We start from the raw sequence: 57671 nt of genomic DNA, 5'->3' as shown, positions 1-57671 counted from the left end.
TGGTTTCTGCCATGCTGAGTACAATTAAGGCCAATAAACTTAAATGAAACGGGATCAAGTTATAGTCTTGTAGAAACTCAAGCATGGCAAATTCCATTGGGTTTATTCTTCTTTCAGGTAAATTCCACCATCAGAATGCACGGTAATTTCAACTTTTTCAAGTGATTGACCCTGGCAGGGACCAGAAACACATTCACCGGTTTCAACCAGAAACAGGGCTCCATGCGTGGAGCATTCAATATATTCCTGATCACGGTCTAGAAACTGGTTTTCCAGAAATTCCAGCTCGACCTGCAAGTGAGGACAGAGATTCTGATAGGCATAGAATGAGCCGTCACGCTGGGTAATGAAAATCGTATCACCATTTGGCGTTTCGTATGAACGTGCTTCACGTTCAGGAATCTCTTCCATCATGGCAATTTTAATCATTATGCACATTCCTTCTGAAAGTTATTTAATAATTCTGCGTAACTTTCTACACTCAGGCGCGGGCCAAACTGTGAAACCACTTCACTTGAAATCAGGATTGACAGTTCAGCAGCCAGTTTAAGGCTTAAGCCTGCATTCAATGCATACAGGAATGCACCTGCAAAGGCATCGCCGGCACCATTGGCATCTACCGCAGTCACTTTACGGCCTGGAACTTTCAAGGTTTGTTCAGAGTCGGAAATTAAGGCACCTTCAGCTGATAATGTAATGACAGTGTATTTGCTTTTTAGTTGCAATTTAGCCAGTGCTGCTTCAATTGAATCGGTTTCTGTGTACATTAAAGCTTCATGATAATTGCACAGCAATAAATCCACACCATCATCCAAAAGCTCATCCAGGCCTTGACGTGCATACTGCACCATTGCAGGATCAGAAAGGGTTAAGGCAATTTTTACCCCATGTGCTTTTGCAATTGCACGGGCCTGTTTAACCGCTTGTCTTGCAGTATCGCTGGTGGACAAATAGCCTTCAATATACAGCCATTTTGCGGTTTTTAAGGGTTCAAAATTAATTTGAGCTTCACTCAGCTCAGCGGTAATGCCGAGGTAAGTGTGCATGGTGCGTTCAGAATCCGGACTCACCAGAACCATACAGGTACCAGTCACACCTTCACTGACGGATTGCTCGGCGGTTTGAATACCTGCTTCGTTTAAACCTTTCAGATAAATCTGACCAAGTTCGTCGTTGCCTACGCGGCAAGCATAAAATGCGGTGCTGCCCAAGGCACTAAACGCAACGGTGGTATTTGCGGCAGACCCACCCGAGGCTTGACCTTTGTATAGTTGTGTTTCTTTTAAATTATTATATAAATTTGCTTGCGTTTCACCATCAGTCAACTGCATAGTGCCTTTTTGCAAATTTTGTTGAATCAGGAAATCGTCAGAGACTTTAAATTCTTGGTCGATTAATGCATTACCAATTGCAAAAAGATCAACAGTTGTCATGTCTTTCATTCACATTTAAATTAAAACGCTAAGTTTACACCAATGCTCATGATTGCTGTAGATTGATGAATAAAATTCAATATATAGTCAATTTATTCGTTCAAAATACCCTATAGGACAGAATAAGGAAGGTTAGATGAATATCACGATTGATAAAGCTGAACAATTACCTGAACAAATCAAGGAATTAGCCAAGCAGGCACAGCAAGAAGGATTTCAGTTTGTTGATCGATTGATTGAAGAGTTTGAAAGTGGCAAGAACAGGTTTGATCAACCGGGCGAATTCCTGCTGTTGGGCTATCATGATGACAAGCTTGTGGCTTGTGGCGGTTTAAACCAGCAATGGAATGAAAATGAAATTGATAGCCGGATTGGCCGGGTACGTCGTTTTTATGTCTTGCCTGAATATCGCAAGCATGGTGTAGGCAAACAACTGTTACAACAGCTGGAAAAAGAGGCACGTGCCAACTTTTCAGCCCTGTGCCTGAATACCGACACCAAAAATGCAGCACATTTCTATCAAAAACAAAACTATGTGTTTGTAGAGAATCATCCTAACTATAGTTATTTCAAATATCTGATCTAGTTTTGATCTTTGACTATGACACTGTTCAGTCCAGGTGGGCTTGATGGTGTCATGCTAAAGCAATTGATTAATTTAAATGCTTTTTATTCTGCTGATACCAGTCTAAAAAAATAATTAAAAATTATTTTAATTCAATCTCTTGTTTATTGTGTGGATAGCTTTATTTTGCACTGATTTTAAATACGGAATGATTCCCGGCTAAAATTCATTTTTAATAAAGTTACATTAAAAATTGCGCCTCTTTACTTAACCTATGACGCTCTTAAAACTGGACTAAAATGCTTGGAATTTCGTAACAGTACAAATTCAAATAGTGCAATATTCAGGTATAATCAAAACCATCTTATAAATATGTAAATGTTGGAGATCACATGACTGTAGATGTCACTGAAACCATTTCTCAAACTGTTCATCCTGCGTTTCAGTTGATACGTCAACACCATGTTGAAGCCCTAGATATTCGGGTGTCAGAATATCAGCATAAAGTCACGGGGGCCATACATTATCATCTGGCCAGCGATCTGGATGAAAATGTCTTTCTAGTGGCCTTTCGTACCCAGCCGATGGATTCAAAAGGTGAGGCGCATATTTTAGAACATACCGCACTCTGCGGTTCGGAAAAATTTCCGGTTCGTGACCCATTCTTCCTGATGATTCGCCGTTCACTCAATACCTTTATGAACGCGTTCACTTCAGCGGACTGGACCGCTTATCCTTTCGCGACGCAAAACAAAAAAGACTTTCAGAACCTGCTGGAAGTGTATCTGGATGCTGCTTTTGCTGCGAACTTGAATGAACTGGATTTTGCCCAGGAAGGGATTCGCATTGAGCTGGAAAATGGCGAACCGGTCTATAAAGGCGTGGTGTTTAATGAGATGAAAGGGGCCATGAGTTCTCCTTCAGATCAGCTCTATCATCAACTGGCGCATCATTTATTCCCGCATACCACCTATCATTACAATTCCGGTGGTGATCCCAAGGATATTCCGGACTTAACTTACCCAGAGTTAGTTAATTTCTATAAGTCACATTACCATCCAAGTAATGCGGTATTTATGACTTTTGGCAATGAGTCGGCTTATTACTTGCAGGAACAATTTGAAACTTTAGCCTTGTCTAAATTTGAAAAAGGTCAAACCCTGCATTCAACGCCCGAAACCCGTTTAACTGCACCGCTTGAAGTCACAGAAACTTATGCGGTAGATGCGGAAGACCTAAAAGATAAAACCTATCACGTGATTGCATGGCTGTTGCCGCAAGCCAGCGATATTAAATTGCGCTTGGGGATGCGCCTGGTTGAAGGAATTTTGCTGGAAGATTCAGCTTCGCCTTTGCGTCATTATCTGGAAACCTGTGGTTATGCCCAGTCGACTGGTCCAATTATGGGCGTGGATGATTCCAACTTTGAAATGACTTTCTTCTGTGGTGTACAAGGTTCAAATCCTGAACATGCCCAGGAATTTAAAGACGGTGTGTTTAAGGTGCTTCAAGAAGTTGCTTCCAAACCGGTCGATACTGAAATGGTCGATGCCATTTTGCATCAGATTGAATTGCATCAGCGTGAAATCAATGGCGATGGCATGCCGTACGGTTTAAGCCTGATTTTAAATGGATTAAGCAGCGTGATTCATCACAGCGATCCGATTCAGGTCTGGGATGTCGATACAGCCATTGAACAGGTGAAAGAAGAACTCAAAGACCCAATGTGGTTGTCGAACCTGATTCAAGAATATCTGCTGGATAATCCGCATCGTGTACAGATGACTTTGGTGCCTGATGCAACCAAGTCGGCAAGAGAAGCTGAAGCAGAAAAAGCGCGTCTGGCTGCCATTGGTGCCAAACTGACGGATGAGCAAAAAGCAGAAATCATCAAGCAAACCGAAGCCTTAAAAGAACGTCAAGATTCGCCGGATGATTTGAACCTGTTGCCGAAAGTCGGTCTGGAAGATGTTCCTGCAGATTTGCACATCGTACAAGGTCAATTGCGTGAAATTATCAGCAATAACCTGGATACACCTTTGAATTTGTATCATGCCGGGACCAATGGCATTTACTATCAGCAGGTGCTGGTCAAAATTCCGGATCAGGTGGTTCAGTCGCCATATTTCAATTTACTGTCAATTTTGCTGGGTGAGGTCGGTGCGGGCGAGTACGACTATCTGGAACTGCAACAACTGCAAACTGCAGTGAGTGGTGGCGTGGGGATGGGTGCATCTTTACGTTCAAAAATTGATGACAAAAACAAGATTAGCGCTTGGCTCACCTTGACCACCAAATCGCTGGTGAATAATTTTGAAGCCATCCGCCTGTTGAAACTGGCATTTGAACAGCTACGTTTTGATGAGAAAGATCGCATTATTGAATTATTGCAGCAACGTAAAACACGCTGGACTTCACGTATTTCTGGTTCGGGGCATAGTTATGCCATGCAAATTGCAGGACGTAACCACAGTGCCTTGGCACAACGTGACTATCAGAATACCGGTTTGGGAGCGCTGAACTGGTTAGGTAATCTGGTGAATAAAATTGAAACTGATGAAGCTGCTTATGAGGCGTTAATCGCGGAATTAAAAGCCATTCATCGTCTGCTGTTACAGGCACCCAAACAATTCCTGCTGGTGTGTGAAGAACAGCAGTCCGATCGTCTGATTGAAGAAGTCCAGGCGGTTTGGGATAAATTGAGTGTAGATCAAACTCCAGTAGAATTAACGCAAATCATCACAGAAAATAGCAATCTTGACGAAGCATGGCTGATTCAGGCCAATGTCCAATTCTGTGCGGCGGCTTATCCTGCGGTAGAAATGTCTCATCCCGATGCTGCACCTCTTATGGTGTTGGCAGCTTATTTACGCAATGGCTTTTTGCACAGTGCAATTCGTGAAAAAGGTGGGGCTTACGGCGGTGGTGCAAGCTACGATGGCAATGCTTGTTCGTTCCGTTTCTATAGCTATCGTGATCCGCGCCTGGCAGAGACTTTTAAGGACTTTGATGCCAGTATCCAGTGGTTGTTGAATAGCGAACACAAACCGCATCAACTTGAAGAAGCAATTTTGGGTTTAATTGCGAGCATGGATAAACCGGGTTCTCCTGCCGGTGAGGCGATTACTGCCTGCTATGCATTATTGCATGCACGTACACCTGCGGTGCGCAAGCAATTACGTGCACGTTTACTTGCTGTAACTCTGGATGATCTGAAACGGGTTGCAGAACAATATCTGGTTCAGCAAAAACCGGTGAAAGCGGTGGTTGCACCTGTGGCTAAACGTGAAGCGCTGCTTGAACTTGGTTTTGATATTAAACAAGTGAACTAATAAAAAAACATCATTTGAGGTAAGACCCTATGGCGTTCAAAATGTTTGAACGCACTACGCTGCAACTGAGCATGATCATGCTCAGTTCTTTGTATGTGACGAATATTCATGCACAAACCCCACAATCATTGATTACTCCCGCAAGTCCGGAAGCATGTGTCGCCTTAGAATCCAATGCGGATCGTCTGGCCTGTTATGACACCTTGTTCAAAGTGCCGGAGACAGAAAAAATGGCACTGGTGTCTGAACGTCAGGCAGCCAATCAAATTGCACCTGCACCGACTGAACCGGAAACGATAAAAGATAAAATCAGTCATGGTGTAAGTAACATATTTGCGGTCGAGGGGGCAAAAATTGATCCCAATACGTCCTTGCTGGACAAGCGCTGGGAGCTGTCACCTGAAAGCAAGCTTGGAACCTGGAATATTCGTGCGCACCAGCCGGTTTATTTGCTGCCGGGATTCTGGACTTCGGACAAAAATAAACGTCCTTCCAGCCCGAATGAAAACAACACGGTTCAGCTAGGTGATGAGCAAAACCTGAAATCAATGGAAGCCAAGTTCCAGCTGTCTTTAAAAACCAAAGCAGTGGAAAACCTGTTTGGGGATAATGGTGATGTCTGGCTAGGTTATACCCAGTCATCACGCTGGCAGGTCTATAATGCAGATGCTTCGCGTCCTTTCCGTGAAACCAACTATGAACCTGAAGCCAGTCTGGTTTTTCGTACCAATTATGAAATTTTGGGCTTAAATGCACGTTTGTTGGGTGTGACCTTTAACCATCAGTCCAATGGTCGTGCCGATCCTTTATCGCGTAGCTGGAACCGCATGATCTTTAATATCGGTTTAGAACGGGACAACTTTGCATTGATGTTACGTCCCTGGTATCGCATTGAAGAAAATGCAAAAGATGATAACAACCCGGATATTAAAAACTATATGGGTCGTGGTGATTTAACTGCATTCTACCGCAAGAATGATCATGAGTTTTCGCTGATGCTGCGTCACTCGCTGAAAGGCGGTAATGATGCACATGGGGCAGCGCAGTTTGATTGGGCATTCCCGATTAGCGGTAAATTGCGTGGTCATTTCCAGTTGTTTGATGGCTACGGTGAAAGCTTGATTGATTATAACCATCGTGCGACGTATGTCGGTTTAGGTGTGTCCTTGATGAATTGGTACTAAATCACTGATGCTTAAAAAACCACTCTTTAGGAGTGGTTTTTTATTGAATCGGGTTTAACCGATTTGAATATCTGCTGGTGGATGTTTTAAACGGCTCTTTTTCGGGGTGGCAATCAGGTAGGCCAGCGTCAGAGGTCCCAAACGACCCGCGAACATCAGCAAAATTAAAGCAAACAGACTGGCAGGCTGTAATTCACTGGTGATGCCCCGTGATAGTCCGACTGTACAGGCGGCTGAAACCGCTTCAAAGAGTAAATCCAGAAAGTCCTTGTTCGGCTCTAGAATAAGAAGCGTAAACGATCCTAAAAATATCAAGATCGCCGTAATGGACAGGACGGCAAACGCCTTAAATGAAGTCGCTTTTGAAACAGAATGATTAAATACCCGTAATTCTTCAGAACGGCGTAAGAAGGTAATCACGCTTAAAATCACAATAATGAAAGTCCCGACTTTAATACCCCCTGCGGTACTTAAAGAACCACCGCCGATAAACATCAAAATCATGGTCACCAGTGTAGAGGCATCTGTCATGCTGGCGACATCTAAACTGTTAAACCCGGATGAGCGTGGTACGGTGGCATGGAACCATGCATTCAAGGCTTGATCCCCCAGGCTCATGCTGGATAGGGTTAGCGGATTACTGGCTTCCAAAGCCCAAATCACAATAAAGGCAAACAGGTTCAAGCCTGCAATGGTGGAGAGCATCAGTTTGCTATTGGGGCTTAATGTTTTCCAGCGTCGGGCACGCTTGATATCCATCAGCACCACAAAGCCAATACCGCCAATAATGTAAAGCATACTGATGGTAAAGGTAATCAGGTAATGATCCGCAAAACTCATCAAACTGTTGGGAAACAGGGAAAACCCGCCGTTATTAAACGCGGAAACACTATAAAAAGCCGCATAAAAAAAGGCACGGGAAAAATCGTATTCCTGCATCCAGGCAATGGTTAAAATAAATGTGCCAATCGCCTCAAAAAACAGGGAATATAACAGCACGCCTTTAATGGTAAATGACACTTTGGCCAGGCTGGTCTGGCCGATGGTTTCCTGTGCCATCATTTGCTGTTTGAGCCTGATATTAGAGGAAAGACTCAGCGCAGCCAGTATGGCAAAGGTCATAAAACCCAAGCCGCCACTTTGCAGTAACAGCATAATGACGATCTTGCCAAAGGTAGTATAGGCTTCTCCAACATTGACCACAGACAGCCCGGTAATGGTCACGGCAGAGGTTGAAGTGAACAGGGCATTGAGCCAGCTTAATTCACCATGATGCGAAATGGGAAGTTTGAGCAATAAGGTTCCGACTATAATAAAGCTCAAGAAACCCAGCGCCAGTAAGCTTGGAGGACTCAGGTTAATCGTATTATGCTTGTTGTTTTGTGCTTGATTCATATTCTATTTAAACCGGGCAGACAGTTTTCTTAAGGGTTCAAGTTCACCCTCCACGACTAAAATATCACCTTCTTGCAGGATTAAATTAGGATCAATGTTATATAAAATTTCCTTGCCGCGTTTGTGCAGAATGGTTTTAATTGCCGGAATATTGCCCATCAGGTGATTGAAGCGCTCACCCTTCAAACTGGCTTTAATCTCGATTTTGACAATGAAGTGATTGTCTTCCAGTCCCATATAACGGCTGACCATCGGGTAGCTTAAAGACTGGGCTACGCGGGTACCCATATCTTCTTCCGGGTGAATAATTTTACTGACGCCCAGATGGGTCAAAATCATGTGATGCGCCTTGGATTTCGCCTTGGCCCAAATCTTGTTCATGCCCAGATTTTTCAGATGCAGCACACAAAGAATACTGGCTTCAATGTCTTCGCCAATCGCCACCACCACGGCTTCGCAGTTTTGAATATTCAGTTCTCTGAGTACATGTTCATCAGTGGCATCTGCAATGACAGCATGGGTGATTTGATCTGAAATGCTCTCAACATTTCTTTTGTTGTTATCGATACCAATCACATCGTGATTTAAGCTGACCAGCTGGGTTGCAATGGTGGAACCAAAGCTACCTAAACCAATGACTGCAAATAATGCCATGCAACGTATTCCTTATCCATTTTTATATGGTTTTGATTCATGAGGTGTTATGGATCTATACACTAATTTTATAATTTTATGGTTCGTTCAGCTATCCAGCTTACAAAATTATTAATAACAAAGGCTTATTTTGAAAAGCATTGACCTGTATTACCCGAATGTTTTTAGGCAGGAATCTATAAATTGGTGAATTGAGGTTAATTGTGAAGAGTGTGAATTGCAGCATGTCATGAGATGGTCAAAAACCTGCTATATCTTTGTAGGCATAATTCTATTTTTATAGGGAATGAAAATGGATGATAAAAAGATTTTTAAGATATTACAGGGATGGTTTCCGCTGCTGAAACATCAGGAAATTCCAAAGAAAAAATATAGAGGTGATTTTCAGCAATTTCGGGCATGGCTTGCCGCTGAACAGGCAGGCCAGCATGAACATGCCTATTTAATGTCCATAGACGTTGAAAATCCTTATGAAAATGGATTGGAACGATGCGCAATGTTGCAGCATAAAAATATTGATATGGGGTTAATCCAGCAAAGCATTCGTAACAGGGCCACGCCTTTATATCAACATTATCAGAAGCATAAAGAGGTCATTGGAAAATACTACAATGTAAATGCCCATGTTTTTGATATTGTTTTTGAGGAAATTTATACTTTTTTAAAGTTGCAAAATTTTGAATTGCTGATTATTTATGCCGAAACGGCCTATTGGATGGCCGTGCCCGATGAAGATGTCAGAATCCATAAATTCTGTAAGTTCTTTTCAAAACAATTTAAGCAAGAAGGGATTTGTATAGAACACTATATAAAACTGGACTGCTTAAGATCGACTTGAAAACCCATTTGAATTCTAAAAAAAGAGCCAATGAATGGCTCTTTTTTAATGAGTGGGCTTATTTCAAGAAACGCTGATAACCCAGGTTGTTGGTAATTTCTGCATATGGATAGGTGATACTTTCCAAGGTTTCGATTAAACCATCTGGATTTTGTTGAGCATCTTCTGCTTCAAGTCCTACAAGTACACGACCTTCGGCTGCACCGTGGTTACGGTAGTGGAACAGGGTAATGTTGTGGGTAGGTCCTAAACGTTCCAGGAAGGTGAGTAAGGCACCTGGGCGTTCTGGAAATTCCACACGGAACAGACGTTCATTTTCAATGTCTGCATGACCACCGACCAGATAGCGGATATGCAGTTTTGCCACTTCATCATCAGACAAATCATCAACATCGTATTGAACTTTCAAGGTTTCATAAATGTCGTGACGTTCTTTTTCGCCACCTTTCAGGCTGATGCCGACAAAAACTTGTGCAGCACTGGCATCACTGGCGCGATAGTTGAATTCCGTGATATTACGGCCTTGCAGGGCACGGCAGAAATTCAGGAATGAACCTTTTTCTTCTGGAATGGTCACGGCAAAAATGGCTTCTTTGCGTTCACCGAGCTCTGTACGTTCGGCAATATAACGCAAGCGGTCAAAGTTCATGTTGGCACCGCAAACGATCGACACCATGTTTTTACCTTCCAAGCCATGTTCAGCTACATATTTCTTGATTCCCGCCAGTGCCATGGCACCTGAAGGTTCTACAATGCTGCGGCATTCGTCATAGGTATCTTTAATTGCAGCACAGATCTCGTCTGTGTTCACCAGTACCACATCCGGCTCAACAATTGGACCAGAATTGTCTGATTTTTGCATGCGAATCACATCAAACGGTTTTTCACCAATTTGAGCGACCGCAGTACCATCAGCAAATAAACCTACCGAAGGTAAAATCACACGTTCATTGGCTTCAAAAGCGGCTTTTAAACATGCCGATTCATCATATTCCACCGGAATGACTTTCACGTGTGGAGCAACATCGCCCAGGTAAGCTGCAACACCGGCAATCAAACCGCCACCGCCAACGGCAACAAATACATATTCCACATCACGCCATTGACGCAAAATTTCATTGGCAATGGTGCCTTGACCGGCCATCACCAGTTCATCGTCATAAGGGGGAATAAAGGTCATGCCATCTTCGGTAGCGCGTTGAATCGCATATCTGTTGGCAACATCGAAAGAATCGCCGTGCAAGACCACTTCACCACCCAAACGTTTTACTGCCTGAACTTTAATGTCAGGCGTGGTTTTTGGCATGACAATAATGGCGCGAATTCCCAGTTTTTTACCAGATAGGGCCACACCTTGTGCATGGTTACCTGCTGAAGCCGTAATAACGCCACGTTCCAACTGAGATTTCGGTAATTGACTAATACGGTTGTAGGCACCGCGTAGTTTAAAGGAAAAGACAGGTTGCAAATCTTCGCGTTTAAAGCGAATGTTGTTGTTTAGCTTTTCACTAATTCGTGGCGCTGCTTCGAGTGGAGTTTCGATTGCAACGTCATACACCGTTGCTTGTAATATTTGTCGAACCAAACGAGACAGCATGTTAATTTTCCATCTAACAGTTTAAAATAGGCCTTTATTGTAACAAACCCCTGTACATTTGGGCTGTTAAATCAGCAACAAATGTCAAAAAATAGTTGAGCCAAGTTATGAGTCTGTATGCTACCCAAGATGAAAAGAAACAAGCTGCTGCAAAAGCCGCTTTAAAACACTTGCCTAAAGGCGGGATTTTGGGGGTAGGTACAGGAAGTACAGTGAACTTCCTCATTGAATTATTGCCAGAATTGCAACTGGAAGCTGCGGTTGCAAGTTCTGAAGCGACTGCCGAGCGTCTGAAAAAATTGGGCATTGAAGTGGTCGACATGAACTCTGTAGGTGGTCTGGATGCCTATGTAGATGGCGCTGACGAAATTGACCGTCACATGCATATGATTAAAGGCGGCGGCGCTGCACTGACCCGTGAAAAAATCGTGGCATCGATTGCAAAGAAATTTGTCTGTATCGTGGATGATTCAAAATGGGTTGAGCAATTGGGCCGTGATTTCCCGCTTCCTGTAGAAGTCATTCCAATGGCGCGTTCTGCGGTAGCCCGTAAAATTGTTTCACTCGGTGGTGACCCGGTTTACCGTGAAGGTGTAGTGACAGATAACGGTAACGTGATTTTAGATGTACATAACCTGAATATCTTGAATGCACTTGAACTTGAAAAAACCATTAACAACATTCCAGGTGTGGTGTGTAACGGTATTTTTGCGTTGAATAAAGCCGATATTGCTGTAGTTGCCACAGACAACGGCATTGAAGAGCGTACTGCGGTTTAATCCATTAATTCAATAGATAGAATCCCCCTAAATCCCCCTTTGCTAAAGGGGGACTTTTAAAAGCCCCTCTTTGAAAAAGAGGGGTTGGGGGAGATTAAAAAAACAAATGACCCTAAGCGATCTACCTGAAATCCAGGTTGTCCGTCATGCGCGAGCGAAACGTTTGCGCTTGCGTGTCGACTCGGCCCAAATTCGTTTAACTGTACCGTTACTGTGCAGCCAGCGAAAAATTCAAAACTTTCTGGATCAGGCTGAAGAATGGTTGCTGAAAACCTGGCAACAGCAAGCACAGCATATACAGCAACAGATATTGCCGAATGAACTAAAGCTTTTTAATTTAGATCAGCCTTTACAGCTTGTTTATCAAGTTCAAAAACAGTCATTTATTTTCGATGCTCAGAATTTACAGCTATTCATTAGTGACCGTCAGCCTGAACAATATTTAAAAGCTTTCGTGATTGCTTATGCCAAGCAGCATTTACCCATTTACTTAGAGCAAACCAGCCAGGAATGTCAGCTGAATTTTGGAAAATGTTCGATCCTCCAACCAAAAACGCGCTGGGGGAGTTGCTCGGCCAAACATGACATTATGTTGAATAGTGGGTTGGTGTTGTTTCCTGAAAAGGTGATCCGTTATGTCTGTGTGCATGAGCTGGCGCATACCCGGTATTTTGACCATAGTCCAAGGTTTTGGGCAGAGGTGGGAAAACATGATGCCAATTATCAGCAACATCGCAAAATTTTAAAAACGACACCAATGCCGTATTGGTGGTGCACTTAAAAGAATTCGGCGGATATCCAGCATCACTTAAAAATTACTCGGGTCATATTTGTCAGACTGATATAAATAGATGATTTTGCATTCCTAAACTGTTCTGAATGGCGAATATAGAGTCTTTAAGAATTTATCAACGTTTGGATAAAAACTGCAGTTGAGTATTTTTTATTATTTTACGCAGTAAATAGCCTAAGTATATCAAATATTCCATAACTGTAGTTTCAGTTAAAATAAACCATAAAAATTAGAATTTTGCTTAAAATAAAGTGGAATAGAGTGGCGTTAAGTCAGCTGGTTTTTTGATGTGTATTCCAGCATTATTCTTCTAGTTGATTTTTTATACTGAGCATTCTCTATCCCACTTTATTGGAGCATTCTATTTGTTATTACACTGTTTTAGAGTATGGAAAAAAACCTGTTCCTAAATTCTAGCGCTCAAGGGAATAGTACTTGCTGTAATAGGGTTATCGACTAGTAGTGATGCGATTATATTCTTGGCTTTAGCGGGATTTTTTCTGCTGTCTATCTGGGTTGCCGAAGCTGGAAACAGCTAATTCATAAACTGAAAATAGGGCTGAGAAACAGGTTTAAAACTTATAAAAAAACATCAATCCTTTGAGAAATGGTTTAGAAAACGTGAACTTCCTGTCATACTACGCAGTTACGAAATGGAAACTTTTGATTTGAGGTAGTGATCGTGATTACTGTTGGTATTGTCGGTGGTACAGGTTATACAGGCGTTGAATTGTTGCGTCTTTTACTACGACACCCAAATGTACAGGTAAATGTACTGACATCACGTACCGAAAATGGTCGCCGTGTAGATGACATGTTCCCAAGTTTGCGTGGTCATACCGACCTTCAATATTCAGATTTGAACATTGATGAGCTAAAAAAATGCGATGTGGTTTTCTTTGCAACACCACATGGTGTAGCCATGAAACATGCGGCAGAATTGGTGGCAGCCAATACTAAAGTCATCGACTTGGCGGCAGATTTCCGCTTACAGGACTTGGCACAATTTGAAAAATGGTATGGTCTTGAGCATGCCTGCCCAGATATTTTAAAAGATTCCGTTTACGGTCTGTCAGAACTGAACCGTGACAAAATTAAAAATGCCAAGGTGATTGGTAATCCGGGTTGCTATCCAACCACTGTGCAACTGGGTCTTGCACCATTATTTAAACAAACTGAAGCATTGGTGAAACCGGAAAGCATTATTATTGATGCGAAATCCGGGGTGTCGGGTGCAGGTCGTAAAGCCAGCCTGGGCATGATTTATTCTGAAAATGCCGATAACTTTAAGGCCTATGGCGTTGCAGGTCACCGTCATCATCCTGAAATTGTAGAAGCACTGGAAAATATTTCCGGTCAAAAGGGCGTGTTCGATCACATCGTTTTTGTACCGCATTTGGTGCCGATGATCCGTGGCATGCTCAGCACGATCTATGTTGATTTGACAGATGCAGGGGATGCTGCGGACTTGCAAAGCCTGTATGAACAGTTTTATGCCAATGAACAGTTTGTAGATGTAATGCCTGCCAACAGCTCGCCAGAAACACGTTCGGTGCGTGGTGCGAACCAGCTCCGAATTGCCTTGTATAAACCGCAACCGAAAAAACTGATTGTGCTATCTGTACAGGACAATCTGGTGAAAGGTGCGGCAGGACAGGCGGTACAAAATATGAACCTGATGTTTGGCTTTGCGGAAAATGCAGGTCTTGCTGGAATTGGTTTATTACCATAAAAAACGTTTTTCGACTTCACACACATTTGGATTTGGATTTAAATGTGTGCTTTGAATGAATCAAAATTAGAGATGACGATGCCGAATACTGAATCAAATACTCCGTCACAGCTGTCTTTCCTGAGTAAAAAACCTTTTTTAAAAGGGAATTTGCCGTTGGCAATTGGTGCTGCCATTCTGGTGGCAGGCAGTGGTTTACTGGGTTATTCGGTTGGGCATCGGCAAGGTTTGACTGCAGTGGGCTATGAAGCAGATGCAGAACAGCTGGTCGAAGTGGTACAAAAGCAAAAGAGCAGTTTGCAAACACTGAACAAGAATTTGAATCTGGCTGTACAGGAACGTGATGTTGCAGTCAGCAATTCAAATGATTTGTTTGTTGCTTTGAATCAGGCTCGTGAAGACAAGGCCCAGTCTGAAGGTTTGGCTGCAATCTACCGGGAAGTGTTACGCCAGCGTGGCGGTTTAAGCCTGACCATACAAAATATCGGCATTAAGCCCTTACCGGAAAATGCTTATGAATACGAGCTGGATCTGGTTCAAGTCAGTCCGAATCGACGGGGGATTTCCGGAACTGTAGAGTTACGCTTGATTCAAGGCACTGAAGTTTTAGTGGTTCCTATGGAAGACAAAAACTTTAACTTTGAAGATTATGAACGCTTAACCGGACGCTGGACCATGCCTAAAGGCTTTGCGCCACAATTCATTGAAGTGCGTTTAAGCGGTGCAACAAGTACACCAGTGATTAAACGTTTTAGTTGGGGTCGTGGCAAACCGATAGAGAGTCAATCTGCATTTATTTCTGAAATTCCTCAAGCAGAAGCAAATGCACAATAAATGTGAATTAAAAATCCTATGCGAATGAATAAGCGTCATCATTGTTTAAACACCATCAAGAATTCTTTTCATCAATCAGGATATGTCGACTGGCATATTAGTCCACGCTTAAGTAATGACTCGCAGGATGATTCAGAAGGGACTGACGGGGATATTGCGGTACAAACCGCTCCCCCTGAATTAAAACTTCCACCCTTGTATGCTGTCGTCTTAATGAATGACGATTACACCCCTATGGACTTTGTAATTGAAATTTTACAACAATACTTTGCTTTGAATCTTGACCAAGCGACCCAAGTAATGCTAACTGTACATTATGAAGGGAAAGGTGTTGCAGGCGTTTATCCACGAGACATTGCGGAAACGAAAGCGAACCAAGTCAATAATTATGCTCGGTCTCAAGGTCATCCATTACTTTGCCAGATTGAGCCAAAAGATTAAGGGGATTACATGCTCAGTCGTCAATTAGAAGTATCCTTACGTTTGGCTGTCAGCATGGCTCGTCAAAAGAGACATGAGTTTCTCACGGTTGAACATTTATTGTTGGCTTTACTGGATAATGACTCTGCGGTAAATGCGCTGAAAGCATGTGGAGCGGACATTATCGTTCTTCGTAAAGAACTGGAAGAATATGTTGAGCAACACACCCCTAAATTAGGCGAACATAGCGATCAGGCGCCACATCCGACGGAAAGTTTTGACCGTATTCTGCAACGTGCAATTTTCCATGTGCAATCCAGTGGTGGTGATCGTACGGTTGAAGGTGCAGACATTCTTGTTGCGATGTATTCTGAACGTGATTCTTTTGCGGTTTACTTGCTTAAACGTCATCAAATTAACCGTTTAACATTAACTCAATATTTATCGCATGGTACACGTAAAGAAGACGTACAGGCTGAAGAGGAAGTGGAAGAGCTGGATGGGGAAACCTCAAACTCTTCCAATGCCGGTCCACTCGATTTGTATACCACCAATTTGAATGTGGAAGCGCAAAAAGGCAAAACCGATCCTTTGATCGGGCGCGAAAAAGAAATCGAACGTACGGCACAAATTTTATGCCGTCGCCGTAAAAATAATCCCTTGCTGGTCGGTGATCCGGGTGTAGGTAAAACTTCGATTGCAGAGGGCCTGGCTTGGCTGATCGTTAACGGTAAAGCACCTAAGCCACTGGCCAATGCAGAAGTATATAGTCTGGACATTGGTGCACTGGTTGCAGGAACCAAATATCGCGGTGACTTTGAGAAGCGCCTGAAACAACTGCTGAATGCGTTGAAAAAGAAACCGGAAGCCGTGCTCTTTATTGATGAAATTCACATGATTATTGGCGCTGGCTCAAGTATGGGCAGCACCATGGATGCATCAAATTTAATTAAACCGGCATTATCGAATGGAACTTTGCGTTGCATCGGTTCAACCACTTTTCAGGAATACCGTCAGGTGTTTGAAAAAGATCATGCACTGTCTCGCCGTTTCCAGAAAATTGATGTCAATGAACCTTCTATTCCAGAAACCATTGATATCTTGCGAGGCTTAAAATCCAAGTTTGAAGATTTTCATCACGTGCAGTATGAAGATAAAGCTTTGGTTTCTGCAGTGGAGTTATCAGCCAAGTTTATTAATGACCGTTTCTTGCCAGACAAAGCAATTGATGTGATTGACGAGGCAGGGGCTCAACGCCGTTTGAAAGCTGAGCAAGATGATACGTTGATTACGGTTGAAAACATTGAAGATATCATCTCCAAGATTGCGCGTATTCCACCGAAAACCGTATCCAAAGATGATAAAACGGTGCTTTCCAACCTTGAGCGTGATCTTAAACGTGTGGTGTTTGGTCAGGATGAAGCGATTGAGGCATTGTCCTCAGCGATTAAATTATCACGTGCCGGCCTGAAATCACCGGATAAACCTGTCGGTAGCTTTGTTTTTGCAGGTCCAACCGGGGTAGGTAAAACTGAAGTAACCAAGCAATTGGCAAAATTGTTGGGCGTAGAGCTGGTCCGTTTCGATATGTCGGAATATATGGAGCGTCATGCAGTTTCACGTTTAATTGGTGCGCCTCCGGGATATGTGGGTTTCGATCAGGGTGGTTTGCTGACCGATGCGATTCATAAGAGTCCACATTGTGTATTGCTGCTGGATGAAATTGAAAAAGCTCATCCGGATGTATTTAACTTATTGTTGCAAATTATGGATCATGGCTCGTTAACAGATAATAATGGTCGCAAGTCAGATTTCCGTAATGTGATTCTGGTACTCACCACTAATATCGGTGCGGAGAGCATTTCACGTGTCAGCATCGGTTTTAGAGAGCAAGACAACAGCAATGACAATCAGGAAGCGATGAAACGCGCATTCTCTCCAGAATTCCGTAACCGTCTGGATGGGGTGATCCAATTCAAGGCATTGCCAACCACAATTATTGAAAATGTCGTGGATAAATTCCTGACTGAACTTCAGGCACAGCTGGATGATAAAAAAGTCATTCTTGAAGTGGATAAGAGTGCACGTGAATGGATGGCTGAAAATGGCTATGATCGTTTGATGGGTGCTCGTCCAATGCAGCGCCTGATTCAGGAACATCTGAAAAAACCGCTTGCTGAAATGATTCTCTTTGGTGAATTAGCAGAACATGGCGGTAATGTTGCGGTTTCTGTGAAGAAAGAAAATGGTAAAGCGGTCGGTCTTAAACTGGAAGTGTTTGAAGATCAAACCGCGGAACCTGCTTAATCAAGCCAATGAATAAAATAACCCGTGTTCGCACGGGTTATTTTATTTTACTTGCTCGCATTCTGATCCTTTCCTGAAAATAGAAAAACTGAAAATTTAAAATTATGGATATTCAACTGAATAAGGTTATTACTACATGTCTATTATTTTTAGTCACTGCTGTGATGGAGATTTTAGGCTGTTACTTCCCTTATCTGATTCTGAATCAAGCAAAATCCCAGTGGTTATGGTTGCCTACCGCTTTGGCCTTGGCGGTATTCGTCTGGTTGCTGACCTTGCATCCTGCTGCCTCGGGGCGAATTTATGCAGCCTATGGCGGCATTTATATTTTTACCGCTTTAATGTGGCTACGTTTTGTTGATCATGTCACTCTGACACGTTGGGATATGCTAGGAGGATTGGTGGTCATACTGGGTGCAATGCTTATTATTTTACAGCCGCAAGGTTTGATACGTTAGTCAACTAACGTATCAAGATACTCTCTTAAAAAGAACATTCACTATTTTTAATTTTAAAGTCATAGTTCTTGCTTTCAGATGACAGCTTTAATTCAACATGATAGGGATTGACACGCTGAAATTCATTTTCAAACAACAGGCTGCAGTTTTGCAGGATATTTTTTCTCAGTAGTTTTTTGACTTCCTTATCGCCCACATCCTGAGCAAACTGGGCAAAATCAGGCGTGGTGATAATGCCTTCAATCTTTACTTCATTCGCGCTCATTTGGTACTTTTCCATCAGCATATTCTGATCGATCTGGAAAGGCAGGGTGCGCGAATCTTCATCGCTGATCACATCTAAAATTTCATTTAGGGCTTTGCGGTCTTTAATTTTATAAGATGAATCCAGAATCTGCTTTTTAACAAAATATTGATCAAGTTCGGTGGCTTGTGCATGTGCGGTATTGAATATGAGAAAAGTGCTGAAACAAAAAAATATTGTTTTAAATGGCATGATCATCATCACTTAAAATGTTTATGGTCTAAATTAAACAATTTATAGGCATAAAAAAAGCACCCGAAGGTACTTTTTTAGAAAACTTTAGGTCGAAAATTTAATCTTGTTTTAAATTCTCGTTTAACAAGAATTCAACCAGCGCTTTTTGTGCATGCAGGCGGTTTTCAGCTTCATCCCAAACCACGGCATTTTTGTGGTCGAGCATGTTTTCTGAAATTTCTTCGCCGCGGTGAGCGGGTAAGCAGTGCATGAACAGGCAATCCGGGTGTGCAAGATCCATTAAACGCTCATTGACCTGATAATCAGCAAAGGCTTTTTCACGGATTTTTTGCTCTTCTTCCTGGCCCATGCTCGCCCAGACATCGGTCACGATCAGGTCGGCATTTACCGCTGCATCTTCAGCCGAATCGACAAGTTCGACACAATGCGCAAATTCAGTCAGGAATTTTTCTTGCGGCTCATAGCCTTTAGGCGCTGCAATTTTGAGTTTAAAGCCCCACATGTGCGCTGCTTCAATATAAGAATTACACATGTTATTGCCATCACCAATCCAGGCAACGGTTTTACCTTCAATTGAACCACGGTGTTCGAGGTAAGTTTGCATGTCAGCCAGTAATTGGCAAGGATGGTGATCATCTGTTAATGCATTGATTACAGGTACTTTTGAATAAGAAGCAAAACGCTCAACGATGTCATGGCCAAAAGTACGGATCATCACGATATCCAGCATGCTCGATATCACGCGTGCCGAATCTTCAACTGGCTCACCGCGACCAAGTTGGGAGTCGCGTGAAGAAAGGAAAATTGCGCTACCACCGAATTGACTCATGCCAGCTTCAAACGAAACACGTGTACGAGTACTGGATTTTTCAAAAATCATACCCATGACTTTACCAACGAAAGGTTGGAAAACTTCATTGTTATGCTGCTTACGCTTGAGTTCAATCCCGCGTTGCAAAATCTGGTTAAGTTCTAAAGTCGATAAATCACGTAAAGTCAGAAAGTGACGGAGAGCCATCATTTACTCCACAATAACCGCTGAAAAAATCATCAGCAATTAGTTGCTGGTTGGTTAAGAAAAAATACGGAATCGGCTAATATACTATATGCGAGACAAATTGCAAAAAATCTAATGAGGTTGATGACCTTCCAGGAAGCGATCTACACAATAAGTGATGTAATTGATGGTTTCTTGATCATTTTCACCGATTGGAACACCCATGAGCACGCACCATTCAATATTACGGATAATGCCAAAATACAGTTGAGCAGAATAAATCGGTTGTTTACATTGAATCATCCCGATTTCATCCGCTTTGGATAGCGCATTGGCTATAGCAATTTGAATATGCTTTGGACCCTGTTCGTGAATGTAGAGGGCGAGTTGTGGGCTGCGCTGTGTCTGTTCAATGATTAAGCGAAGGAAGGCAGCATTCTCTGGAAGCATCAAGTGCTGTTTAACATTCATCAGGGTTTGAATTAAATAGGCACGAAGATCATCTTTGCCGTGTTCAAACGGGATGCAAATGTCTTTAAAAAACTGTTCCCGACGATAATCGCAAATCGCGGTGAATAGGCCTTCTTTATTGCCGAAAAATTTGTAGATTGACGCTTTGGAACCGCCTGCATGATTGACAATATCATCCAGAGACACAGCATCATAACCATGTTTCAAAAATAGCTCATTGGCACTGAGTAAAAGCGCCAGACATCGTTCATGACCACGTTTTGTTTGCGGTGTATCACGAGCGAGTGGTTCTAATTGAGCGAGTTCTTGCATAGGGCGTATTGGCTTCAATAATTAAAAAATGAAATCAATTGCAATCATAGCAAAAATATGCACACATTTCTTGAAATAAAGGCGTTGTCTTATTTTGAAACAATTATGAAGAAACGAAATATTACTATAGTTTTGCTGAATATTTGACTAAAGTTATAGAGTAAAAATTCTAAAGAGTCATGGCCAAACAGGGGTTTATGGATATACTCAAACTTCGATAAATAAAGTGAAACTGTGGAAAGGAAGATGACACAACAAATGTCTGCAGGCTTAAGATTTAGACAAGCACTGGAAGTTGAAAAGCCATTACAAATTATCGGCACAGTGAATGCCTATGCAGCCATGATGGCGAAAGAAGTAGGTTATAAAGCCATTTATGTATCGGGCGCAGGAGTTGCCAACTATTCTTATGGCCTGCCTGACCTGGGTATGACCAGTTTGGACAATGTTCTGGAAGATGTGCGTCGTATTACTGAACGTGTCGACACGCCTCTACTTGTAGATATTGATACAGGATGGGGTGGTGCATTTAACATTGCCCGTACCATTAAACAGATGATTGCGGCTGGTGCAGCAGCAGTTCACATTGAAGATCAGGTTGCACAAAAGCGTTGTGGTCACCGTCCAAACAAGGAAATCGTGTCACAGCAGGAAATGGTCGACCGTATTAAGGCGGCAGTTGATGCCAAAACCGATTCGAACTTTGTGGTGATGGCGCGTACCGATGCCTTGCAAAAAGAAGGTTTACAAGCGGTGATTGACCGTGCATGTGCATGTGTTGAAGCGGGTGCGGATGCAATCTTTGCTGAAGCGATGACTGACATTACCATGTATAAAACTGTCTGCGATGCAGTAGGCGTGCCGGTATTGGCAAATATTACCGAATTTGGTGATACGCCTTATTACACTGTAGACGAATTGGGTGAGCAAGGCATTCGTATGGTGCTGTATCCACTGTCTGCGACACGTGCAATGCAGAAAGCGGCACTGGAAGTGATGCGTTCTATCCGTGAAAACGGTACGCAAGTGAATGTACTGGACAAGATGCAACAGCGTAAAGAGCTTTACGAGTTTCTTGATTATCATACGTTTGAGAACACTTTAGATAAACTGTTTAAATAAGTTTTTTAAATAAATAATTCAAAATGGAGAATTAAAAATGGCTGAAGGAAAAGTACTGACAGGTGCAGGATTACGTGGACAGGTTGCAGGTAAAACCGCACTTTCTACTGTTGGTAAGAGTGGCGCAGGCTTAACCTATCGTGGTTATGATGTGCAGGATCTGGCGGAAAATTGCCAATTTGAAGAAGTGGCTTATCTTATCTTCTTTGGTGAATTGCCAACGACTGAACAACTTGCGGCTTATAAGGCCAAATTGAAATCTTTACGTCAGCTTCCACAAGCGTTGAAAGAAGTGTTGGAACGCATTCCGGCAGATTCGCATCCGATGGATGTGATGCGTACCGGTGTGTCCATGCTAGGCAACTTGGAAACTGAAAAATCTTTTGATGAGCAGCAAGATGTTGCCGACCGTATTTTGGCGACTTTACCTGCAATCATCTGCTATTGGTATCGTTATAGCCATGATGGCGTGCGCATTGAAGAAAATACTGATGATGATTCAATTGGTGCACAATTCCTGCATTTACTTCGTGGTGAAAAACCGAATGAGTTGCATGAACAGGTAATGAATGTGTCGCTTATTCTTTATGCAGAGCATGAATTCAACGCGTCTACATTTACTGCGCGCGTGTGTGCATCTACTTTATCTGATATGCACTCATGTATTACTGGTGCTATTGGTTCACTTCGTGGCCCATTACATGGCGGTGCCAATGAAGCAGCGATGGAAATGATTGAAAACTGGACCTCTCCAGAAGAAGCCGAACGCGAAATGCTGGGCAAGCTGGAGCGTAAAGAAAAGATCATGGGCTTTGGTCATGCAATCTATAAAGATAATGACCCGCGTAATGGCATCATCAAAATCTGGTCTGAGCGTCTGGCTAAAGATGTCGGTGATACCGTACTTTATCCAGTATCAGTACGCTGTGAAGAGGTGATGTGGCGCGAGAAGAAACTGTTCTGTAATGCAGACTTCTTCCATGCCTCTGCTTACCACTTCATGGGGATTGCAACCAAACTGTTCACGCCAATCTTTGTGATGAGCCGCGTAACAGGCTGGGCAGCACATGTGATGGAACAGCGTGCAGACAACCGTATTATCCGTCCAAGCGCGGATTACACTGGTCCTGAACTGCGTAAAGTGGTTCCAATTGCAGAGCGTACCGCAGCTTAAGATAAAAGCATGAATAAAGCCTCTTCGGAGGCTTTATTTTTTTGCAGTCAGTAAAACCGGATCTTCAATGGTGTAACCTGTTTCAAAAGGAATGCCCAGGTATTTAACCACCGCTAGAATCTTCTGTTGTTGGGGAATCTTGTAGGCTTGGGATATACTTAATCCGTAGCGATAAATGATTGCCTGATGGATCTGGCTTTTCAGGTTTTGACTGCTGAGTTGGTATGTATAAGTATATTTCGGAATATATTGTTTCGGGTCATACCAGGATTTCTCTTTAGAGGTGATTTTCTTTAACACCTGAATTTTGATGCCCGATTGAGGAAGTGGTGCAAGAGGGTTAAGCCGTTTTTTGATTTTTGCTATTTCCTTATCGAACTGCCGACTGTCTTGGTCATAATCAATTTTCCTGGTTTTAGGATTGATATACAGCGAATTTACCTGAATTAGCTTTTCCGGGTATTTGGTGTTTTTAAACTGATAATAATAAAGCTGCGGCAGGCGACCACGACCATCCAGATAATGTTTAAGTAGATAGACTTTTTGCTCTTTGCTTTCATAGCCCAACACTTGAATATTTTGAGGTCCGCCTACGGTTGCAAAACAGGTGCAGGGCAGCAGTATCAGACTCAATGCGAAAGTTTTATTGTTAAACATGCTTAAATTCCCTGAATGAGTTGGGTGACTTCATCTGCAATATATTGAGTTAAAACCTCAAGGCGTTTTAATGGTGTACCCTCAATAAAATATTGAAAATTGTGGATTTTATTTAAATATAAAATTGAGGTGAAAAATGTGCCTTCCGGTTTACTTTGTGTTGCGCTACCGCCAGGTTTGAGTAAACCCGTGCAAGCCACAATAATATCGGCTTGAGTAAACAGATTTTTTCCTTGCCTTGCCATTGCTTCTGTGACTTCAGCAGATTCCGCGGTATATTTTTCTATCAGTTCAGCATCAATATGCAGGATATCAATCTTGATTGAGGGGTCATAACTGACCAGTCCACCCAGTAAAATCTCGGCGCCACTGTTTTTGCAAATAGAAAACTGACTGGAAAGATAGCCCGAGCTGGCACTTTCGATAAAAGCAATTTTTAACTGATGTGTTTCGAGCAAATCACAACATTGTTTTAGCATGGGTTTATCTCTCAACATAAATGCTATTTGTTCTGCTTTTTTATCTTTGGGTTACTTCACTTACATAGGATTAAAGACAGAAACCAATTTTTCATTTTTGGGTTTGTTTTTAAATCAGTATTCTTTGTGCTTCACTAGATGTTTTTCATAAATCAAAAAATGTTCAATATAAGATATTTTAAATCAGCACGGCCTCATTTAACTGATTTAATTCTTTTACCTTCTCGTAGGCAATCTCTCTACTTTTGAAAGGTCAAAAGTAGACAAAAACCTTTTGTTTCCCATACACGACTTCCTTGTCGTGATGGGAAACGTGTGGCATCCATGCCACACTCATGAAGCTGATATCGACTAAAATCTAATTTAATTTCAGCTTTACCAACAATTTTTAGTTTCTAAAATGATTTATGAAAGAAGTTTACTTTATCTCGATTGTTTTTAAATAAAAAGTTTATTTAGAATCTATAAATTATTTTCGATCTCTGGTAAACAAACCACAATAAAAAACCCGTCATAAAGACGGGTCTTTGAAACTGACTGAATTTATTGATCCAACGCAGGTGTTGCAGCAGCAATTGCAGCAGCAACAGCATCATCCTCAGTCTGAGCTTCATTATTTGATTTGGCCGGGGCTTCTGAAGCAGGTTTTGGTTCAGCTTTTGGTGCTTCAGGTTTAGCCGTTTCAGCCGCAGTTGGTTGAGGGGCTTCACGCACTTCACGACGAATGGTTGTCGTCGTATTTGGCGTTTCTTCACGTTCAACTTCTACTTGTGCTGGAACCTGGGTTTCATTATCTTCAACAGCTTCCAAAGGTACAGCTTGTGCAGGCTGATTCACTTGCTCGGTTTGCTCGGTTGTTTCAACCTGCTCTTGCTCATCTTCAGGGCTTTCTTTTTTTACACAGGCTGTTAAAAGTAAACTTGCTGCAATAGCACCACAAAGTAAAAGTTTGTTATTCATAATCGCACAAAATAAAGCATTAATTGGATGTCGCCATTATAACAGCAAATACGAATTTAAAAATCCTATCAGCTTACCCTAATTTTTTATCGGAAATGCTGATAGAATAACCAATTGTTTATTGTTCTATGAATTGATGCGGAATGACTTTGCTTTATTGGTACAGAGTAAAGTAAAATCGCACAACATTGTAGGCCAATTTAGGCTCCATTGTACGAGAAACTTAATGACCCATTTTATTTTCGTTACTGGTGGTGTTGTATCATCACTAGGTAAAGGTATTTCAGCTGCATCTGTGGCTGCGCTTTTAGAAGCCCGTGGTTTAAAAGTGACCATGGTCAAAATGGATCCATACATTAATGTCGATCCAGGGACGATGAGTCCGTTCCAACATGGTGAAGTTTTTGTCACAGAGGATGGTGCTGAAACTGACTTAGACTTGGGTTATTACGAACGTTTCTTACGTCGTGCGAAAATGACCAAACTGAACAACTTCACATCAGGTCGTGTTTATCAGGACGTTTTAAATAAAGAACGTCGTGGTGACTATCTGGGTGGTACAGTTCAGGTTATTCCACATATTACCGATAATATTAAAGAACGTGTTCTTCGCGCTGGTGAAGGCTATGACGTTGCAATTGTGGAAATTGGCGGAACAGTAGGTGACATCGAATCTCTCCCATTCATGGAATCTGTACGTCAGTTAATGGTAGAACTTGGTCATAAACGCACCATGCTGATGCACTTGACTTTGCTTCCATACATCAAGTCAGCAGCAGAACTCAAAACCAAACCGACCCAGCACTCTGTGAAAGAGTTGTTGTCTATTGGTATTCAACCTGACATCTTGATTTGCCGTACCGAGCATGATGTAGATGCAGATACAACCCGTAAAATTGCCTTATTCACTAACGTGGAAGCACGTGCGGTTGTGGTCTGTAAAGATGCACGTACTATTTATCAAATTCCGCGCACTTTCTATGAACAGGATGTTGACGATTTAATTTGTGAACGTTTTGGTTATAACGACCTGCCTGAAGCGGATCTTTCTGACTGGGACAATGTCGTAGAAGCTTTATTAAACCCTGAATACACAGTACGTGTTGCAATGGTTGGTAAATATGTTGAGCTTCCAGATGCATATAAATCTGTGAACGAAGCGCTGCTTCATGCGGGCATTAAAAACCGTGTCAAAGTCCAAATTGACTATGTCAATGCTGAAGATCTTGAAAGCCAAGATGTAAATGAAGCGCTTAAAGAAGCAGATGCCATTCTGGTTCCAGGCGGTTTTGGTGAGCGTGGCACTGAAGGCAAAATGCGGGCAATCAAATATGCACGTGAAAACGGTGTACCATTCCTGGGTATCTGTTTAGGTATGCAGTTGGCAGTAATCGAATATGCGCGTAACGTAGCGGGTATCACTGATGCATCTTCAACAGAATTCAACCGTTCAACCAAATCACCGTTGATTGGTCTGATCACTGAATGGCTGGATGAGCGTGGTGAAGTTCAACAGCGTTCTGTCGATTCTGATCTTGGCGGAACCATGCGTCTAGGTGCACAAAAATCTGAACTGGTTGCAGGTACAAAAACTGCAGAAGTGTATGGTTCGAATGAAATTATCGAACGTCACCGTCACCGTTACGAAATGAACAACCGTTTCATTCCTGCTCTAGAAGAGAAAGGCATGAAGATTTCAGGTTATTCACCAGTACAACATTTGGTAGAAACAGTTGAAATTCCTCAACATCCTTGGTTTATTGCTGTACAATTCCACCCGGAATTTACAAGTTCACCACGTGATGGGCATCCGTTATTTGCCAGCTTTATTGATGCTGCGAAAAAACAGTACCAAAAAACCAAATAATGGCTGGGCAAGACTAAACTAGGAAAGTTTAAATGTCGCAATTAAAACCACAAGAAATTGTACGTTTAGGCGATATACAAATGGCAAATCACTTGCCATTTGTATTATTCGGCGGAATGAATGTACTTGAGTCAAAAGACCTTGCTTTTGAAATTGCAGAAACTTATGTGGATATCTGCAAGCGTCTGGAAATTCCTTACGTGTTTAAGGCAAGTTTTGATAAAGCCAACCGTTCAAGCTTGAACTCTTTCCGCGGCCCAGGCTTGGAAAAAGGGATCGAGTGGTTAGCGGACATTAAAAAACACTTCAATGTACCCATCATTACCGATGTACATGAACCTTACCAGGCTGCGCCTGTTGCTGAAGTGGCGGACATTATCCAGCTTCCGGCATTCTTGAGCCGTCAGACTGACCTGGTTGAAGCCATGGCAAAAACTCAAGCCATTATCAACATTAAAAAAGCCCAGTTCCTGGCGCCACACGAAATGCGTCATATTCTGCATAAGTGTCTGGAAGCCGGAAATGACAAGCTGATTCTTTGTGAACGCGGTTCGGCATTTGGCTATAACAACCTGGTTGTAGACATGCTGGGCTTCGACATCATGAAAGAAATGAATGTGCCGGTATTCTTCGATGTGACCCATGCGTTGCAAACGCCGGGCGGTCGTGCGGATTCTGCGGGCGGTCGCCGTGCGCAAATTACCACTCTGGCTCGTGCGGGTATGGCTACTGGTCTTGCCGGTTTATTCCTGGAAGCTCATCCAGATCCTGAACATGCCAAATGTGATGGCCCTTGCGCACTTCGTATGTCGCAACTTGAGCCATTCCTGGCGCAGCTGAAAGAATTGGATACCTTGGTCAAAGGTTTCAAAAAGCTGGATACACACTAAATTATATACACCTTGATGCCTTCTAAAGCATCGCGTTATTCATCAACTGAGGAATTGTTCATGAGTCAAATCGTTGACATTCGTGCACGTGAAATTTTGGACTCTCGTGGTAACCCAACCATCGAAGCAGACGTAATCTTGGCATCTGGCGTAGTTGGCCGTGCATGTGCACCATCGGGTGCTTCAACTGGTTCTCGTGAAGCTTTAGAACTTCGTGACGGTGATAAATCACGTTACTTAGGTAAAGGCGTTAAAACTGCTGTTAATAACGTTAACACAGTAATTCGTGATGCATTATTGGGTAAATCAGTCTTTGAACAAAAAGATATTGATAACACCATGATCGCGCTTGACGGTACGGAAAACAAAGAAAAGCTAGGTGCTAACGCAACTCTAGCTGTATCTTTGGCTGCTGCACGTGCTGCTGCTGACGAAAAGAAAATTCCTCTTTTCCAATATATCGCAGACCTTCGTAACAACAGCATTTTAACCATGCCTGTTCCAATGATGAACATCCTGAACGGTGGTTCACACGCGGATAACAACGTCGACATTCAAGAGTTTATGATTGAGCCAGTGGGCTTTACTTCATTCTCTGAAGCGTTACGTGCGGGTGCTGAAATCTTCCATTCTTTAAAATCAGTTTTAAAGAAACAAGGTTTAAATACAGCAGTGGGTGATGAAGGTGGTTTTGCACCAAACTTACGTTCAAATGAAGAAGCGATTACTGTAATCCTTTCTGCAATTGAGCAAACGGGTTATAAAGCGGGTTCTGACATCATGCTTGCACTTGACTGCGCATCTTCAGAATTTTACAAAAATGGCCAGTACATTCTTGCTGGCGAAGGTAACAAAGCATTCACAAGCAACCAGTTCTCTGACTACCTTGCGGGTCTTGTAAACCAATACCCAATCATCTCAATTGAAGATGGTCTGGACGAATCTGACTGGGAAGGCTGGTCTTACCTGACTTCTATCCTTGGCGACAAAATCCAGTTGGTGGGTGATGACCTGTTCGTAACCAATCCTAAGATTCTTCAACGTGGTATCAACGAAAAAGTTGCTAACTCGATTCTGATTAAATACAACCAGATCGGTACTTTGACTGAAACTTTAGACGCAATCTACCTTGCTAAGGCAAATGGTTACTCTACAGTAATTTCTCACCGTTCAGGCGAAACTGAAGATTCGACTATTGCGGATCTTGCAGTAGGTACAGCAGCGGGTCAAATCAAGACAGGTTCACTTTGCCGTTCTGACCGTGTAGCAAAATATAACCAATTACTTCGTATCGAAGAATTGACGAATGCTGCATATCGCGGTAAAGCTGAGTTCAAAGGTTTGAACTAAGCACATATCATGCTATCTCTATTCAATGTATTTGACTCCAAAGTGAGTAAAGCATTATTGGGCCTTGCGATCATTTTGATCGCAGGGTTTCAGTACTTATTCTGGTTTGGTGAAGGTGGTTACCATGACCATCAAAAACTGGCCCAAAAAATTCAACAACAAACAGAATTAAATACGGAACTCAAAGAACGTAACCGGGTTCTGGCTGCTGAAGTCTATGACTTGAAAAATGGTATTGAAGCCATTGAAGAGCATGCGCGTTTAGACTTGGGCTTAATCAAGCCACATGAAACTTTTGTGCAAATGAGCACCATTGGCACTCACTATAAACCGATTTATATTGACCCCAATGCCAAAGTTGATTTAAGAACCAATGAAAATGACACTGGAGCACCCGTAGAAAGTGCACCATAAAATTTGGGCAGTGATTCCTGCCGCTGGTTCCGGAAGCCGTTTTTCTAAAACAGAACTTAAACAATATCAGCAGATTCAAGGTCGAACCGTACTTGAACATACCGTTGCACGTCTGAACCAGTTGCCGCTGGCAGGTTATGTTCTTGCTATTGGGGCACAGGACGATGTGGCAAAAACCTTAACATTCTCCCATCCTGAAAAGGCCCATTTTTGTTTGGGCGGCGCAGAGCGGGTGAATTCGGTTCTCAATGCCCTAAGCTATCTTGAAGCATTTGCAGCTGAAGGGGATTGGGTGTTTGTCCATGATGCCGCACGTCCTTGTGTGACCCAAGACTGCTTGCAGCATTTGGTGAATACGGCCATTCAGGACAATTGCAGTGCGATTTTGGCAATTCCCGTGCGTGACACTTTAAAATATGTGGCACAGGACAATGCGATTGTGAAGACAGTCAGCCGCGACCATTTATGGCAAGCTCAGACCCCCCAAATTTCAAGATTAGGCATCTTAAAGCATGCGATTGAAAAAGCCTTGCAGGATGGTATGACCATTACTGATGAAGCCAGTGCTTTGGAATACGTGGGGGAACAGGTGAAAGTGGTACAGGGCCGATCAGATAATATTAAAATTACTTATGCCGATGATCTGGAACTGGCACGTTTAATCTTAATCTCCCAGCAAGCAATTTAAAGTCTACAAGATAAAAATGCAGAAATATGGGACTTAATGATGTTATTTAAACACTTTAAACTTATAATTTGCGCTGTCTCTAGCTTGTTCAAATATTTCAAATGATACCATCCCCCCAGTATCGTTTTTTACGTCACTCATTACGTGATGGTAGAAGCATTAAACATGACTCATCCAGATGGGCCAAACTGCACCTGGATCCGTGGCTGCTTGCATTTCTGTTATTGAATTCAATGCTGGGATTGATGGTGGTTTATAGTGCCACCATGCAGGATAGCAGTATGGTAATCCGCCAGGCGACCAGTTTTGGTGTAGGCTTTATCATCATGTTTCTTTGCGCCCAGGTTCCGCCAAAAGTTTACCAGGCGGTGAGTCCATATTTCTATGTGCTGGGCATGGTGCTCTTGGCATTGGTTCTGGTGATTGGCGATACGCGTTTAGGGGCAAAGCGCTGGCTGACCGTTCCGGGCATTGGCAGTATGCAGCCCAGTGAAATCATGAAGTTTGCCATGCCGCTGATGATGGCATGGTATTTCTCGCGTCGTGCATTTCCACCTACATTCCTGCAAATTGTGACTGGACTCATTTTGATGATGATTCCGTTTGTAATGGTGGCACTGCAACCCGACTTGAATATTGGTTTGATTATTCCCGGTGTTTTTGTCTTGTTCCTGTGTGGCATGTCCTGGCGTTTGATTTTGGGTGCACTCACGGCTTTGGCGGTTGCAGCACCGGTTTTGTGGATGTTTGTACTGCAAACCTATCAAAAGAAACGTATTTTGACCTTGTTTGATCCTGAGTCCGATGCCTTGGGCGCTGGCTGGAACATCATCCAGTCCAAAATTGCCATTGGTTCCGGCGGTTTAACCGGGAAAGGATATTTGACCGGCACTCAGTCGCATTTAGGCTACTTACCCGAACACCATACCGACTTCATTATGTCGGCCTATGCTGAAGAATATGGCTTTATCGGGGTGTTTTTATTATTTAGCCTGTTTGCTGCCATTATTATTCGTTGCCTGATGATTGGCTTGAACAGCTTTCATAATTTTGGACGATTGTATGCGGGTGCGATAGGACTGACATTCTTCTTCTTTGTATTTTTAAACTCAGGGATGGCCAGCGGAATTTTACCTGTGACTGGAGACCCATTGCCACTGATGAGTTATGGGGGGTCGGCCGTCATTTCCTTACTGGCGAGTATGGGGATTGTGATGTCGATCCATACCCATCGTTGATGAAGATATTGAAAAGCTAGATGTGATCTGGCTTTTTTATTTTTGGGGAAAATAAATGGATTTATTTGAACAATCAATGAAGATGGTTAATGAATTAAATCAAGAACTATTACAGTCTGAATTTGTAGATGGTGGGCTACGTTTAGATTTAGTCTATCAATGTTGTGATATATCGATTGAACATGGATTGGCGGTTAAAACGTTGTTGGAGGCTGAACTGTTTATATCGGCTCTTGCACTGTTTCGTACGCAATTTGAATCTGTGGTACGTGCTTATTGGATATTATTTGCAGCAACGGATGAGCAAGTGAGTGAGTTGGGGGTGTTGGATTCAATAGAGCAGCTTACTTTAAAGGAACATAAAAGTATTAGCCGTTTTACTGCAACGTCAATGATAGAGGCTTTGAGGGAAATTCAGGAAATAAATCATATTGTTGTACAACTCGAAGACTTCAAACTATTTTCTTTAGATTATCTTAATTCAATTGTACATAGTGGGAAGCAAACATTTTTGCGTCACACATTTGGATTGGGTGATGAACACGAAAAATTGATTATTAAGCAATCTAATAATTTAACAATGATGATTGCACAGATTTATTTAAAGCATACTTTGCCTGATCGTCAAAAGCTTATTCAGATTTTTATTCAAAAGTATCGTGAATGTTTTATGTTACCTGAAGACATATCGAAAGAAGAGCAGGAAAAGATTTTAGCGCGTTATAAAAAGACGTAAAAAAACCCGCAATTGCGGGTTTTTTATCACTTCTCGGTCATTAGGTGAGGAGCCAGGTGTAATAACCCCAGATCATCAATGGCCATGCGATATATGGACTAAATAGCCATTTCCACAGCCAGAACTTTGGCAGAAATCCTACGCCGTAAATAAATCCACCTGAAATGCCAATCATGATCATCATTAATGCACTGTGGTTATAGTGACCATTGGCATCCAGCATGAGGGCAGGGTGAATTAATAGCACGGTAGCGAGTGGCAATGCCATCAAAAATGAAATGGCCATTACAAATTTATTTGGCTTGCTTTCTTCTGCTGTCATTGCGATTTCCGTCATTGTTTATTCCTCATCCAAATCTTGATGATGTTCGATATAGAGGGCACTTAATACGCCTGCAAAGCACGCCATTAAAATCCCGAGAATCCATGCGAAATACCACATAATTTTATCTCCTAAAACACAGCCTTAGTACAGGCTGTGTGAATTCTCTTGAATATGTTTCTTGGTAATCACGCCCCACATTTTATAGTAACACCAAGTGGTGTAGCTCAAAATGATTGGAACAAAAATACAGGCCGCAACAGTCATTACAGTCAGTGTATTTTTACTTGATACCGCATCCCACATGGTCAAGCTGGCAACAGGATTGATGCTTGAAGGCATAAGGAATGGGAACAACGCAAAACCTGCAGTTAAAATTGCCCCAATGACCATGAGCGATGTGCCCAGGAAGCTTAAACCGGCTTTGGCTTTCGCAGCAGCTGCAATCACAATCAGGCTACCCAGGATTGCCATGATCGGTGCAATCATGGTGATTGGATAAGCCGAGTAGTTATTCATCCAGCCATGGTTACCATTGGTAATGACTTCTTTGGCAAGAGGGTTGGCTACAGCGTTAGTGTCAAATGGTTGGGCTAAAGTATAGCCTTCAATATTACCGAAGTATAACCATGCACCAGCGCCCAGGAAGCAGACCAGGAACACCACACCCATCAATTGAGTTGCTTTGGCAGAACGTGCATGCAAGTCGCCATCGGTACGAAGCATCAACCAGGCACCACCATGCGCACTCAGCATGGATAAGCTGACGATACCGCAAACCAGGGCAAATGGGTTAAGTAAGGCAAAGAAGCTACCCGTATAAGTTGAACGTACGGTTTCATCTAAAGTAAACGGTACACCCAGGAACATATTACCGAAGGCAACACCGAAGACTAAAGCAGGAACTGCACCACCAACAGCCAAACCCCAGTCCCAAGAGTTACGCCATTTTTTGTTCTCAAGTTTAGAGCGATAGTCAAAACCTACCGGTCTTAAGAACAGGGCGAACAGTACGAGTAAGAGTGCCCAGTACATGCCGGAGAATGCGGTTGCATATACCATTGGCCATGCAGCAAACAGTGCGCCACCAGCCGTAATGAACCAGACCTGGTTGCCGTCCCAGTGCGGGGCAATGGTATTGATTGCCGCACGACGTTCTTCATCATTCTTGCCCACAAATGGCATGATTGCCATAGAGCCCATATCGAAGCCATCGGTGAGGGCAAAGCCAATGAGCAATACGCCCACCAAGACCCACCAGATTATTTTGAGGAGTTCGTATTCAATCATTATTGAGCCTCTCCAGATACGCGTTGTGGAAGAACAATGTCGTCTTGTCCGGCATTTGATTTTTCAAAATGATATTTGCCAGTATGTAAAGAACTTGGGCCTAAGCGAGCAAACTTAATCATCAAGTACATTTCGATAATCAGAAGTACTGTATAGAACGCTGCAAGTGCCAGGATTGAACCCCAAATATCACCAGTGCTCAAGCTTGAAGCAGAGAGGTGTGTAGGTAAAACCTCACCAATGGTCCACGGTTGACGGCCACCTTCAGCCACATACCAGCCAGTTTGTGTAGCAATCCACGGTAATGGAAGGCCGAAAAGTGCAAACTTAAGCAACCAAGGCTTGTTTTCTGCATTGCGTTTAGCCACTGCATAAGTAGCAAAGATAAACAGAAGCAGCATCAAGAAACCAGAAGCCACCATGGCACGGAACGAGAAGAACAGGGCAGTCACGTTAGGAATGGTATCCTTGGTTGCTGCTTTGATGTGCTCTTCAGAAGCATCTACGACATTTGGTGTGTATTTTTTAAGAAGCAGGCCATAACCCAGGTCTTTCTGGTTTTCTTTGAATGAAGCCATAAGTTCTGGAGAACGGTCGCCTGCACGAAGTTTTTCAAGTTCGGCATATGCAGTCATACCATTACGGATACGAAGCTCATGTTGAACCATTAGATCTTTCAGGCCTGTTACTTCTTTATCAAGAGAACGTGTTGCAATAATACCCATCACATATGGAATTTTGATGGCGTAGTCAGTACGTTGTTCTTCTTGATTTGGAATACCAAACAAGGTAAATGGAGCAGGTGCCGGGTGAGTTTCCCATTCTGCTTCAATTGCAGCCAATTTGGTTTTTTGTACATCGCCCAGTTCATAACCTGACTCATCGCCAAGCAGAATCACTGAAAGTGTAGAAGCCAGACCAAAAATTGCAGCAATTGCAAAAGAACGGCGTGCAAAAGGCAAGTCACGTTTTTTGAGCAAGTAGTAGCTTGAAATGGCCAAAACGAACACTGCGCCAGTCACATAACCTGAAGATACGGTATGAACAAATTTAACCTGAGCCACCGGGTTGAAAATCAGTGCACCAAAGTCAACCAGCTCCATACGCATGGTTTCAAAGTTGAACGCTGCACCTACTGGGTTTTGCATCCAGCCATTGGCGACTAAAATCCAGAGTGCCGACATGTTGGAGCCAAGTGCAACCAGCCAGGTCACGCCTAAGTGCTGAACTTTAGAAAGCCGGTCCCAGCCGAAGAAGAATAGACCAATAAAAGTCGACTCCAAGAAAAACGCCATTAATCCTTCAATAGCGAGTGGCGCACCAAAAATGTCACCGACATAATGCGAATAGTACGCCCAGTTTGTACCAAACTGGAACTCCATGGTTAAGCCTGTGGTTACACCTAAGGCAAAGTTAATACCAAAAAGTTTTCCCCAGAATTTGGTCATGTCCTTATAAATTTCTTTGCCAGAAATCACATAGGTGGTTTCCATAATGGCAAGAATAAAAGCCAGACCAAGAGTAAGAGGTACAAATATAAAGTGATACAACGCGGTCATTGCAAATTGGAACCGCGAAAGATCGACCACGCTTTCAGAAATCATCAACGTGTCTCCTTGATTGGGGAAGGGCTGCCAGCAATACGCTCGGCAACTTGATTGTCAAAATTTTGAGGGATAGTCGGGGCGTCGAACCAGATTTGTTTAATCATCATTAAGAGCACAATCTTGATTATTAATATGATTGCAATCTCTCGGACTAATCGCTGGTTGAAATCTTTGGGTATTAAGCTCATACAAATAAGCCTATTTTTTTAAACTTAATATGTATTATTAAACAAAAAATAACTAAAAATAAATAGATTGAACAGTTAAAATAAAAATATATTATTTAATTGATGAAAAACAATAAGATATTGTGGTTAAATGTTAAAAAATAAACTAAATTTTTATGATTTTGAAGTTGAGTAAATTGCTTTGTATTCTATTTTTAATCCTGACTAAAATGCTTATATTTAAATTGTTAATTCTGACTAAAATACTTATATTTAATTTTAAAATTCCTAAAAAGTTATATTTGTATCTAATGCACTTGAATTAATAAATGAGATTAATTTTTATTTATATTTGCGAGTCGAATATCATTAACGAATGATTATAAAGTGGCTGTGACCAGATATTGAGATAAACATGCTTGCAATCTGAACATAAAAAAGACCGCTTTTATAGCGGTCTTTTTGTGGACATCTAAATTAGAAATTATATTCCATACCTAGACCGAATACCGTCATAGTGTCATCTTTACCCGCACCAGTTTCCCAGTCACGTTCTTGTGATGCTACTACGCCATACATGCGTGCTTGTTTGTTGAAGTGGTAGTCTACACCAAGACCATACTGGTCGATGGTACGGTCTTTTTCACCTGTAGCTGTTGTTTCAGCAGTAATGTATTCAGCTTTAACTGTCCATGGAGTATCAGCAAACTTATAAGCTGCTGTAATACCCATTGCTTCTTCTTCAAGAGAAGCTGCTTGAGGTTTTAGTGCAGCTGCTAGTAATTCTGCTGCTGACGGAGAGTCAGAAAGTTCAGCCTGTTGCCATAAAGCACCCAAAGTTAAACCTGGTAGGCCAGCAGCTTTAAAGTTATAAGAACCAGTTACACGTACCGCATCTGATTCAACATCTTTTAGACTATAAGCGTTATAGTCACCTTGTACACCCATGTTAGCTGCAACAGCTAGAGCAAGACCAAGGTCTTTATTGTCATAGCTTAAAGAGGTTGAAACTGCATCACCAAAGCCATCACGCTTTTCTGTTGTATATTGAGAAGCCGTGTTTTCACCTTGTTGTGCCATGATGCTGAATTGAACGCCGCCAAGCAATTTCTTGTCTGTTTCAAAACCGATTACGTTTTTAAGACGCTCTTCACCATGCAACACTTTAGTCATATCAAGACGAGTATGGTCGTTGAAAATGTCTTGTGCACTACCTGCAGAAGTTTTGAAGTAAGAGTCATATTGGCCAGCTTTTAGTGTACCGATACCCGCCCATTTCAAACCTAGGAAACGGTTACGCGCGCTCCAGTCAGTGTCTGAACCTTCACCATCAGTAGAAACTGCCCATTCTGCTTGATATACAGCAGACAGGTTGTCTGTTAATTTTTCTTCGCCTTTAACACCAAGACGTGAAGCATGAGAGCTTACTTCAGAAACATCGTTACCTTTGAAATCGTAGTTATCAACTTGGTCTATAGAAACATTTAGCTTACCGTACAAAGTTGGTGCTGCTTGCGCTGCACTGATGCTTAAGGTTGCTACTGTAGCAGCGAGAAGCAATTTTTTCATTGAAGTTTCTCCAAAAAACACTTTTATGGGGCGGTTGCCCTGTTGACTCTTTTTATAGTTTGCTTGTGTACAAAAAATTACAAAAGCTCACCAACTTGCTAAGCAGTATCTGCAAACTTTGTGACAGAGAAGTGAAAGCTATATGACAGTTTGATGACGATAGGTATTGATAAATTAAATATTATTTATTGTTTTTCAGAGATTTAATTTTTATTTATAATTTGAAAGATAGATTGATGTATTCCCGGACATAAAAAATGGAGCAAAAGCTCCATTTTTGACAAGTTAAAATTCTAGTGAATTTTAAAGTTCAGCTTTAATTTTTTCAGCCAGGACTTTAATTCTTTCCTGGTCACCCATACACAATGCGTGTTTTCCAAGCTCATGAACTGAACTTGGAATGAGGTGAAAATGTACATGTGGAACCGTTTGACCAGCAGATGCACCTGAGAGTTGCATCAGTACAATACCTTGAACATCGAGTGCTATTTTCATTGCCTGAGCAATTTTTTGCACAATTTGAATGGTATAAGCAGCAGCATCGGGTGGTAGATCAAGCAATGTAATTGCAGGTGTTTTTGGGATGACCAGCGTATGACCCTCTGCCTGTGGCATGATGTCCATAAAAGCCAGAACCTGTTCGTCCTCATACACTTTTATTGCAGGAAGTTCATTACGAATAATTCGTGCAAAAATATTTTGATCATCGTAAAGCATGTCTAGTCCTTGAAAGTGATTGGGTACTGTAATTATTTACAGTTCAATTCTTTCTGACGATCTTTGATGGCGTCAAGTCGTTGTTGCTCTTTTTCTGAAAATTTTGGCTTGGTTGTATAGCAATTGTCATTGCCAAACTTGGCCTTGGCTTCAGGGTCTTTAAAGCAAAAACCTTTAGAGGCATAAATGACATCGTGGTCATTTTTTAATTTTTGGCACTCTTGCTCTGCTGTCGCTGCAAAAGCATTCGCCCCAAAGAAAGTGATAAAACTAGCCAAAACTGCAACACTAAGCTTGGTCATGAGGGTTTCCTCTGTGAGAACATTGTGTAGAACGTTTCTACACAATATTAGGTTTATTTATTATTATTCAATGGCGAGTAATTACTCAAGTGTAATTTTACTCCAAGACTCATACATTTTCACAGCACTAGAAAAGTCACTGTCTTTTTCTGCTAAATTGCTGGCTGCCTGAATCAGGCTTTGGGTTAAGGCAATCACTGGCGCTGACAGTTTAGCATCACGTACCAGGTCTAATGCAATCCCTGTATCTTTGGCTAATAGCGGCAGGGCAAAGGTCAGCGGGAATTCGCGGTTTAGTACCCGCTGCGGCAACACGGTTTCAGTCACGCCACTTTTACCGCTGGAGGCATTAATGCAGTCTAAAGCTTCATGCAGATTTACGCCATGCGCTTTTAATGTGGTAAAACCTTCAGCTACTGAGCAGAGATTGACGGCCAGCAGCATATTGTTGACAGCTTTGACTGCGAAACCTGCACCTGAGTCGCCAACATGTTTAATCAGTTTCCCAAAGGCTTGAATTGCAGGCAGGGCTTTTTCAAAAGCAGCAGCTTCACCACCAATCATCACGGTTAAAGTGCCATTTTCGGCACCAATGGTTTGTCCGCTCACTGGAGCATCAAGAAAATCAACCTCTAAGGCTTTTAGCTGCTGGCTCAGCTTTTTCGCAGATTCAGGAACACCACTGGTGCAATCGACCCATACCGCGCCCGATTTAATCTGAACCGTTGCAATGAGGTCTTCGACTTCCTGGCTGGTTGGCAGGCAAGAGAAAATGATATCGGCCTGAACGGCTTGCTCGAGTTCTACGGCTTGCGTGCCATATTCAGTTGCATGCTGCTTGGCTTTTTCGAAATTACGGTTCCATACATAGACCGTATCAAAATGTTGAGGTAAATGTGCTGCCATGCGGTAACCCATTGCGCCCAAGCCGATAAATGCAACTGACTGAATCATGATGTTTCCTTTATATTTTGCTCGATCTCTGTTTTAACCAGGTGGTCATGAAAGGCCAGAACTCGTTGGCACTGGACTGGCTAGACATAAGTCCCAGATGACCGCCGGGAATAAGAGTAAACGTGACATCCTTGCTATTTGTCAATCCAATTAAAGGCTTAACAGCATCTTCAGAAACAATCTGATCGCTACGACCCGCGCCTACCAGTAAAGAGCAGGCTATATGTTTTAATTCGATATGCTTATCCTGTAATCTGATAACACCGTTTTTGAGCGGATTTTGTAGCCAGACATTAAAAATCATGTCCTGATTGATACCGCCAGGGTAATCAATCATCTGGTTCAGGAAATTACCCATGGTGGCGTGTTCATATAAGGCTTGCAGGTTATCGAGGTTTGCTAGAAGCTGTTTCTGGCTTTGTATCCATCCCACAGGATCAATCATTTTAAATCCGAGCGCGTTAAGTATGCCTGGGCTATGAATCAGATGCTTGGGTATGGTGCCCGAATAAATCTTGTTTTGCAGGGCTTTATTTTTGGCAATCAGTTGATTGGCCTTTTGAAAAAGCTTGCCGGTACGACCCGAGGCATGACTGTCTACCGGACTGCCCAATACCATTAAATTCTTGACGTGGTTTGGTTTGTGCAATGCGCAATACAGCATGACAAATACACCGGCCATGCTCCAGCCATGCAGTGAAATCTGATCACTATGCGAGTGAGTCCGGATCTGGTCTATACAATGTGGAATGGCATCGTCAATAAATGACATGAAATTGAGAAAGCGATCTTTGTAGTTATATCGACCCCATTCCATTAAATAGACATCAAAGCCACTGTGCTGAAAGTGTTTGACCAATGAGCGGTAAGGATACAGATCGTAAATGGCCATGTTGATTGCAAGAGGAGCAACAAAAACTAGGGGTTCTTGATATTGCTTATCTGGCGAGGCGTAATAGCGCACCCGGGTCTGTTTGTACTTTGCAATGACTTCATAGGGTGTGGTTTGTGATAAAATCAGTGATTTGGAATTGAACAAAGTCGTCGACAGGTTTTTGAGTTTGCTTTTGTGTTTTGCAATTTTATTTTTAACTTGAATCATTGCTGTGAGTACGAATATCTAGGTGAATTGATCGAAGTGTAGGCGATATTTATGCATTATACCTTGACCTTAAATGCCATAGGCGCTCAAAATGTTGGCAATTATTAGCAAAGGCACCAGGACTGGGTAGCAAAGATGAGCCAACAAGACGACCTTGAATACCAATTAGATACTTTAGCCATTCGTACAGGTCATACACGTAGCTTTGAAGGTGAGCATGGCGAGCCAATCTTCCTGACATCTTCATTTGTCTATGAAAATGCAGCAGAAGCAGCAGCAAAGTTTTCTGGTCAGGAACCTGGCAACATTTATTCGCGCTTTACCAATCCGACCGTGGCGATGTTTGAAAAGCGTTTGGCTGCCCTGGAAGGTGCAGAACGTGCGGTGGCAACCAGCTCTGGTATGGCTGCGATTATGGCTGTGGCCATGTCATATCTGAAAATGGGTGATCATGTCATCTGTTCACGTGCTGTGTTTGGTTCAACGGTTTCTTTATTTGAAAAGTATGTGGCTAAATTTGGTGTAAGCGTCGATTTTGTTGATTTGACAGATGTGCAGGCATGGAAAAATGCCATCAAACCTGAAACAAAATTACTGTTTGTCGAATCTCCATCCAATCCACTGGCTGAGGTTGCAGATGTACAGGCACTGGCAGATATTGCCCATGCCAATGGTGCATTGCTGGCGATTGATAACAGTTTCTGTACTCCGGTTTTACAACAGCCAATCAAATTTGGTGCTGACCTGGTGATTTACTCGGCAACCAAATACCTGGATGGTCAAGGCCGTGCCTTGGGGGGTGCAGTTGTGGGTAATCACACACTGCTTGAAGAAGTGTTTGGTTATGTGCGTACCACTGGCCCTTCAATGAGCCCATTTAATGCCTGGATTTTCTTGAAAGGCCTGGAAACACTGCGTTTACGTATGCGTGAACATTCAGCAAGTGCACAAAAACTGGCTGAATTTTTAAATCAGCACGACAAAGTTGAAAAAGTGTATTACGCTGGTTTGCCTTCACATGTCGGCCATGAGCTTGCAGCCAAACAGCAAAGCGGTTTTGGCGGTATTGTATCGTTTGAAGTCAAAGGCGGACGTGAAGGGGCCTGGACAGTCATCGACAATACCCAGTTTATTTCCATTACCGGTAACCTGGGTGATGCAAAATCTACCATTACCCATCCGGCAACCACGACTCACGGTAAACTTTCACCAGAAGCCAAGCAAGCTGCAGGGATTCGTGAAGGATTAATCCGCGTTTCTGTGGGTCTGGAAGATATTGATGATATTATTCGTGATTTAAGTCGCGGTTTAGATTTAATTTAATTTTTATCTCATTTTTAAGTTTTGTGTTCGGAGTATTTTATGAACATTAACATGTTGATGCAGCAAGCACAGCGCATGCAAAAAGATATGGAAGCCAATGTTAAAAAGGCCAAAGAACAGCTTGCGCAAACTGAAGTTCATGCTGAAGCAGGCGGCGGTCTGGTAAAAGTCACCATGACTTGCCGTAACGTGGTAAAACGTATCGAAATCAGCCCTGAATTGCTGCAAGATGATGCCGACATGATTGAAGACCTAATCGCGGCTGCAATGAATGATGCTGCACGTCAGGCCGAAGCCATTTCTGAAGAAAAAATGAAGGCGGCTAATTCTGGTATGGGCTTGCCACCAGGCCTTTCCGGTTTATTCTAAGGAATACATCCAGTGTTTAGTGATCGATTTGATCAACTGGTTCAAGCCTTACGGATTTTGCCAAGTATTGGGCCGAAATCGGCTCAGCGCATGGCATTACACCTGATCATGAAAAACCGGGAAGGTGCCGTGGGTCTGGCTCATGCTTTAAATGAAGCCGCCACCTATATTCATGAATGCAGCATTTGCCATTCGCTGACTGAAAATGAAGTCTGCGATATCTGCCTTTCGCATGAACGTGATGATCAGCTGCTCTGTGTAGTGGAATCACCGGCAGATGTGATGGCAATTGAACAAAGCGGCAGCTTTCGTGGCAAGTACCATGTGCTGGGTGGGCATTTATCGCCACTGGACGGAATTGGACCGGAAGAAATTGGCATTCCCTACCTGATTCAGCGCTTGAGTCAGGGCACGGTTTCAGAAGTCATATTGGCAACCAATGCTACGGTAGAAGGTCAGGCGACAGCACATTATCTGGTGGAAGCAACCAAGCATTTGCCTGTTCAGATGACCCGCATAGCTCAAGGTGTTCCTCAAGGAGGAGAACTTGAATATGTGGATAGTCATACCTTGAGTCAGGCTGTACATAATCGTATGCGAATGAAATAAGTACTAAGGTGCTTATTTTATGATTTAAGATATAAAATAAGACTTGAGTAACATTTATTTAAATTAAACCTGAACTTATACAAAAAATATATAAAAAATGATTGCCTTTTTTAAAAAATACTTAAAAATATTGAATGTACGTTCCAAATGTAAATTTAGTTATATCTAAATTTTATATATCGGTTAATATACCTTTAAGAGAATCTGGTTTTTAGACTCGGTAATATGTTTCAGTTTATTCAGCAACAAAAAGATTTAGAAAATATTCTGCACCTGATGGGGCAGACATCCATTTATGGATTGGATACCGAATTCATCAAGGTCGATACTTTTTGGCCTAAACTCGGTGTGTTTCAAATTAATGTTGCAGGTCAGGTTTTTTTACTCGATGGCACAAGTCTGGATTTGTCGGCATTCTGGAATAAACTGTTTCATGCCCAGCAGAATATCTTCCATGCCTGCAGTGAAGATATTGATTTAATTTATCATTACTCACAGCAAAAAAGCCTAAGCAATGTTTTTGATACCCAAATTGGCATGTCTTTTTTAGGGCATGGGCTACAGGTGAGCTATCAAAATGCATTAAAGCACATGCTGGATGTAGACATTGATAAAGACCAGACCCGATCTGACTGGTTGGCGCGTCCGTTAAGCTCGGAGCAACTCACCTATGCGGCGAATGATGTACTCTACCTGATGAATTTATCCAATAAAATTCAGCAGGAATTAAGCGATAAATATTTACTGGATTTTGCACTGGAAGATTGTCGTCATCTGACTCATGAAATTGGTCAGGAAACGCCTGTAGAGTTGCTTTATCACGATATTGGCAATTATCGTCATTCACGTCGTCAATTGATGCAGTTACAGCAGCTGGCTGTATGGCGTGAGCAGATGGTCAAAGCCCTGAATTATCCGCGCAGCTTTATCCTGAAAAATTCTACCCTGATTGATCTGGTGGAAAAAAATCCGCGTAATCAGTTCCAGTTGTCCAGCATTAAAGATATCCGTCAAAATATTGTGCGTGAATATGGTAAAACCATTCTGGATTTACTTAAATTCTTGCCTGAACAGGCAGAATGGCCACTGCGTATGGCACGTCCAATTCGTCACTCATCCAAAGAGATTGGTGAAAAAGTCGATAATGTCATTCAGGCTGTGGTGCAGGAAACCACAGTACCTAAAGAAGTATTGATGCGTAAAAAATGGCTGAATGCACTGTATCAGCACGTGGTCTTTCATAATGATGAGCAGGATTTACCTGCTTATCTGCTCGGCTGGCGTTATGATGTACTGACCAAGCCATTGATTGAAGTTCTGCATGCAGATGAAAATTATCTGTCTACCCAAATGAAAGTGATAGATTAATTTTTAGCCATTCTGTTTAAAGAATTAACATTTATATACAATCACGACTGATGCGTTAATAATCATTAATGTATCAGTCTTTTTTTTGCTGTATGCTTTGTCCTGAGTTTTATGAGTACTGTTCCAACTATGCAATGTTCAATTTTTAAATCTAGCAAAAAAGATGAAATGTATCTTTACATCGCCCGTCCAGAAGCCACTGAAAATGAAGCTGAGGCAATCAATCCGCTAGAAGTTTTACCGGAAGCGATGCGCGTTGCATTTGGTCGTGCAACTTTTGTTATGGATTTAGAGTTATCTGAAGGTCGTAAATTGGCACGTGTAAATGTGTTGCATGTGATCGACTCTATTGAAACTAAAGGCTTCTTTATTCAAGTACCTCCAGAAGGGTTAATCAATCCAAATGCTGTTGCACCTGAAGGGCTTCGTGGTGCTTAATGGTTAATCAGGAGTTGTAAGATGAATGGTTTTCTTTCACTACTAGATTCAATTCCTGAAGATAGTATTGCTGTCACGGTTTATCTTGTAGGCAGTCTGATTATTCTATGGGCTTGGTATGCGATTGCAAAACGTTTGCCTAAACCTTTAGGTGGCATGACCTGGCTCATCGGCTTTGCCATTTTACTGACACCCACAGTTTCTGAAGGAAATAATGCTGCTATCGCTCCAGCTATTTTCGGCTTGCTGTTCGGTGTGCTCACCAAAGAAAAGACGCTGATTTGGTCAAATGCCTCTCTGATCTTGTTTGTGCTCGGAGTAGGTTTGGTCATTGGTGCCTTATGGTCAAAATACACTGCCAACAAGGCAAAATTCGAATTAAACAAAAATAGTTCACCGCTTTAAGTAAAACAATAAGGTTAGATCATGTCTGTTGATACCCAACAATTTATCGGTACAGATCAGTACATTGCGACTGATAGTTTAAAACTTGCTGTCAAAGCTGCACGTCGTTTGCAAAAACCGCTTTTGGTTAAAGGTGAGCCGGGGACAGGTAAAACGCTACTTGCCGAACAGGTGGCTGAAAGCCTGGGGCTGAAGCTGCTCACCTGGCACATCAAGTCAACTACGAAAGCACAGCAAGGCTTGTATGAATACGATGCTGTATCGCGTTTGCGTGATAGCCAGTTAGGCGATGATCGTGTTTATGACATTAAAAACTACATCAAGCCAGGAAAATTGTGGGAAGCTTTCACCAGTGAAGAGCGCTGTGTGTTGTTGATTGATGAAATTGACAAGGCAGACATCGAATTTCCGAATGACTTGTTGCATGAACTCGACAAAATGTCGTTTTTTGTTTATGAAACAGGTGAAACCATCACGGCGACACAACGTCCTATCGTGATTATTACTTCAAATAATGAAAAGGAATTGCCGGATGCATTCTTGCGCCGCTGTTTCTTCCATTATATTGAATTCCCTGATGAAGCGACCATGCGCGAGATCATTGATGTGCATTTTCCGCAAGTGTCTGCAGCTTTGGTCAATGAAGCTTTACAGGTCTTCTTCAAGCTTCGCCAGATTCCAGGCTTAAAGAAACCACCATCCACTTCTGAACTGATTGACTGGTTAAGCTTGCTGATGGCTGATGACATGCCGGAAGATATTCTGCGCAATCATGATAAATCTAAAGCGATTCCACCCTTGTACGGTGCGCTGATTAAAAACGAGCAAGATGTACAGCTGCTTGAACGTTTAGCCTTTATGTCACGTCGCTAGGGGAGAAACACGCATGTTTGTGCGATTGTTTTATACCTTACGCAAATACGGTGTGCCGGTATCCACGCGTGAACTGATTGATTTGAATGAAGCCGTGGCTTCAGGGCTGGTGTTTGCCAATCAGGACGAGTTCTATCAACTGGCAAAAACGGTGATGGTCAAAGATGAACGTTTCTTTGACAAGTTTGACCGGGCCATGAAAGATTACTTTGATGGCATTTCCACTTTTGATCTGGATGATTTGCTCAATCAGGTGCATAAACTGCCAAAAGACTGGTTTGACCTGGAACTTCTGGAAAAGCATCTCACGCCTGAGCAGCGGGAAGAACTGAAAAAAGCCGGCTCACTGGAAGAGCTGATGAAGATGCTGGAAGAGCGTCTTCGTGAGCAGCACAAGAAGCATCAAGGCGGTAACAAGATGATTGGTACCGGTGGCACTTCACCCTTTGGGGCGTATGGTGATCATCCTGAAGGTGTGCGTATTGGTGGGCCGGGACGTAAACGTTCTGCGGTTAAGGTTTGGGAACAGCGTAAATACCAAAACCTGGATGATGAACAGATTTTAGGTACACGGCAAATGCAAATGGCACTCCGCCGTTTACGCAAGTTTGCCCGTCAAGGCGCAGCTGAAGAGCTTGATATTAACAGCACGATTCGTGAAACCGCCAAGCAAGGGATTTTAGATGTACAGCTGGTTCCGGAACGTCGCAACCGTATTAAAGTGCTGATGTTGTTCGATGTTGGTGGGTCGATGGACTCGTATATCGCTGAATGTGAAAAACTGTTCAGCGCGGCCAAAACCGAATTTAAAACTTTAGAATATTTTTATTTTCATAACTGTTTGTATGACTATGTCTGGAAAGACAATATCCGCCGTTCTAATACCCGCATGAATACCTGGGATTTATTCAATACTTATGGGCGCGACTATCGGGTAATTGTGGTAGGGGATGCCAGTATGGCACCTTATGAGCTGAACTCAGTGGGTGGTTCTGTTGAATATATGAATGATGAAGCAGGTAATGTCTGGTTACAGCGTTTACGTCAACATTTTGAAAAGACGGCCTGGCTTAATCCAGAACAAGACAGTTATTGGCATTACACCCATACCATTGGTCAGATCAAACAAATCTTTGAAGATCATATGTATCCCATGACCTTAAAGGGCGTGGAAGACATGACAAAATATTTGGCTCGTTAAACGCATTGAAATTAAATGCGTTCTTTTTAAATGAAGGAATTGAAAATGGATCATCAAATTAATGGCATCCCATTACCCAATGAAGAAGGTTTCTTTGGACAATATGGTGGTCAGTTTATTCCGCCTCATTTAAAAGAAGCGATGGATGAAATTAATGTCGCGTATGAGCAAATTCGCCATACTGCAGAATTCCAGAATGAACTAGCCGATTTATTTGCCAATTATGTGGGGCGTCCAAGTCCACTGTTTCATGCCAAGCGTTTGTCTGACCAATTGGGTGGAGCGCAAATTTACCTGAAACGAGAGGATTTAAATCACACCGGTGCACATAAGATTAACCACTGTCTTGGTGAAGCTTTACTTGCCAAATATATGGGCAAAAAGAAAGTAATCGCGGAAACAGGCGCAGGGCAGCATGGGGTGGCATTGGCAACTGCATGTGCTCTAGTGGGTATTCCCTGTGAAATTCACATGGGTCAAGTGGATATTGAAAAAGAACATCCGAATGTGGTCAAAATGAAAATTCTGGGTGCCAACCTGATTTCTGTCACACGCGGCACAGCCACTTTAAAAGATGCCGTAGACAGCGCATTTGAAGAATACTTGAAAGACCCGAAAAGCTTCATTTATGCCATTGGTTCAGTGGTTGGTCCACATCCTTTCCCGAAAATGGTTCGTGACTTTCAGGCGATTATTGGCGATGAAATCAAAGTTCAGACCAATGACCGTTTTGGTTCAAATCCGGATTACATCGTAGCTTGTGTCGGTGGTGGCTCAAATGCCATGGGCGCTTTCACAGCCTTCTTGAATGATGCTGATGTCAAGCTGGTCGGTGTGGAACCTGCGGGCCATGGTTTAGATACCACGATGCACTCGGCAACCTTGACTTTGGGTAAACCAAGCCAGCTTCACGGGATGGCATGTTATGTCCTTGAAGATGAGCAAGGCGAGCCTTTACCGGTACACTCGATTGCTTCGGGTCTGGATTACCCGGGTGTAGGTCCACAGCATAGCCTGCTTAAAGACTTGGGACGTGTGGAATATACCACCGCAACGGATCAGGAATGTCTGGATGCCTTTATGACACTTTCACGGGTAGAGGGGATTGTCCCTGCACTGGAAAGTTCACATGCAGTCGCCTGGGCTTTACGTGAAGCACCCAAAATGGCGAAAGATGTGAAAATTGTCGTGAACGTTTCGGGTCGTGGCGATAAAGACTCGGATTATGTGGCAGAGAAATTAGGCTTGAACTAAAGATATGTCCCTATTTTTTAAGATAAGGGTTAATTACTGGCTGGAAAAATTAAAAAACCTCTCATATCGAGAGGTTTTTTTATGTATTTTCAGTCTTAACTGGCAATATATTGTTGTAACTGATCAATGAGTTTGCGTTGGTCATCCATCACGGCTTTAACCAAATCACCAATAGAGATCAAACCCACCAGTTTTTCATTTTCAACCACAGGAAGATGACGTAAATGGCGATCTGTCATTAAATCCAAACAGTCTTCAACACTGGTGGATTTCGTCACGGTCAATACTTTGGCAGTCATGATTTCGCTGACTGTGGTTTCTTTAGAGGTTCGCTCCATCAGCATGACTTTACGGGTGTAATCACGTTCAGAAAATATACCCACAACTTTTTCATCTTGCGTGACCACGAGCGCACCAATGCCTTTATCCGCCATAAGTGTAATTGCTTCAAGTACCGTTGATTCTGGACGAATCGTAAAAATCGTTTTCTCAATTTTGTCGTGAATGACTTGTGCAACGTTGGTCATTTATTATCATCCTTTTTGTTCTTTATTTGACATTAAACTTAGCGCGAAAAAAGAAAAATGCAAATACTTTTCAGGTCATTAATAAAAATTTACATTTTTCAATATTTCATTTTTAACTCTGTGAACAACCACTTTAAGCGGGTTGTAAAGATTCGGCAAAAAAGAAATGCCGCATCTGTTGTGTGGTCAATTTAAATTTTTGACTAGATGAATTGCAAAGTGCGGGGGTTACACTTAAACGGGTTAATGTGGGCAGTAACGATTCCTGAAAATCTGCTGAGGTAATTTTACGCGGCGTATAATTTGGCCAATGGCGTTCGGCATATTTTTGTGCCTGCATACCGTTTAACCAGAATGGGAAAATAAAATCTTCATGGTCGGACATCATGGCCCAACCCTGCTGATGATATAAACCCCAAAGTACACCACAGTACATCATAGATTTTAAAATCGTGATCTTAAAAAATAAATCTTTAGGAATAGGCTGTAATGAATTAATTTGATTCATACCAGAATACATGTAGTGAATTCAGCAGTTATTGTAAGGATGCAAGATGAAAGTTCAGTGTAAGCTTTGAGAAATAATGTAAATGAATATGTATTTAAAAGAGCAGGCATTAAAAAACGCCACCTTGGTGACGTTTGATTAAGCTTGCATGGTGGCTAGCTTCTGCCAGTATTGGGCTTTGAGTGAGTCGCGTTCTACGCGGAAACCTTGATAGTAAAGTTCTGCTAAAAACAAGGCTGCTTTACCATGTCCGGCACGAGCGACTTCTTCCAGTTTTTGAACCGCATCTGCAAAATTCATTTGGGACTGAATTGTATTCACTGCATCTGCATATGCATGTTCTAGGTCTTGATGAGAGATTTGTTGAATCATATTAAACTCCTTATTGTAATTATGATTGCTAGATAGACTATTAAGTTTGTCTTGATACTAATTTAACTAGGCTTTGTTAAAGTAATATTACATCGAACCTAAATTGTCAAACAATATCTATGGGCTGTATTGTTAAAATCAAGGTTACATGATTAAACAATGTACAAAATGATTTTTGCTTAGTATGTTAATAGAGGAAATTGACATATAAGGAGAATAACATGACAAAAACATTAGATGGTTTTACGTTTGATTTGCCTCCCACTACAGACCAAATCATTGAACTTGCACATCAGCACCGTAAAAATTTAGACGAAGCTATTTTTCATCAAGAAATTCACCTGGGTAATTATTGCCTAGCCCAGCGTAAGAGAGTATATGATTTTACTCGCCAGCTGGATATACAGCAACGTGAGGATTTTTATAATGTCTATAATGGTGAGTTACTGCGCATAGCGGACGATGATGAGCTGCATCCCGTGCATGCTGAAAGAGGAGTGGGAGCTTTCGCAATTCTATTGGTATTGGGAATTATCGCATTTGTGCTTTACTTTGCAGTAATCCGGAATGTCATTGTCTAATCGCCGATTTTGATTTGCTCAATTTCTGTTACAAATACATTGAAATTGAGCAAATCTGCTTGTGCTTCTTTATGCTGCATCCTACACTACCTTGAATTCGAGGTAGGTTATGCATATTGCTTTACAAAAAATTGTTCACTTAAAATCTAAAATAAAGCTGGAAGATATTTATAACGGATTTGTCGTTACCATCATTGCCATTATCTTGATTCTTGCTTTCATTGCGCTGCACCGACCCATTACGGTCAAACAATTTGAAAATGTCGTACAGCTTTCAGCTCAAGCCAATTATCCAGCGACCCAGGAAATGGCTTTGCTGCTGATGCAGCAACCTCAGATTCCTTATGCCCAATATTTTAAATTGATGCAGGCGCATCATCTGGAGATGACCCAGGCTTATCAATTGCCTCCTTTACAAGCGGAGCAATAATTGTTTTGGGAGCTGGTTTGGTCGAAGGTGTGTTTGCGGGAGCGGGTGGATTTAAATCTTGTTTTAATACTGCTTCCAACGCGGGTTTGTCTAATTTGTCATTGACTACAATGATCGTAAGACGTTCAGGGTGCAAATGTCTTTGAAGAGCATCCTGAACATCCTGTACAGTAATTTTTTCTAATAATTTTGGATAACTGCTTAAATAATCAGCAGGTTGATTATAAAATCCTATAGAGCCCAACTGTGCATTGATATTGGCATTGCTACTATAGTTGTTTGGAAAAGCGCGTAACATACCGGCCTTGGTTTCTTCCAGCTGTTTCTGGTTAATGGGCTGGCTGACAAAATTAACCAAGGCCTGATGAGCAACCTGTATGCTGTCGAGCAACTGGTCTTGTCGGGTGGAATAACTAAAACTAAAAGTTCCGGGAGCCTGACTAAATGAAAATGAACTATAAGCTCCATAGGTAAAACCGCGCTTAACCCGTAGTTCTTTCATTAAGATAGAATTAAAACCACTTCCCCCAAACATCTGGTTGGCCACTTCCAAAGCGAGTCGATCCGGATCAAAGCGTGTAGGACCCAATTGTCCCATCATGACATGCGCCTGACTGGAGTTAAACTTGATGTGGCGAATATCAAAACCTGATTTATCGACGGGTTGAGCCAAGGGTTGGGCTTTTTTTCCCTGTTTTAGGTTGCCCGCGATACGTTCAGAAAGTTGCTGCGCCTGTTTGGGACTGAGTTGACCGGTAATGGCAATGTTCAGGTTCTGTGCCACCAAAAATTGTTCACTAAATTGCTGCAATTGTGCCGGTGTGATTTTGCTAATACTGTGCTGAGTCCCGGGAATGGGTTCGGCATAGGCATGTTTTCCATATAAAGCACGGTAAAACAGGATATTCATCATGCGGCCAGGACTTTCCTGGATCTGTTTCTGGCCGACTTGAGTATTATTTAATACCAGATCGATACTGGATTTTTTAAAGGTTGAATGGTTTAGCACTTCTAGCAGCATGCCTAAAGCAGGTTCAAGTTTATTGGGGTCAGACAATACCCGTAATTTAACGATAAACATGTCCCGATAAGCACCGGCACTAAATTGAGCGCCTACACGTTCAAAAGTACTGGCAATTTCATTGGCCGTATATTTTTCTGTTCCTTCATCAATTAATTTTGCTGCCATATTAGCAATACCAAATAAACCAGGCGCGATTTCTTCATCCCGGGCCGAGCCTGCATTAAAGGTCAGCTGAATATCAACCATGGGTAAATTCTGTGATTCGACAAATAGCGTACGAATTTGATATCTGTTTTTTAGCTCATGCACATAGGGGGCGTGGAATTGATTTTGTGGATGGGAGATTTGCAAGCTTTGTAACAGGGGGATAGATTTGAGCTGTGCCGGGTTGTCATCATGTAGGTTATTTAAGTCAATGTCCGCCAATGCGGCTTGAGTCCAGAGCATAGAACCAAAAATAAAAAAAGAATGCAGCTTGAACATAACAAATTCCACTATGGGGCTTTATTTTCAGGGAAAAGGTATAAGGTGCTCAGATTGTCACGACTAAAATAAGCATTCGCCACGCGTTGTATATCTTGCGGGGTGACAGTTTCAAAATGTTTGGGCAGTTCGTCCATCAAGCGAAAACTTAAGCTGTTAATTTCTAGATTGCCGATCATCTGGGCTTGTCCGGCAATGTCATCCTGACTATAGACTAAATTGGAGACATATTTAGCCGTCACCCGCTCGACTTCTTCGGGTTGAATCAATTCGGTTTTGAGAAGCTCGATTTCGGTCTGAATGGCCTGTTCAGCTTCCGATAAACTCTTCCCATCAACGGGCAGGGCAGAAATGCTCAATAAGCTGTCACCACGGCTATAAGGATCATAAGATACACTCACTGCGGTCAATATTTTCTTGTCCCGAACCAGGCGATCTTGCAGCCGTGAAGAAATTCCACTGTCCAGTATGTTCCTGATAATTGTTAAGGCATAAGCATCTTGCGGATTTTTGGCTGTGACCAGTGAGCGCACGTTCCATGCCATAAACAGGTTGGGTACTTTCACAGGAAAATTCAGTTCCATATGGCGATAGCCAATACGGTCAAATTCTAATACGTCATTGCGTGGCGGGGTTTTTCTGGCAGGAATATCGGCAAAATACTTTTGTACTTGCAATACGGTCTGTTCAGCATCGACATCACCGACAATCACCAGAAGGGCATTATTGGGACTATACCAGTCGCGATACCATTTTTTGACATCTTCAAGCTGAAGGTTTTGCAGATTTTTCATGTGGCCGATCACCGGTTGGCGATAATGGCTGGTTGGATAGGTGATCCATTTGAATCGTTCGAAAGCCAGGGATCTGGGATTGTCATCTGTGCGTAAGCGCCGTTCTTCCATCACCACCTTAATTTCAGGATCAAAATCCTGCTGGTGTAACAGCAGGTTGCTCATCCGGTCTGCTTCAAGTTCTAAAGCCATGGGCAAATAGGTTTTAGGGTAGAGCTGATAATAATTGGTGTAATTGGTAAAAGTTGAAGCATTGATGCGTCCACCATACATACGGCTTAAGCGGGTAAATTCATCATCGGGAACTTTTTGCGTACCTTTAAACATCATATGTTCCAGTACATGCGAAATGCCTAATAAGTTCCCCGATTCATCACTGCTGCCCACCCGGTACCAGATTTGCGTCATGACCATAGGAGAACGGTGATCTTCCCGAATAATCACTTTTAGACCGTTTTTGAGCGTAGTTTCAAAGGTCGTACGTGCCAATTTGCTGCGAGTGTCTGCATGTACCCAGCCACTTTGAAGCATCAATAAAGCCAATGTGAGCGTTAAAACTGGATTTTTAAAAAAAGACGGCTTTAAAAAAAGTGGGTAGCTGCTTTCGAGCACAAGATTTACCCCCAGTCATAAATTATATTTATGATCATTTTTCAGAAACTGCTGCTTGAAAGCAAAGGTTAAGTTGTTGGTTTTTGGTGTGTTCAGTGTCTATTGGAAAACGCAGGACAAAACTATGCTAGAATCCTTGTTTTTTAACGCTATGCTTTTCAAGGATTCGGCATGCAACAGCAATCTAATGGGCAAAATAAATTTTTGATTGATGCTGATATCGGGGATGACGATGTCACTTTACCGAATTTACCCGCGGTAAATATCCCTATTGTTGAAACTCAAAATAAACAAGCTACTGTTTCTGCGCCTGTAGCCACAGAAACCGAGCAAACAGAAATAGAGCAGGACCATACGCCTAAAGGTGGCTTTTTTAGCCGCATGAAAGAAGGCTTGACCAAAACCCGTAAAAACCTTGCCGACGGTATGGTCAACATTCTCATTGGTGGTAAAGAAATCGATGATGAATTGCTGGAAGAGGTGGAAGAGCAATTACTGGTTGCAGATATTGGTGTCGATGCAACAAAAACCATTATTGCTAACTTAACAGAGCGTACTGCGCGTGGTGATCTGATTTATTCACATTCGCTGTACAAAGCGTTGCAAGAAGAATTGGTGGCATTGCTGGCTCCGCGTGTTAAGCCTTTACATATTGATCCAAATAAAAAACCATTTGTGATTTTGGTGGTAGGGGTTAATGGCGTGGGTAAAACCACTACGATTGGTAAGTTGGCAAAACGTTTGCAAGGCGAAGGCAAAAAAGTCATGCTGGCTGCGGGCGATACCTTCCGTGCTGCAGCAACAGAACAATTACAAATTTGGGGCGAACGCAACAATATTTCAGTGGTTGCACAGGGTCATGGTGCAGACAGTGCATCCGTCATTTTTGATGCCTTTGAAAGTGCACGTGCCAAAGGCGTGGATGTGCTGATTGCTGATACTGCGGGTCGTTTGCATAACAAAGGTCACTTAATGCAAGAGTTGACCAAAGTAAAACGCGTGATGCAAAAAATTGATGCCACAGCACCGCATGAAATTATGCTGGTGGTAGATGCGGGTACTGGTCAAAATGCAATTAATCAGGTTGAAATGTTTGATGAAGCTGTAGGCTTGACAGGACTCACCATTACCAAGCTGGATGGAACTGCTAAAGGGGGGGTGTTATTTAATATCGCCAGTCGTACCCATGTACCTATTCGCTTTATTGGTGTGGGCGAGAAAATTGATGATCTACGTCCATTTTCGGCAAAATCATTTGTTGCAGCATTATTTGAAACTGAAAAGTAAAATGCGTGATATTTCACACAAACTCCGCTAAATGCGGAGTTTGTTGTTTTAGTGAGAATTGTTTGATTTAAAAACCAACATTCAAGAATCCCGTATCTAAAGAACCTCCTTATAAAACCGCTAGAATATGAAAAAATCTTAAAAGCTTTAGCATTCTTATTGGGGAGTACTGTTGTGGCATTATTAGAGAAAATTGGTCATGTCCTTACGGCAGATATTACGAAAGAACTAAAATTTAAAAAAAGAGCTGCTGAAGAGGTAAATGAATTAACATTTGTCGATCAATTGAAAAAACGTCGCAGCATTTATGTTCTCGGCAAAAAGGTTCCTTTTAGTCAAGCCTATTTGGCAGAATTGATTCAAGAAGCTGTGCGAAGCTGTCCCTCCGCATTAAATTCTCAGAGCTCAAGAATTGTGGTGTTATTTGGGGATTCCCATCAGCAATTTTGGGAAATTGTCAAAGAGGTGCAACGTAAATTAGTTGCTGTACATGTATTTGCCGGTGCAGCAATGAAAATTGATCAATGCGTGGCAGGGTATGGAACGGTACTGTTCTATGAAGATCAGAACATTATTCAAAAATTGCAAAAGAAAATTCCTTTTAATGCGGACGATTTTCCCGTTTGGTCAGAACAGACGTCGGGTATGGCGCAATATGCAGTGTGGACGGCCTTGGCGGATTCAGGTATTGGTGCCTGTTTGCAGCATTATAATCCGAGTATAGATAAGGCAGTTTCGGAACATTTTCATATTGATGAATCCTGGTTGTTACGGGCACAACTGGTATTCGGTTCCATTGAACAAGAAGCAGACATCAAACAGGAATCTCAGACCGCTGAACGGTTTAGAATTTTGAATTAATCAGATCATCGTATCAATGAAGCACCTTTGAGGGGTGCTTTTTTATTTTATATCTATTGAAAATCAGCTATCAAACTGTTCTATAAATAAAACACAATGTCACTTTTATAATCATGTAATGCTCCTAAAATGAAAGTAAGATCAATTTATTCCAATCATGCTTAATAAAATTTAAAAAAGGTGAAATCATGTCATTTTTAGCCCATATGAAACAGCGCCGTACTATTTATGCAATTGGTCAAAACGTTCCAATCACAGCTGATCAAATAGAAGAGGTCATTAAAGAGGCGGTGCGAAATAGTCCCTCTGCTTTCAATTCACAAACTTCACGTGTCGTGACTTTATATGGTGATTCACATGCGAAATTCTGGAATATTGTACGTGAAACATTACGTAAACTTGTGCCAGAAGAAGCATTTGAAAATACCAATGCAAAGATTAACGGTTTTGCAGCAGGTTATGGCACGGTATTGTTTTATGAAGATCAAGACGTGGTAAAATCGCTACAAGAACAATTTCCCTTATATGCTGAGCATTTTCCAGCATGGTCAGAGCATTCTACCGGCATTGCACAATTTGCAGTATGGTCATCATTGGCAGAGCAGCATATCGGTGCCTCATTGCAGCATTACAATCCTGTGATTGATGATGAAGTGGCTGCCACATTCGATATTCCTAAAAACTGGAAATTACGTGCCGAACTGGTGTTTGGTTCAATTGAAGCCCCGGCGGGAGAAAAAACATTTCTTGATGATAGTATTCGTTTCAAAAGATTTGACTGATGAATGTCTCATTTAATTGAGGTTAAGAGAGTGCTGAAACGGCACTCTTTTTATTGATAAAGCGAATGATAGATAAATCAATTAAGCTGCAAAGCTTATCTCAATAAAGTCTTGAAAATACAGCTGTATTAAAAATAGCTTTGTCATAAAATTGTCATTTGTTAATTGCATAGTACAATTTATTTTTAATATTCAAAGAAGAGATGGTGGAATGAGTCTAAAATTAACTTTTGCTGCAGCTGCATTGATGGTAAATGGTGCTGCATTTTCAGCAGTCACGATTTCAGCACCAGAAGAAATTAAAATTCTAGCGGTGAATGATCAGGAAGTTAATACGGGATTATTCCGTGCCAAGAACAATCAATACAAAGTGGATGCAGGTACTAGCAATATTAGTGTGCGTTACACTCAGTATTTTGAGCATTTGAATGGTGAACACGATATTGTAAAATCATCTGTAGTAACTATACGCACGCCCATTTTACAAGATGGTGGAGAATATCGACTGGATCTGGTCAATGCACCGGAAAATTTTGAAGCTGCCAAAAAATATGCTGAACAACCTATAGTGGCATTGTTTGATAAAAATAATCAGATGCTAGTACAGCAGGTAGGTGCAAACACAGAGCCAAAACCATGGTTGGCACAAGGCATATTCTCAAAAACTACCGATTTGACTCAAAAGAAAACAGCTTTGCAAAATCAGCCAGCACCTGTATATACACCAGCAGCAGTGCAATCAAAAGTGGTGGCAGTTCCTTCTAGTGAGTCACCTTCAGGAGTAACTGCTGATCAGCAACTGATTCAATTATGGCAAAAAGCAAATAAGGCAGAACGTCAGAAGTTTATGTCATGGCTGGCAGAGCAGGCTAATTAATAAATTCAAATAAAACCAGCATAAAGCTGGTTTTATTGTCTTAAGGCAAAATAATCAAAATTAAAATGAGAAAAATGATCTAAAAAATGAATGTTGCAATGTGTAAAAAACACGCAAAACAGTCTTGAAACATGTTAAAAATAACTTCTTGGGTTAAAAAACAAACACTCGAATGCAAAATTATAGAAAATTCTATAATGGGGGTTGCGTTGGTTTAAAAACTCTATAGAATACGCTGCATCCCGACGAGACACACGAAACGAAGCGTTGTGTTGAGCGTTAAACTTAAAACTGACGAGGTTTTAAGTAAGATCATTAAGAGATTATGAAGAACAACTTGTGTGGATTTTTACTGGTTGATTGATCGAAATTATTTTCATTGATTGATGGTAGAAATTACTCGAAGTTTATTTGAGAAATATTTGTCAGAAAATTGATGAGCCAAGATTTGTAGCCATAAGCTACTAATGATTTTAAACTGAAGAGTT

Annotated in this window: 62 protein-coding genes (1 of these 62 running past the window's edge); 35 read left to right on the top strand and 27 right to left on the bottom strand. The window is 42.0% G+C overall.

All coding sequences use genetic code 11. The annotated features are described in order from the left end of the window. The 3 genes in view from E0H88_RS09555 to E0H88_RS09545 are tightly spaced (at most 17 nt apart) and all read right to left on the bottom strand, a layout consistent with a single transcriptional unit that may run on beyond the window. Positions 1-85, bottom strand: partial view of an OB-fold-containig protein gene (locus tag E0H88_RS09555; RefSeq protein ID WP_092819507.1) — the beginning only. The gene continues 533 nt to the left of window position 1, outside the view; only the first 85 of its 618 coding nucleotides appear in the window; it begins with the start codon at positions 83-85; the stop codon falls past the left edge of the window. Between the two features lie 17 nt (positions 86-102). Continuing rightward, positions 103-414, bottom strand: a complete 312-nt coding sequence (locus tag E0H88_RS09550) for a Rieske (2Fe-2S) protein (protein ID WP_171458684.1) — start codon at positions 412-414, stop codon at positions 103-105. 14 nt (positions 415-428) lie between these two features. After that, complete coding sequence (locus tag E0H88_RS09545) at positions 429-1433, bottom strand: adenosine kinase (protein WP_131273995.1); 1005 nt, start codon at positions 1431-1433, stop codon at positions 429-431. 136 nt (positions 1434-1569) lie between these two features. On the opposite strand from E0H88_RS09545, the gene E0H88_RS09540 reads away from it, so the two are divergent. The 3 genes from E0H88_RS09540 to E0H88_RS09530 all read left to right on the top strand — a co-directional run bounded on the left by E0H88_RS09540 (position 1570) and on the right by E0H88_RS09530 (position 6514). Further along, positions 1570-2019 (top strand): GNAT family N-acetyltransferase, encoded by a 450-nt coding sequence (locus E0H88_RS09540; protein ID WP_092819444.1) that lies wholly within the window; start codon positions 1570-1572, stop codon positions 2017-2019. A gap of 371 nt (positions 2020-2390) precedes the next feature. Beyond that, complete coding sequence (locus E0H88_RS09535; protein WP_131273994.1) at positions 2391-5330, top strand: insulinase family protein; 2940 nt, start codon at positions 2391-2393, stop codon at positions 5328-5330. Between the two features lie 29 nt (positions 5331-5359). Continuing rightward, the gene (locus E0H88_RS09530; protein WP_131273993.1) at positions 5360-6514 is read left to right on the top strand and encodes a phospholipase A; all 1155 of its coding nucleotides are present in this window, start codon (positions 5360-5362) and stop codon (positions 6512-6514) included. A 54-nt stretch (positions 6515-6568) separates the two neighbouring features. On the opposite strand, the gene E0H88_RS09525 is transcribed toward E0H88_RS09530, so the two are convergent. Further along, positions 6569-7909, bottom strand: a complete 1341-nt coding sequence (locus E0H88_RS09525; RefSeq protein WP_131273992.1) for a TrkH family potassium uptake protein — start codon at positions 7907-7909, stop codon at positions 6569-6571. 3 nt (positions 7910-7912) lie between these two features. Next, positions 7913-8563 carry a potassium channel family protein gene (locus E0H88_RS09520; RefSeq protein WP_131273991.1) on the bottom strand — a complete coding sequence of 217 codons (651 nt, stop codon included), beginning with the start codon at positions 8561-8563 and terminating at the stop codon, positions 7913-7915. A gap of 292 nt (positions 8564-8855) precedes the next feature. Here E0H88_RS09520 and E0H88_RS09515 point away from each other — a divergent pair, with 292 nt between their 5' ends. After that, a complete protein-coding gene (locus tag E0H88_RS09515) occupies positions 8856-9401 on the top strand; it encodes a hypothetical protein (protein ID WP_131273990.1) in 546 nt (181 codons plus the stop codon). Between the two features lie 58 nt (positions 9402-9459). Here E0H88_RS09515 and ilvA read toward each other — a convergent pair whose 3' ends face one another. After that, entirely contained in the window at positions 9460-10998 is a 1539-nt protein-coding gene (ilvA, locus tag E0H88_RS09510) for a threonine ammonia-lyase, biosynthetic (RefSeq protein ID WP_131273989.1), read from the bottom strand. A gap of 107 nt (positions 10999-11105) precedes the next feature. On the opposite strand from ilvA, the gene rpiA reads away from it, so the two are divergent. From rpiA to E0H88_RS09475, 7 genes are all read left to right on the top strand, one after another. After that, entirely contained in the window at positions 11106-11777 is a 672-nt protein-coding gene (gene rpiA, locus E0H88_RS09505) for a ribose-5-phosphate isomerase RpiA (protein WP_092819451.1), read from the top strand. 106 nt (positions 11778-11883) lie between these two features. Continuing rightward, the gene (locus E0H88_RS09500; protein ID WP_131273988.1) at positions 11884-12558 is read left to right on the top strand and encodes a M48 family metallopeptidase; all 675 of its coding nucleotides are present in this window, start codon (positions 11884-11886) and stop codon (positions 12556-12558) included. A 688-nt stretch (positions 12559-13246) separates the two neighbouring features. Further along, positions 13247-14302 (top strand): N-acetyl-gamma-glutamyl-phosphate reductase, encoded by a 1056-nt coding sequence (gene argC / locus E0H88_RS09495; RefSeq protein WP_171458681.1) that lies wholly within the window; start codon positions 13247-13249, stop codon positions 14300-14302. A gap of 72 nt (positions 14303-14374) precedes the next feature. After that, complete coding sequence (locus E0H88_RS09490; protein ID WP_171458683.1) at positions 14375-15136, top strand: DUF6776 family protein; 762 nt, start codon at positions 14375-14377, stop codon at positions 15134-15136. An 18-nt stretch (positions 15137-15154) separates the two neighbouring features. Further along, positions 15155-15577: an ATP-dependent Clp protease adapter ClpS gene (gene clpS, locus E0H88_RS09485; RefSeq protein ID WP_131273985.1), complete on the top strand. Its 423-nt coding sequence runs from the start codon at positions 15155-15157 to the stop codon at positions 15575-15577. 9 nt (positions 15578-15586) lie between these two features. Further along, positions 15587-17863: an ATP-dependent Clp protease ATP-binding subunit ClpA gene (gene clpA, locus E0H88_RS09480; RefSeq protein WP_131273984.1), complete on the top strand. Its 2277-nt coding sequence runs from the start codon at positions 15587-15589 to the stop codon at positions 17861-17863. A 104-nt stretch (positions 17864-17967) separates the two neighbouring features. Continuing rightward, entirely contained in the window at positions 17968-18321 is a 354-nt protein-coding gene (locus E0H88_RS09475; protein WP_131273983.1) for a YnfA family protein, read from the top strand. Positions 18322-18346: 25 nt separating this feature from the next. Here E0H88_RS09475 and E0H88_RS09470 read toward each other — a convergent pair whose 3' ends face one another. From E0H88_RS09470 to E0H88_RS09460, 3 genes are all read right to left on the bottom strand, one after another. Then, a complete protein-coding gene (locus E0H88_RS09470; protein WP_252152010.1) occupies positions 18347-18817 on the bottom strand; it encodes a hypothetical protein in 471 nt (156 codons plus the stop codon). Positions 18818-18917: 100 nt separating this feature from the next. Beyond that, positions 18918-19838, bottom strand: coding sequence for an ornithine carbamoyltransferase (argF, locus tag E0H88_RS09465; protein WP_092819458.1), 921 nt, complete (start codon positions 19836-19838; stop codon positions 18918-18920). Positions 19839-19949: 111 nt separating this feature from the next. Next, positions 19950-20600 carry a TetR/AcrR family transcriptional regulator gene (locus E0H88_RS09460; protein WP_131273982.1) on the bottom strand — a complete coding sequence of 217 codons (651 nt, stop codon included), beginning with the start codon at positions 20598-20600 and terminating at the stop codon, positions 19950-19952. A 246-nt stretch (positions 20601-20846) separates the two neighbouring features. Here E0H88_RS09460 and prpB point away from each other — a divergent pair, with 246 nt between their 5' ends. Further along, a complete protein-coding gene (prpB, locus tag E0H88_RS09455; protein WP_092819460.1) occupies positions 20847-21722 on the top strand; it encodes a methylisocitrate lyase in 876 nt (291 codons plus the stop codon). Positions 21723-21759: 37 nt separating this feature from the next. Continuing rightward, on the top strand, positions 21760-22896 hold the full coding sequence (prpC, locus tag E0H88_RS09450) for a bifunctional 2-methylcitrate synthase/citrate synthase (protein WP_092819461.1): 1137 nt from the start codon (positions 21760-21762) through the stop codon (positions 22894-22896). Positions 22897-22929: 33 nt separating this feature from the next. Here prpC and E0H88_RS09445 read toward each other — a convergent pair whose 3' ends face one another. From E0H88_RS09445 to E0H88_RS09435, 3 genes are all read right to left on the bottom strand, one after another. Then, entirely contained in the window at positions 22930-23553 is a 624-nt protein-coding gene (locus tag E0H88_RS09445; protein WP_131273981.1) for an aminotransferase, read from the bottom strand. 2 nt (positions 23554-23555) lie between these two features. Beyond that, positions 23556-24032 (bottom strand): CinA family protein, encoded by a 477-nt coding sequence (locus E0H88_RS09440; protein ID WP_131273980.1) that lies wholly within the window; start codon positions 24030-24032, stop codon positions 23556-23558. A gap of 543 nt (positions 24033-24575) precedes the next feature. Continuing rightward, the gene (locus E0H88_RS09435; RefSeq protein WP_131273979.1) at positions 24576-24992 is read right to left on the bottom strand and encodes an internalin; all 417 of its coding nucleotides are present in this window, start codon (positions 24990-24992) and stop codon (positions 24576-24578) included. Between the two features lie 226 nt (positions 24993-25218). Between E0H88_RS09435 and pyrG the strand changes: the two genes are divergently transcribed. The 7 genes from pyrG to E0H88_RS09400 all read left to right on the top strand — a co-directional run bounded on the left by pyrG (position 25219) and on the right by E0H88_RS09400 (position 32175). Continuing rightward, complete coding sequence (pyrG, locus tag E0H88_RS09430; protein WP_131273978.1) at positions 25219-26859, top strand: CTP synthase; 1641 nt, start codon at positions 25219-25221, stop codon at positions 26857-26859. A gap of 32 nt (positions 26860-26891) precedes the next feature. Then, positions 26892-27749, top strand: a complete 858-nt coding sequence (gene kdsA / locus E0H88_RS09425) for a 3-deoxy-8-phosphooctulonate synthase (protein WP_092819466.1) — start codon at positions 26892-26894, stop codon at positions 27747-27749. Positions 27750-27809: 60 nt separating this feature from the next. Then, positions 27810-29099: a phosphopyruvate hydratase gene (eno, locus tag E0H88_RS09420; protein ID WP_131273977.1), complete on the top strand. Its 1290-nt coding sequence runs from the start codon at positions 27810-27812 to the stop codon at positions 29097-29099. Positions 29100-29108: 9 nt separating this feature from the next. Continuing rightward, positions 29109-29513 carry a septum formation initiator family protein gene (locus tag E0H88_RS09415; RefSeq protein ID WP_131273976.1) on the top strand — a complete coding sequence of 135 codons (405 nt, stop codon included), beginning with the start codon at positions 29109-29111 and terminating at the stop codon, positions 29511-29513. Then, positions 29503-30201, top strand: a complete 699-nt coding sequence (gene ispD, locus E0H88_RS09410) for a 2-C-methyl-D-erythritol 4-phosphate cytidylyltransferase (protein ID WP_131273975.1) — start codon at positions 29503-29505, stop codon at positions 30199-30201. Before E0H88_RS09415 ends, ispD begins: the two co-directional genes overlap by 11 nt. A 101-nt stretch (positions 30202-30302) precedes the next feature. Continuing rightward, positions 30303-31439: a rod shape-determining protein RodA gene (rodA, locus tag E0H88_RS09405; RefSeq protein WP_131273974.1), complete on the top strand. Its 1137-nt coding sequence runs from the start codon at positions 30303-30305 to the stop codon at positions 31437-31439. 55 nt (positions 31440-31494) lie between these two features. Then, positions 31495-32175 carry a DUF6988 family protein gene (locus tag E0H88_RS09400; protein WP_131273973.1) on the top strand — a complete coding sequence of 227 codons (681 nt, stop codon included), beginning with the start codon at positions 31495-31497 and terminating at the stop codon, positions 32173-32175. Between the two features lie 40 nt (positions 32176-32215). Here E0H88_RS09400 and E0H88_RS09395 read toward each other — a convergent pair whose 3' ends face one another. The 10 genes from E0H88_RS09395 to E0H88_RS09350 form a co-directional block, all read right to left on the bottom strand. Then, complete coding sequence (locus tag E0H88_RS09395) at positions 32216-32512, bottom strand: cyd operon YbgE family protein (RefSeq protein WP_092819471.1); 297 nt, start codon at positions 32510-32512, stop codon at positions 32216-32218. A 3-nt stretch (positions 32513-32515) separates the two neighbouring features. Then, positions 32516-32617, bottom strand: a complete 102-nt coding sequence (gene cydX / locus E0H88_RS09390) for a cytochrome bd-I oxidase subunit CydX (RefSeq protein WP_002120988.1) — start codon at positions 32615-32617, stop codon at positions 32516-32518. 24 nt (positions 32618-32641) lie between these two features. Continuing rightward, positions 32642-33787, bottom strand: a complete 1146-nt coding sequence (gene cydB, locus E0H88_RS09385; RefSeq protein ID WP_131273972.1) for a cytochrome d ubiquinol oxidase subunit II — start codon at positions 33785-33787, stop codon at positions 32642-32644. Then, complete coding sequence (locus E0H88_RS09380) at positions 33787-35391, bottom strand: cytochrome ubiquinol oxidase subunit I (RefSeq protein ID WP_131273971.1); 1605 nt, start codon at positions 35389-35391, stop codon at positions 33787-33789. The genes cydB and E0H88_RS09380 overlap by 1 nt, the downstream gene beginning before the upstream one ends. Beyond that, a complete protein-coding gene (gene cydP, locus E0H88_RS09375; RefSeq protein WP_092819474.1) occupies positions 35391-35582 on the bottom strand; it encodes a cytochrome oxidase putative small subunit CydP in 192 nt (63 codons plus the stop codon). Before cydP ends, E0H88_RS09380 begins: the two co-directional genes overlap by 1 nt. 456 nt (positions 35583-36038) lie before the next feature. Next, positions 36039-37130 carry a porin gene (locus E0H88_RS09370; protein WP_131273970.1) on the bottom strand — a complete coding sequence of 364 codons (1092 nt, stop codon included), beginning with the start codon at positions 37128-37130 and terminating at the stop codon, positions 36039-36041. Positions 37131-37433: 303 nt separating this feature from the next. Then, positions 37434-37847 carry an HIT family protein gene (locus tag E0H88_RS09365; RefSeq protein WP_131273969.1) on the bottom strand — a complete coding sequence of 138 codons (414 nt, stop codon included), beginning with the start codon at positions 37845-37847 and terminating at the stop codon, positions 37434-37436. A gap of 32 nt (positions 37848-37879) precedes the next feature. Beyond that, the gene (locus E0H88_RS09360; protein ID WP_131273968.1) at positions 37880-38149 is read right to left on the bottom strand and encodes a YARHG domain-containing protein; all 270 of its coding nucleotides are present in this window, start codon (positions 38147-38149) and stop codon (positions 37880-37882) included. Positions 38150-38230: 81 nt separating this feature from the next. Next, a complete protein-coding gene (locus E0H88_RS09355; protein ID WP_131273967.1) occupies positions 38231-39103 on the bottom strand; it encodes an NAD(P)-dependent oxidoreductase in 873 nt (290 codons plus the stop codon). Positions 39104-39113: 10 nt separating this feature from the next. After that, entirely contained in the window at positions 39114-40205 is a 1092-nt protein-coding gene (locus tag E0H88_RS09350) for an alpha/beta fold hydrolase (protein ID WP_131273966.1), read from the bottom strand. Positions 40206-40340: 135 nt separating this feature from the next. Here E0H88_RS09350 and E0H88_RS09345 point away from each other — a divergent pair, with 135 nt between their 5' ends. From E0H88_RS09345 to trpB, 9 genes are all read left to right on the top strand, one after another. Continuing rightward, a complete protein-coding gene (locus E0H88_RS09345) occupies positions 40341-41528 on the top strand; it encodes an O-succinylhomoserine sulfhydrylase (protein ID WP_131273965.1) in 1188 nt (395 codons plus the stop codon). A 39-nt stretch (positions 41529-41567) separates the two neighbouring features. Then, positions 41568-41897, top strand: a complete 330-nt coding sequence (locus E0H88_RS09340; protein ID WP_086196303.1) for a YbaB/EbfC family nucleoid-associated protein — start codon at positions 41568-41570, stop codon at positions 41895-41897. Positions 41898-41909: 12 nt separating this feature from the next. Then, on the top strand, positions 41910-42506 hold the full coding sequence (gene recR / locus E0H88_RS09335; RefSeq protein ID WP_131273964.1) for a recombination mediator RecR: 597 nt from the start codon (positions 41910-41912) through the stop codon (positions 42504-42506). A 225-nt stretch (positions 42507-42731) separates the two neighbouring features. Then, a complete protein-coding gene (locus E0H88_RS09330; RefSeq protein WP_131273963.1) occupies positions 42732-43874 on the top strand; it encodes a ribonuclease D in 1143 nt (380 codons plus the stop codon). A 129-nt stretch (positions 43875-44003) separates the two neighbouring features. After that, positions 44004-44312, top strand: coding sequence for a YcgL domain-containing protein (locus E0H88_RS09325; RefSeq protein WP_131274068.1), 309 nt, complete (start codon positions 44004-44006; stop codon positions 44310-44312). Positions 44313-44333: 21 nt separating this feature from the next. Continuing rightward, a complete protein-coding gene (locus E0H88_RS09320; RefSeq protein WP_086174209.1) occupies positions 44334-44717 on the top strand; it encodes a hypothetical protein in 384 nt (127 codons plus the stop codon). A gap of 21 nt (positions 44718-44738) precedes the next feature. Next, the gene (locus E0H88_RS09315; RefSeq protein ID WP_131273962.1) at positions 44739-45590 is read left to right on the top strand and encodes an AAA family ATPase; all 852 of its coding nucleotides are present in this window, start codon (positions 44739-44741) and stop codon (positions 45588-45590) included. 13 nt (positions 45591-45603) lie between these two features. Next, on the top strand, positions 45604-46791 hold the full coding sequence (locus E0H88_RS09310) for a vWA domain-containing protein (protein ID WP_131273961.1): 1188 nt from the start codon (positions 45604-45606) through the stop codon (positions 46789-46791). 45 nt (positions 46792-46836) lie between these two features. Further along, positions 46837-48045, top strand: coding sequence for a tryptophan synthase subunit beta (gene trpB, locus E0H88_RS09305; RefSeq protein WP_131273960.1), 1209 nt, complete (start codon positions 46837-46839; stop codon positions 48043-48045). 95 nt (positions 48046-48140) lie between these two features. On the opposite strand, the gene E0H88_RS09300 is transcribed toward trpB, so the two are convergent. The 3 genes from E0H88_RS09300 to E0H88_RS09290 form a co-directional block, all read right to left on the bottom strand. Then, positions 48141-48572, bottom strand: a complete 432-nt coding sequence (locus E0H88_RS09300) for a CBS domain-containing protein (RefSeq protein WP_092819488.1) — start codon at positions 48570-48572, stop codon at positions 48141-48143. Positions 48573-48705: 133 nt separating this feature from the next. Continuing rightward, positions 48706-49080 carry a DUF2750 domain-containing protein gene (locus tag E0H88_RS09295; protein ID WP_092819511.1) on the bottom strand — a complete coding sequence of 125 codons (375 nt, stop codon included), beginning with the start codon at positions 49078-49080 and terminating at the stop codon, positions 48706-48708. Between the two features lie 138 nt (positions 49081-49218). Further along, the gene (locus tag E0H88_RS09290; protein ID WP_086196293.1) at positions 49219-49452 is read right to left on the bottom strand and encodes an SEL1-like repeat protein; all 234 of its coding nucleotides are present in this window, start codon (positions 49450-49452) and stop codon (positions 49219-49221) included. A gap of 221 nt (positions 49453-49673) precedes the next feature. Between E0H88_RS09290 and E0H88_RS09285 the strand changes: the two genes are divergently transcribed. Next, the gene (locus tag E0H88_RS09285; RefSeq protein ID WP_092819489.1) at positions 49674-50033 is read left to right on the top strand and encodes a hypothetical protein; all 360 of its coding nucleotides are present in this window, start codon (positions 49674-49676) and stop codon (positions 50031-50033) included. Positions 50034-50142: 109 nt separating this feature from the next. Further along, positions 50143-50463 carry a hypothetical protein gene (locus tag E0H88_RS09280; RefSeq protein ID WP_131273959.1) on the top strand — a complete coding sequence of 107 codons (321 nt, stop codon included), beginning with the start codon at positions 50143-50145 and terminating at the stop codon, positions 50461-50463. Here E0H88_RS09280 and E0H88_RS09275 read toward each other — a convergent pair. Together E0H88_RS09275 and E0H88_RS09270 are read right to left on the bottom strand one after the other, a co-directional pair. After that, positions 50390-51970 carry a M16 family metallopeptidase gene (locus E0H88_RS09275; RefSeq protein WP_131273958.1) on the bottom strand — a complete coding sequence of 527 codons (1581 nt, stop codon included), beginning with the start codon at positions 51968-51970 and terminating at the stop codon, positions 50390-50392. The genes E0H88_RS09280 and E0H88_RS09275 overlap by 74 nt on opposite strands. Before the next feature lie 11 nt (positions 51971-51981). Then, positions 51982-53295, bottom strand: coding sequence for a M16 family metallopeptidase (locus E0H88_RS09270; protein WP_131273957.1), 1314 nt, complete (start codon positions 53293-53295; stop codon positions 51982-51984). A gap of 252 nt (positions 53296-53547) precedes the next feature. On the opposite strand from E0H88_RS09270, the gene ftsY reads away from it, so the two are divergent. The 4 genes from ftsY to E0H88_RS09250 all read left to right on the top strand — a co-directional run bounded on the left by ftsY (position 53548) and on the right by E0H88_RS09250 (position 57183). Beyond that, positions 53548-54663, top strand: a complete 1116-nt coding sequence (gene ftsY / locus E0H88_RS09265; RefSeq protein ID WP_131273956.1) for a signal recognition particle-docking protein FtsY — start codon at positions 53548-53550, stop codon at positions 54661-54663. A 174-nt stretch (positions 54664-54837) separates the two neighbouring features. Next, positions 54838-55524 carry a nitroreductase family protein gene (locus E0H88_RS09260; protein WP_092819493.1) on the top strand — a complete coding sequence of 229 codons (687 nt, stop codon included), beginning with the start codon at positions 54838-54840 and terminating at the stop codon, positions 55522-55524. Between the two features lie 188 nt (positions 55525-55712). Further along, positions 55713-56306: a nitroreductase family protein gene (locus E0H88_RS09255; RefSeq protein WP_131273955.1), complete on the top strand. Its 594-nt coding sequence runs from the start codon at positions 55713-55715 to the stop codon at positions 56304-56306. Between the two features lie 211 nt (positions 56307-56517). Beyond that, entirely contained in the window at positions 56518-57183 is a 666-nt protein-coding gene (locus E0H88_RS09250; RefSeq protein WP_131274067.1) for a DUF2057 domain-containing protein, read from the top strand. Positions 57184-57671 lie beyond the last annotated feature (488 nt).

The organism is Acinetobacter sp. ANC 4216, assembly GCF_004331195.1.
Lineage (GTDB): Bacteria > Pseudomonadota > Gammaproteobacteria > Pseudomonadales > Moraxellaceae > Acinetobacter > Acinetobacter kookii.
This window is presented reverse-complemented; position numbering and strand designations above follow the sequence as displayed.

Bases quoted from the DNA above. Each gene is read 5' to 3' on its own strand.
- rodA (WP_131273974.1), top strand. From the start codon at position 30,303: ATGATACCATCCCCCCAGTATCGTTTTTTACGTCACTCATTACGTGAT.
- E0H88_RS09490 (WP_171458683.1), top strand. From the start codon at position 14,375: ATGACGATGCCGAATACTGAATCAAATACTCCGTCACAGCTGTCTTTC.
- E0H88_RS09255 (WP_131273955.1), top strand. From the start codon at position 55,713: ATGTCATTTTTAGCCCATATGAAACAGCGCCGTACTATTTATGCAATT.
- E0H88_RS09325 (WP_131274068.1), top strand. From the start codon at position 44,004: ATGCAATGTTCAATTTTTAAATCTAGCAAAAAAGATGAAATGTATCTT.
- E0H88_RS09275 (WP_131273958.1), bottom strand. From the start codon at position 51,970: ATGTTCAAGCTGCATTCTTTTTTTATTTTTGGTTCTATGCTCTGGACT.
- E0H88_RS09535 (WP_131273994.1), top strand. From the start codon at position 2,391: ATGACTGTAGATGTCACTGAAACCATTTCTCAAACTGTTCATCCTGCG.
- E0H88_RS09250 (WP_131274067.1), top strand. From the start codon at position 56,518: ATGAGTCTAAAATTAACTTTTGCTGCAGCTGCATTGATGGTAAATGGT.
- trpB (WP_131273960.1), top strand. From the start codon at position 46,837: ATGGATCATCAAATTAATGGCATCCCATTACCCAATGAAGAAGGTTTC.
- E0H88_RS09475 (WP_131273983.1), top strand. From the start codon at position 17,968: ATGGATATTCAACTGAATAAGGTTATTACTACATGTCTATTATTTTTA.
- E0H88_RS09520 (WP_131273991.1), bottom strand. From the start codon at position 8,563: ATGGCATTATTTGCAGTCATTGGTTTAGGTAGCTTTGGTTCCACCATT.
- ftsY (WP_131273956.1), top strand. From the start codon at position 53,548: ATGCAACAGCAATCTAATGGGCAAAATAAATTTTTGATTGATGCTGAT.
- E0H88_RS09550 (WP_171458684.1), bottom strand. From the start codon at position 414: ATGATGGAAGAGATTCCTGAACGTGAAGCACGTTCATACGAAACGCCA.
- E0H88_RS09355 (WP_131273967.1), bottom strand. From the start codon at position 39,103: ATGATTCAGTCAGTTGCATTTATCGGCTTGGGCGCAATGGGTTACCGC.
- prpB (WP_092819460.1), top strand. From the start codon at position 20,847: ATGACACAACAAATGTCTGCAGGCTTAAGATTTAGACAAGCACTGGAA.
- ilvA (WP_131273989.1), bottom strand. From the start codon at position 10,998: ATGCTGTCTCGTTTGGTTCGACAAATATTACAAGCAACGGTGTATGAC.
- E0H88_RS09330 (WP_131273963.1), top strand. From the start codon at position 42,732: ATGTTTCAGTTTATTCAGCAACAAAAAGATTTAGAAAATATTCTGCAC.
- argF (WP_092819458.1), bottom strand. From the start codon at position 19,838: ATGGCTCTCCGTCACTTTCTGACTTTACGTGATTTATCGACTTTAGAA.
- clpS (WP_131273985.1), top strand. From the start codon at position 15,155: ATGCGAATGAATAAGCGTCATCATTGTTTAAACACCATCAAGAATTCT.
- E0H88_RS09285 (WP_092819489.1), top strand. From the start codon at position 49,674: ATGACAAAAACATTAGATGGTTTTACGTTTGATTTGCCTCCCACTACA.
- clpA (WP_131273984.1), top strand. From the start codon at position 15,587: ATGCTCAGTCGTCAATTAGAAGTATCCTTACGTTTGGCTGTCAGCATG.
- E0H88_RS09295 (WP_092819511.1), bottom strand. From the start codon at position 49,080: ATGAATCAAATTAATTCATTACAGCCTATTCCTAAAGATTTATTTTTT.
- kdsA (WP_092819466.1), top strand. From the start codon at position 26,892: ATGTCGCAATTAAAACCACAAGAAATTGTACGTTTAGGCGATATACAA.
- cydP (WP_092819474.1), bottom strand. From the start codon at position 35,582: ATGAGCTTAATACCCAAAGATTTCAACCAGCGATTAGTCCGAGAGATT.
- E0H88_RS09445 (WP_131273981.1), bottom strand. From the start codon at position 23,553: ATGTTTAACAATAAAACTTTCGCATTGAGTCTGATACTGCTGCCCTGC.
- E0H88_RS09460 (WP_131273982.1), bottom strand. From the start codon at position 20,600: ATGCAAGAACTCGCTCAATTAGAACCACTCGCTCGTGATACACCGCAA.
- E0H88_RS09525 (WP_131273992.1), bottom strand. From the start codon at position 7,909: ATGAATCAAGCACAAAACAACAAGCATAATACGATTAACCTGAGTCCT.
- E0H88_RS09380 (WP_131273971.1), bottom strand. From the start codon at position 35,391: ATGATTTCTGAAAGCGTGGTCGATCTTTCGCGGTTCCAATTTGCAATG.
- rpiA (WP_092819451.1), top strand. From the start codon at position 11,106: ATGAGTCTGTATGCTACCCAAGATGAAAAGAAACAAGCTGCTGCAAAA.
- prpC (WP_092819461.1), top strand. From the start codon at position 21,760: ATGGCTGAAGGAAAAGTACTGACAGGTGCAGGATTACGTGGACAGGTT.
- E0H88_RS09290 (WP_086196293.1), bottom strand. From the start codon at position 49,452: ATGATTCAACAAATCTCTCATCAAGACCTAGAACATGCATATGCAGAT.
- E0H88_RS09370 (WP_131273970.1), bottom strand. From the start codon at position 37,130: ATGAAAAAATTGCTTCTCGCTGCTACAGTAGCAACCTTAAGCATCAGT.
- E0H88_RS09530 (WP_131273993.1), top strand. From the start codon at position 5,360: ATGGCGTTCAAAATGTTTGAACGCACTACGCTGCAACTGAGCATGATC.
- E0H88_RS09310 (WP_131273961.1), top strand. From the start codon at position 45,604: ATGTTTGTGCGATTGTTTTATACCTTACGCAAATACGGTGTGCCGGTA.
- E0H88_RS09415 (WP_131273976.1), top strand. From the start codon at position 29,109: ATGCTATCTCTATTCAATGTATTTGACTCCAAAGTGAGTAAAGCATTA.
- E0H88_RS09515 (WP_131273990.1), top strand. From the start codon at position 8,856: ATGGATGATAAAAAGATTTTTAAGATATTACAGGGATGGTTTCCGCTG.
- E0H88_RS09395 (WP_092819471.1), bottom strand. From the start codon at position 32,512: ATGACGGAAATCGCAATGACAGCAGAAGAAAGCAAGCCAAATAAATTT.
- E0H88_RS09365 (WP_131273969.1), bottom strand. From the start codon at position 37,847: ATGCTTTACGATGATCAAAATATTTTTGCACGAATTATTCGTAATGAA.
- E0H88_RS09320 (WP_086174209.1), top strand. From the start codon at position 44,334: ATGAATGGTTTTCTTTCACTACTAGATTCAATTCCTGAAGATAGTATT.
- E0H88_RS09470 (WP_252152010.1), bottom strand. From the start codon at position 18,817: ATGCCATTTAAAACAATATTTTTTTGTTTCAGCACTTTTCTCATATTC.
- E0H88_RS09345 (WP_131273965.1), top strand. From the start codon at position 40,341: ATGAGCCAACAAGACGACCTTGAATACCAATTAGATACTTTAGCCATT.
- E0H88_RS09350 (WP_131273966.1), bottom strand. From the start codon at position 40,205: ATGATTCAAGTTAAAAATAAAATTGCAAAACACAAAAGCAAACTCAAA.
- E0H88_RS09315 (WP_131273962.1), top strand. From the start codon at position 44,739: ATGTCTGTTGATACCCAACAATTTATCGGTACAGATCAGTACATTGCG.
- E0H88_RS09300 (WP_092819488.1), bottom strand. From the start codon at position 48,572: ATGACCAACGTTGCACAAGTCATTCACGACAAAATTGAGAAAACGATT.
- E0H88_RS09435 (WP_131273979.1), bottom strand. From the start codon at position 24,992: ATGAATAACAAACTTTTACTTTGTGGTGCTATTGCAGCAAGTTTACTT.
- E0H88_RS09360 (WP_131273968.1), bottom strand. From the start codon at position 38,149: ATGACCAAGCTTAGTGTTGCAGTTTTGGCTAGTTTTATCACTTTCTTT.
- cydB (WP_131273972.1), bottom strand. From the start codon at position 33,787: ATGATTGAATACGAACTCCTCAAAATAATCTGGTGGGTCTTGGTGGGC.
- pyrG (WP_131273978.1), top strand. From the start codon at position 25,219: ATGACCCATTTTATTTTCGTTACTGGTGGTGTTGTATCATCACTAGGT.
- eno (WP_131273977.1), top strand. From the start codon at position 27,810: ATGAGTCAAATCGTTGACATTCGTGCACGTGAAATTTTGGACTCTCGT.
- E0H88_RS09340 (WP_086196303.1), top strand. From the start codon at position 41,568: ATGAACATTAACATGTTGATGCAGCAAGCACAGCGCATGCAAAAAGAT.
- E0H88_RS09270 (WP_131273957.1), bottom strand. From the start codon at position 53,295: ATGCTTCAAAGTGGCTGGGTACATGCAGACACTCGCAGCAAATTGGCA.
- E0H88_RS09545 (WP_131273995.1), bottom strand. From the start codon at position 1,433: ATGACAACTGTTGATCTTTTTGCAATTGGTAATGCATTAATCGACCAA.
- E0H88_RS09540 (WP_092819444.1), top strand. From the start codon at position 1,570: ATGAATATCACGATTGATAAAGCTGAACAATTACCTGAACAAATCAAG.
- cydX (WP_002120988.1), bottom strand. From the start codon at position 32,617: ATGTGGTATTTCGCATGGATTCTCGGGATTTTAATGGCGTGCTTTGCA.
- E0H88_RS09400 (WP_131273973.1), top strand. From the start codon at position 31,495: ATGGATTTATTTGAACAATCAATGAAGATGGTTAATGAATTAAATCAA.
- E0H88_RS09500 (WP_131273988.1), top strand. From the start codon at position 11,884: ATGACCCTAAGCGATCTACCTGAAATCCAGGTTGTCCGTCATGCGCGA.
- E0H88_RS09440 (WP_131273980.1), bottom strand. From the start codon at position 24,032: ATGCTAAAACAATGTTGTGATTTGCTCGAAACACATCAGTTAAAAATT.
- E0H88_RS09280 (WP_131273959.1), top strand. From the start codon at position 50,143: ATGCATATTGCTTTACAAAAAATTGTTCACTTAAAATCTAAAATAAAG.